A 45,472-nucleotide genomic window follows, 5' to 3' on the forward strand; every position below is an offset into this window, starting at 1 on the left:
GCTCTCCATGACCTATGCGGAGTACTTCCTGGAGGAGGTCGACGGCGACGAGCGATGGTTCGGGCTGCGGGCCTTCGGCACGGACAAGACGTGGAGTTTCCGGCCCATGGGGGGCCCGAAGGGGGAGGACTTCACGCTGGCCGCGGAGGCAGCGGAGGGTTACTCAGGACCGGTTCTGCTCGACAGTTCGGTCGGCGGCTGGGGTTACCGCCGTCCCGACGGGTCGCCGATGCTGACGATTGCCGGCTCCTCGCTCCGTCTGCAGGAGGGGTCCTTGATCGATCTGGAGGGTGAACTGGTCGGTCCAGGCTGCCGGTGGGACGCGCGTCACCCGGAGACTCCACTGATCTTTACCTCGTGGCCGTGCCGGGTCGAGGGAGTCATGAGGGGCAAGCGGGTCGAGGGTGTCGTCATGTTGGACACCATGCACATGGCGCCGGGCGTGTCGCTGCACGCCAGCGCCTACCTGAAGAAGCTGCAGATCGCTTGGTTCGGCTACATCAACGAGCTCGCCGACGGTACCTGGGAGTCCGGTACGGCGATCGTCGGTTACGGCGGGTTCGAGGCCCTCGCCGCCCAGCACGACGGTCGTCCCCTCGTGTCCACCGGAGACGTCGAGTTCTCCGTCGAGATCGAGGACCGCGAGCTGGCGTTCCCGGCCCGCGCGGAGCTGCGCGCCGGTGGCGAGACGTTCACCTGGACGGCGGACCCGAACGGGCGGTGGCCGGTGCTGCCCCATCTCTCGGAGGGCCATCGGTTGCGTCAGGGCACGGTCTCGCGGGCGAGCTGCGCGGTGCCAGTACGCCGGTCCTTCTCGTTCATGGAGGGCTACGTCACCCGCATGAATGGCGAGTCTGGGACGGCGTAGCGGTGCCGGTTAGCGGCAAACTCGTCCAACAGTGGTTCGAGGGCCCGCTGGCCCGGATCCGGCTCACCCGCGGTGCGTCGGCCAACACCATCGACCTCCGGTTCGGGCCGGAGTTGGCCGCGGCCGTGGAGGCATCCGCCGCGGGCGGGGCCCGGGCCGTGTTGCTGGACGCCGAGGGCGCCATCTTCTGCGGCGGCGGGGACATGAAGCATTTCGGGCCCTACGCGGTCGCCGGCGACGGCCTGGGTACCGAACTGCATCGGGTCGCCTCGGCGCTGCATGTAGCGGAGCTTGCGCTCTGGGACCTGGACGTTCCCGTTGTCGCGTGCGTGCAGGGCCCCGTCGCCGGTGCGGGCATCGGCCTGATGTGCTGCGCCGACCTGGTGGTGGCATCCACCTCGGCCCGCTTCGTCCTCGCGTACACAAAGATCGGCCTCAGCCCCGACGGTGGGTCGAGTTACTTCCTGCCCCGGATGATCGGCTTGCGCCGAGCCCTGGAACTGACCCTGACCAACCGGACGCTGTCGGCCGAGGAGGCGCTCGAGTGGGGCTTGGTCAGCTCCGTCGTGCCTGACGACGAGGCACGTCCGACAGCCACCCGGATCGCGGTCGCCCTGGCCGAGGGCGCTACCGGCGCCCTGGGCCGGTCCAAGCGCTTGCTGCGCGAGGCCGAACACCACGACCTGAGCACCCATCTGGGTCTTGAGGCGGATTCGCTGCGCGTGAGCGGAGATTCGTCCGAGGGCCTGTCCGGAGTCGTCGCGTTCGCGACCCGGGGCAAGCAGTCCGCTCGCCCCGGCAGTGGCGGGTGAGGCCCTACTGGACCGTGTCCCTCATCGCCCGGGCGCCCAGAACGCCCGCACTCGCTGCGCCTTCGGTGTAGATCCCGTCGACGGGAGTGGACTCCTCGCCGACGAACCACAGGCCTTCGATCGAGTCGCTGCGGCGGGGCAGCTTCGGGCCGGTGAGGAACGTGGTGACCAGCAGCGGGTGCTGCATCGAGCCGAAGTCGACGATCGAGTCGCGGAAACCGGGATAGATGTTCTCCGTCACGGCCTGCATCTCGGCGTGCAGGACCGGTTCACCACCGAGCGCCTCCACTTGCGATCGCGACCGGATGACTTCTGACCCGATCACTTGCTGACCGGGTCCGCTGCACCAGGGCGCGACCGAGCTGAGGTTCCAGTCGACCTGGGCCTGGGAGCCATCGGCGCGCACCGTGACGATGACCCGTCCCGGGTGGGCGTCGCTGAGGCCTTCGGTCACCGCATAGGTGGTGTACTCGCCGAGGTCCCCGAGCTTTCCCTCGAAGACGGACACGCGTTCCACCTCGGGTGGCACCGGATTGAGAAGGGAACCGATGCGGCGGGTTCCCGTCGCGAGGGCGACCATCGGCGCGCGCGCCTCAGTACCGTCCTGCATGACGACGCCCACGGCGGAACCGCCCTGCACGATGACCTCCGCGACGCGGCCACCGCGCCAGACTGTCCCACCGCGGTTCTCGATCTCCCTGGCCAACGGGATGAGCAATCCTTCGCGGGCATCCGGTTCAATCGTGCAGAGATGGGCCTCGCCACACAGGTAACCGCGCAGCGGACCGAACAATCCGAACACGGACAGGTGCTCCACTGCCTGCGCGATCTCCAGATACGTCAGCGCGGCACCCAGGGACAGCAGGACCCCGGTGGTGAGTTCGTCGGTGCCGATGCCGTGGAGCCATTCCACGAGTCCGACGTGGTGAAGTCCCGCCAACTCCTGTGGCGACATGGCCAGGCCCGCATGCAGCGCCTTCTGCAGGTTGCCCCGCGAATCGCCCAGCGGTACCGGGGAGAGCGTGGCGATCACGTCGGTGAGTGCGGCGGCCGACGGGCACATGGACAGGTCCTTCACCAGGCCGGAACCCTCGACCGTGAACGCCAGACCGGTGAAGTTGGAGTGCGCCTTCACCGGCACATCGAGCTGCCGGCACAGCGTGTACCAGTAGCCCCCGGAGCCGTGCAGATTCCGCGTCGGGTGATGGACCACCGCACGCGTGTCCTCCCCGATCATCAGGGACCGGAACAGATAGCCGACTTCCTTCGACTCGCTCACCAGCAGCGGCTTGGCGCCCAGCCGGACAAGCTCGGCCGCACAGCACACGCCGGCGGCGCCGCCCCCCACGACGATTGCGTCGAAGCTGGTTCCCGCTCCGTGAGTCTGCTGGCTCATCCGATGGCCCCTTCTCGCGTTTGATCAAGCAAACGGCGTCCTGCTGGTTGGTGGCATCGGTAGCCCCTACCAGTGGCCACGTAAGCCACTACGCACGCAGTTTCAGTAGTGCGTACGGCTGCTCCGCCGGTGGGCAAGCGCTGAACTGCTGTGATACGCACGGACGCCCGTGCCGAGTCCAGGAGTGTCGTCGATGGAGCACCAAGCCCGGGCACTGGTCAACGATGTCGGCGCGCAGTGGCAATGGGAGGACGCGTACGGGGTACCCCTTTCGATGCACTACGTCGTCGCCAACCTCACCTCGCAGGTGAGTGGTCGGCAGTGGGTCGCCATGCGCAGCACCACGGCTGACAGGGCGCGGAAGCTGACGGTGCTCGAGGCCGGGTCCGACGGCGATTTCGACCAGAAGGTGGACTGTGAGGCGTACGACGGACCGTTGACGCTGGAGCGCCGAGAGGGTGTGTGGGGTGACTGGCTACCGGACGGGTCGGCCCTGCTGCATTGCACGGAGTCGAGCTTCGGCTGGTCCGAGGAGGGAATCCTCGAGGTGAGCGGCACGCTCGTCGGGACACCGCCCCGCCTCTATGTGCCCAACCCCGAGGTCCCGTTTGCCTGGACCACTCGCTGGTTCGCGGTCACCGGCACCATCGACGGAGAGGCGGTGGCCGGCTCAGCGATCTTCGCGAGCGTGAACCTGCCCACCGGGCAGCCGCTTGTCCCCAGCCCTTACACCTCGGAGTACCAGATCGCCTGGTGCGATTTCTGCACCGAGTTCGAGGACGGAACAGCCGAGACCGGATTGCTGCTGTGGGGGAACAACGGGTTCGCCGCCGCGTGCGTTCAGCACAGCGACGGGTCAGTTCTGGCGACGGCCGAGGTGACAGCGAAGGCCGAGTTCGACCAGGGCGCTCCGGCGTTCCCTGCGGTGGTCACCTTCTCAGCGGCCGGTGAGGCCTTCGTCTGGGAGGCGCAGGAGAAGGGCGGCCGGTGGCCGCTGCGACCCGACGTCGCCGAGGACTATCGGCTGATCCAGGGCTCCGTTCGGCGTGAGGGCGAGCAGCGCGTCGTCCGTCGTGCCTTCGCCTACATCGAGGGTTACGAGGGACGGTTCTAGTGGGCCACGCACCGTACACACAGCGTTTTCAGGACGATGTCGCCTGCCAGCACGATGTCGTGGGAGGCAAGGCCGCCAACCTGGGTCGGCTGACTCAGGCAGGGTTCAATGTGCCGGGCGGCTTCACGGTGACCACCGCCGCCTATCGGGACTTCGTCCACGTGTCGGGCCTCGGCGACGTGGTGGCGGAACACCTGGCTGCGGTGGACCTCACTGACATGGCCAAGCTCGAGCAGGCGGCTGCGGACGTCCGGGCCCGCTTCCTGGAGGCGGCGGTCCCGCCTGCGCTCGTGGAGGCAATCGCCAAGGCCCTGGCCGACCTCGGGACTGACACGTATGTGGCCGTACGCTCCTCGGGGACCGCGGAGGATCTGGCGGAGGCCTCCTTCGCCGGCCAGCACGACACCTACCTGGATGTCCACGGTACCGAGCAGGTCCTCGACGCGGTGCGCCGGTGCTGGTCCTCGCTCTGGACCGCGCGCGCGATCGCCTACCGGAGCAAGAACAAGATCGACGAGACCCGGGTCGCCCTCGCTGTCGTCGTCCAGAACATGGTCCCCTCCCAGGTCTCCGGTGTGATGTTCACCGGCAACCCGCTCACCACGGCCACCGATGAGATCGTGGTCAACGCTTCCTGGGGCCTGGGCGAGGCCGTGGTCTCCGGTATCACTCAACCCGATGAGTTCGTCATCAAGCACCACGCCCTTGCCGTGCGGACTCGCATCCTGGGCGCGAAAGAGGTCCAGGTCGTGCGCCATCCCTCGGGTCAAGGCACTGTCGAGGCGGAGGTCCCGAACGCGGACCGCGCGCGGTTCTGCCTCTCCGACACGCAGTTGGCCGAGTTGGCCGCGCTCGGGCGCAGTGTCACCGAGTACTACGAGCGGATTCCGCAGGACATCGAGTGGGCGCTGGTCGACGGCAAGTTCTATCTGCTGCAGTCCCGCCCGATCACCGGCGTCGCCTTCAGCTGGGACGAGGATGTCGAGCCCTGGCAGCAGTACCCGCAGGACGACGTGATCTGGTCCTACGGCTGGACGGACGCCTACTGGACCGGCGGTGTCACCCCGTTGTTCTACGCCTTCCGGGGGAAGTCGTACCAGGGCGGCCTGCAGGAGGCCCACCGGATCTATGGGCTCAAGGGCGCCGAGCAGGCCCAGTGGTTCAAGTACCACAAGGGGACCTCCTACTACCAGGCCGACCTCGACAGCGTCATCGCCAAGGTACTGCCGCCGGCGTGCCGGGCTTTCGTGGTGCCGTTCGCCACGCCCGCCACCCAGGAGGCGACGGCCGCCGCGCCCTTCAGCTTCAGTGCCCTCGCCACGTTGCAGGCGCGCGGATTCCAGGACCCGCACTACAACGTGTTCCAGTTCCTCGATGTGCAGAGCAAGCTCATCTACGGTGGTTCCGACTTCGTGGACGGTCTGTCGGCGGACGCCCTGCGGACGCACTCGGACAGCGCACTGATCCGGCACACCGACCAGCAGGTCAAGTTCGAGCACGACTACTGCGTCGGCGCGATGCAGCTCCTTCAGCACGCTGCTCTGGTCTTCGGACTGCTGGGTTCTCTGCTCGAGAAGTACTACCGCGGGAAAAACCCGCAGATCTTCGCCGACCTCATGGCCGGGACTCCGAAGCAGACCGCGACGACGGTGGAGAACCTGTGGCTCTGGGACCTGGCCACGCAGCTCCGCAAGTCGCCGGCCCTCGTCGAACAGTTCCGTGCGCACGAGAACGAAGCCTTCTTCGAGGTACTCGAGGAGACTGAGGAGGGGCGGTCCTGGCTGAGCGAGTACCGGAAGTTCCTGACGGCCAACGCGCACCGCGGCCACGCCGACCGCGACATCATCTATGCGCGTCGGATCGAGGACCCCAGCATCGACTACAACGCGCTCAAGGCCTGCCTGTCGGCAGACGAGACCCACGACCCTCGAGTCGTCGAGGAGCAGACCAACCGGCGGCGCGAGGCCGCTACCGAGGACGCCCTGAACAGCTTGCGCAACGGGCCGCTCGGAGCGCTGAAGGTCGAAGCCTTCAAGGTCCTGCACGACTGGGTCCTCAAGTTGCTGATCTACCGTGACGACGAGCGCCACTTCATCGACCGCAACACGATGTCGATCAAGCGGGCGTATCTCGAGATGAACCGCCGGCTGACCGAGCGGGGTCTGGTCGAGACCGATCGGGACTTCTACTTCCTCGGCATCGAGGAGCTCTACGACCTCTTCCTGGGCCGCGCCAACCTGCCGCTGACCAAGGCCAAGATCACGGCCCGGATGAAGGATTTCGATGCGATCGCCTCCCATGCCGTCACGCCGCCGACCTTCATGCAGAACAACCAGCCGATCAGTTTCACCGAGGCCGAGACCGATGACGGTTCCGGCGTTTTCCGTGGCGTGGGTATGAGCGGCGGTCAGGTGACCGGGCGTGCCCGGGTCGTCAAGCAGCTCAAGGACATCGGCCAGGTGCAGCAGGGCGAGATCCTGGTCTGCCACGCGACCGACCCCGGCTGGACCCCGGTGTTCCTGGTCATCAGCTCGGTCGTGGTGCAGACCGGTGGCATGCTCTCGCACGCCGCGTGCCTGGCCCGCGAGTACGGCTTTCCAGCAGTCCAGCTCACTGGAGCGATGACCAAGATTCCGGACGGCGCGACGATCGTCGTCGACGGCGACGCGGGGACCGTCGCTTTTGTCGATATGGAGTGACAGGCAATCAGATTCGTACGCCTCGTCAGGCGGTCGGACAGCACACCGGAGGACTAGTCCCGAGCCACTTAGTGGGCACGTTAAGTAAACGATCGTTAGCCGAGAGTCGAGAAGAGACGCGAGATGAGCAAAGCCGAGTCGCCGGGTACCTGGCACGACTGCTCACCGATCTGGTGCCGCAGAATCGGATCCGCTCCTACGGCGTGAGGTTCGCCGCGATGACCCCGGTGCACACCGAGCCGATCTGCACGGCGACGGTCATCGCGATCGAGGAGGTCGGCGGCGAACGCCGGGCCTCTCTGGCGCTCGTGGCCTCTCTCGCCGACGGCACCACCACCCTGACCGGCGACGCTCTCGTCGCCCTGTAGACGTTGCGGAGTTCACTGATGGGTAAGTTGCACCGGCGCGTCGCCCTGATCACCGGCTCCGGCCGCGGCATCGGCCGGGAAATCGCGCTTAAGCTGGCTTCTGATGGGGCGTCAATCGTAGTGAACGACCTCGACGACGCACCGGCCAAGGAGACCGTGGCCGCGATCGAGGCGGCCGGCGGGCGGGCGGTGGCCTGCGGCGGGTCGGTCACCGCGGACGGGTTGGCCGAGCGGTTCGTGCAGACCGCGGTGGACGAGCTCGGCGGGATCGACATAATCGTCAACAACGCTGGCTACAGGACTCGGTCGTGCAGAAGATGACCGACGAGCAGTGGGACGCGATCCTCGACGCGCACCTCAAGGGCCCGTTCAAGTTCCTGCGTGCCGCCCAGCCGGTGATCGCTGCGGCCGCAAAAGCCGAAATCGCCGCGGGTGGTGCCCGCGGTCGCAAGGTGGTGAACATCTCCTCGCTCGCCGGGCTCGGTGGAACCCGGGACAGGCCAACTACGCCAATGCAAAGGCTGGCGTCACGGGTCTGACCCGGACGATGTCCAGGGAGTGGGGCCGTTACAACGTCGCCATGAACACGGTGGCCTTCGGGTTCATCAAGACCCGGCTAACCGAGGTGACGACCTAGCTCAAGACCATCGAGGTCGAGGGCAAGCAAATCGCCGTCGGGTTGAACCCGCAACTGATGTCCACGATGGAAATGATGATTCCGCTGGCGCGCCCAGGCACGCCGGAGGAAGCTCCCAGTGCGGTGTACCTGTTCTGCATCCCCGAGTCGGACTACGTCACTGGCGAGACGCTGACCTGCGGTGGCGGGATCCGGATCTAGCGATGGGCGATGCAACCAAGCTCGCCGACACAGCGACGATTGCCCGGGAGGAGATCTTCGGGCCGCTCCTCACTGTGATCGCCGCCGACGACGAACGGCACGACGTCGAGATCGCGAATGATTCGATTTCCGGCCTCAATGCCGCGGTGTTCACCGACGACCCGCGGCCCGCCGTGACCGTTCGTGCCGTCGTTCGTGACACGAAATGCTCAACGGGCTGATTACCCAATGGCGGGCGTTCCGATCACGCTCGCGGGGCGGATAGCTCGATCCCATCGGGGTTCTGCGCCGAATGATCCAATCCGCCCAGCAAGTGGTGGAGCTTGGCGGCCAGTTCACGCATCTCAGCGAGTTCGACGTCCCGCGGCTCTGGCGACGCAGCTGATGTGGCGGGCTGGCGCGACCGGAACGCATCCAAGGCTTCCAGCGCGGCTTGGTCAGCGCCGGGCAGCGCGTGGAGGTACTTTCCAGTGGTCACGATGCTGCCGTGTCCGAGCCGCTCTTTCACGACCTGGAGGTTGGCTCCGCCGGCCAGCAGCCACGAGGCGTGCGCATGGCGCAGTCCGTGGGGCGTGACCCGGAACCCGAGATCGGCGGCCGCGAGGGCGGGGTTCCACACGTGGGCGCGGAACCAGTTGTTGGGAATGTGACCATCCGTTAGAACAGCTCGCGGCCGCCGCGGGCTGTCCTTTCCGCCGGCTCGCCGCTCGGCACGATAGACGGCCACTGCGTCCTTGCAAGGGCGACAGCGACAGGGCGCGGCCTGGTACGCCGTCAGGGTGCCGTGCAGGTACCGCTTTCCCTTCTCGTTGGGCTCGGTCAGCCCCAACGTCTGCGGATCGGGAAGGAGCTCGGGTCGCCGGTGCCGGTTGGCTTCTGGAGCAGGGTGGGGGAACAGCAGGTCGTCACGGCCGAGTCCACGGCTGCGGATGTGTTGCTGGATCCGTCCAACGAGGCGTTTGGTCAGGCCGAGTTGTCGCCACTCCTTATCCTTCGGGTAGTCCTTGACGGCGAACCGAGTGCCTTCGGGCCGGTCCTTGGACTTCAGCTCCACCACCGCGCGCGAGATGGTCAGAACGCCGGTGGCCGGGTCGAGGTCCTTCGGCCGCAGCTCGGTCAGTTCGCCCCAACGCAGGCCGGACTCGATCGCCGTCTCCACCATGAGTTGCATCGTCTCGTCGTCCAGCGCCGCGTAGACCAGGTTGTACTGCTCGACGGTGATGATGCGCTTCGGTTTGCGCGCGACCGGCGGGGTCTTCACGCCGCGTCCGGCATGCAGCCACACCACCTGGTCGGTGAGCGCTGTGGTCAGGATGGCGTCGAGCACGACCTTGGCTTCGCGAACCGTCGGTGGACGCGCCGCGTAGTCGCGCTGCAGTTCACCGACCCACTCCCGCACGTGGAACGGCAGCAATTCGACCATCCGCAGGTGACCCAGCCCGGGGATGACGTACCGGTTGAGCAGGTAGCGGTAGTTCTCCCTGGTGGTGGCCTCGACCATATGGTTCGGGAGCCACTCCGTCTCGGCGTACTGGCGCAGCGTCAGCCGGCTTCGTTTAGGGTCGCTGGCCCGCCCCGACGAGAGGTCCCCCTCGGCCCTGTGCCATGCCTTGATCGCTTCCCGCTCGGTCCGGTAGGTGCCAGCCGACCGCTCGGCGCCTCGCAGGTCCCGATAGACAGCCATGTACTGGGGCTTGCCGTCGCGCCTCGCGCGCGTCTTCACCCACCCCAACGGACTGTCGCCCCCCAAGATCGTTTGTCCGCAAATTGTCCGCAAGAGCTGCGTGAACGACCACGAACGCCGATGGACGCCGCCGGACGGAAATTGCCCCTGACCTGCGATTATATGTGATTAGGCGGCAACGCTCCAGCCTGTTCTTGAATGCCAGAGCGGCCTTCGCAACGAGGGGGCCAGGGGTTCAAATCCCCTCAGCTCCACCCAACGCAGCAGGTCAGAGGCCTGATTCGGGAAACCGGATCAGGCCTCAAGATCATTTGGCAGCATTTTGGCAGCGGATCCGGCGGATCCGGCGTACCCCGGCGTACCCCGCTCGGGCGTACCCCGCTGACCGCAGCCGAGGCCGGCTGAATATCTGTTTCTGACTGAGAGTCAGATCACGTGGCGAGAGGATCTCGCCCGTCGGAGCGGGGGTGGAACGACTCCCCGACCACCAAGCGATCCGCTAGCATTGCTGTCATCGATGGTGTGTTCAGGGGGTCGAGTGGCGACGCTCACGATTCGCGGGCTGGCTGAAAACTTGCACGCGCGGCTACGGGTACGTGCCGCCCAGCACGGACGCTCGATGGAGGCCGAGGTCCGCGCGATCCTGGCCGAGCACCTGGGCGAGCCCCCGGTACCGGACTCGGGCCTGGGCAGTCGAATCCACGCCCGCTTCGCCGCCATCGGAGCCGAAGCACCGGCGCCGGCGAGGCCTCAGATGGATCCCCGCGCGGCCGTGTTCGACGCGTGATCATCCTCGACACCAACGTCCTGTCCGAGCTGACCCGGGCCCAACCCGCCGCTACGGTGCTGGCGTGGCTGGACGCGCTGCCCGCTTCCGAGGTGGCCACCACCGCGATCACGGCCGCGGAACTGAGGTACGGGGTAGCTCGCCTCTCCGAGGGGGCTCGCAAGAGTGCCCTGGCCGCCGCAGTGCAGGCGATCCTGGGCGAGGACCTCGCCGGCCGGGTCCATCCCTTCGACGCCCAAGCGGCGGTCCACTACGCCGAACTGGTCACCCACCGGGAACGCTCGGGGCGGCCGATCAACCTGCCCGACGCGCAGATCGCCGCCATCTGCCGCGCCCACCAAAGCGTCCTGGCCACTCGCAACATCAACGACTTCACGGACACCGGCATCGAACTCATCGACCCCTGGACCACCTGAAGCCGGTCGAGGTCACGCGGGAGAGATCGTCCACAGGACCGGCCAAGCCCGGGTCTGTCCATAGCGCGCCACGATCTCGCCCCCACAGGCCAGTCCGTCGGGCTCGTTTCACTCGCGGCGCCCGCAGGTCAGCCCCGCATTCAGATCGGATTACGATACGAAGCCCGATTGCGCAGCGTCCGACGGCGTCCGCGGCGCTGGTTTGTGCCTGACTGTCTGGAGAACGATGCCCGAGCCGACGCCGTCGCGTCCCACGCGGCCTGCGCCGCTGCAACGCCTGTTCCCGGTGCTGGATGCCGGCGGCGGGCTCTGCGCCGTCGTGACCCGGCGATCGCTGACCGACGGGGCTGCCCGGTCAGGTGCTCTCGGAGGTCCTGATCACCACGCCGCTGGTCGTCCACGCCGACGACACCCCTGAGGCTCACCTGACGGGTATGGGTTCCTCCTCCTGAGGAGCTTCTACGTCGCGGGTGCAGAACGCGCACACGGTCGCCATCTCGGGGATCTTCGAGATGCAGTGCGGGCAGTCCCTGGTCGGGGCGGGTGCGTCCGGGGTCGGCTCGAAGTGCTCCAGCATCCTGCCGACCGGAAGCACCACGAAGTAGTAGACGACGCCGGCGATGATCGCGAACGACTCGAGGTTGTTGATGAAGTCGCCGTACATGAACCGGGAGTTGTGGATCGTGAAGTAGAGCTGGCTGAAGTCGCGCTTACCTGCGATCGCCGCGATCAGTGGGTTGATCAGGTCGGTCGTGAGCGCTTTCACCAGCAGGCCGAATGCGCCGCCGACGACGACCGCAACGGCCAGATCGACAAGGTTGCCGCGAAGCAGGAACTTCTTGAACCCATCGAACGATGTCATTTTGCGAGCCCTCTCCACCACGGGGTGCTCGGTCTCCGCTGTATGTGCCATAGGGAGAAATGCTGCCGGCCACGGTTCGGGCGGCGACAGGGCGTCCGGGTTAAAAGGAACGGCCGGCCGCCGCGTGAACGGGACCAACCGTTGGAGTGTTGAAGATCAGACGAGGCGGACGTTCTCGGCCTGCGGGCCCTTGGCACCCTGGGTGATCTCGAACTCGACGCGCTGGTTGTCCTCGAGCGAGCGGTAGCCGGTCGCCTGGATCGCCGAGTAGTGAACAAAGACGTCGGCGCCGCCGTCGTCCTGGGCGATGAAACCGAAGCCCTTTTCGGCGTTGAACCACTTAACGGTGCCCTGGGTCATGCTGTTTGTGCTCCTTCTCGCTGCACTGTGGTCGGACCGCGGTCCAGCGGCCCAGGCCGGGAGTCGGACCCCGTCCGGGTGTAAAAAAACGTCCACGGAGTGAGTTATCCGCGGACGTTCGAGAACGATCGGGGAACTGCTGCTGCGACCTGCGCGGGACGTTAGCACAGGTCACGGCCTCGCTACCATCGTTGCGAGGCCGCGAAATCTTCGGTTCGCCCGCTTGAATGACACCGGTCATTGGGCGTTACCCCGTTCAGCCCAACAGCAACACGTGCAAACCCTGCCTCTCCCGTACCGTTCGACCATGATCGGCGTTCCATTCCACCGCAACTCCGCCCGCCGGGCGCCGGAGTCGGACCGGCGTCGGGCACTGCCCGGCGAAGGGGATCCCACTCGCCTCGACGCCGGCCGGTGGCGGGCCGCGCTCCCGGAGGATGCCTGGCCGGCGGACTTCCCGACCGACGGCGCGGTCTGGCGCCGGGACGTGTTCGCGGTGGCCGCCCGCTGGCGCATGCGCCGGGCTACTTCTCGGCAACTGCTCGCCGCGGTCCTGATGTGGTCCCAGGGCTCGGCCAAGCACGGCCGCCGGCAGGCGCTGCGGATCCTCGCCAACGACCCGACCGGGCATCGCCTGGACACTGCGCTGAGCCGGTTGCGGTCGACCGACCCCACGATCTCCGACATGCGTACGGCGTTCCTGCGGCTGCGCACCGACTGCCGACTGGAGCATCTGGAGTCCGACGCCGCTACCCAGCTGCTGTACTTCGCCGGCTACCGGCGGGGGGGACCGGGCGTCCAACCGCTCATGCTCGACGCCGGGATCGCGGGACGGCTCCCGGTGGATGCCGGCGTCACCAGCCAAGCCAACCGGGGTACCAGCCTGGAGTGGATCCGCTGGATCTGCTGGGCCGCCGCGCAGGCCGGCGAGGAGTGCGAGCCGGAACTGATCGAGATGGACCTGGCCACCGGGGGACTGCGTTACGGGGCGCCGGCCGAGGACGGCCTGGTCGGGCTGCCGCGGCAGGTCAACCGGCGGTGGATCCGCGCCGGCGGGTCCTGAGCAAGGCCGCGACGACCGCGCCGGAGGCCCGTTCGGCGGCGACAGGCGCCGCGGCCGCCCGGACCGGCACCAGGCACACGACCAGCAGCAGCACGCACGCCGCGAGGCTGTCCAGCCAGTAGTGGTTGGCGGTACCGGTCACCGCGATGGCCGTCATCACCGGGTGCAGCAGCCACAGCCAGCGCCACTTGCTGCTGGTCGCAGCGATCAGCCCGGCCGCGACGAGCATCGCCCAGCCCACGTGCAGGCTCGGCATCGCCGCGTACTGGTTGATCAACGTGCCGTGCTCGGGGTCGGCGCCGTAGACGTTCGGCCCGTACCGAGCGGCGGTGTCGACGAAACCGAGCCCGGACAGCATCCGGGGCGGGGCCAGCGGGAACGCCAGGTGGATCATCAGCGCCAGGCCGGTGGTCAGGATCATCGCCCGCCGTACCACGGGGTAGAACCCGGGGCGGCGCAGGTACATCCAGACCAGGAACGCGATCGTCGCCGGGAAGTGGACGACGGCGTAATAGGTGTTCGCCAACTGGATGACGCCGTGGCCGGACAGCAGCGCGCGTTGCTCGGCCAACTCGTTGGGCAGGTGCGCCCAGCGTTCGAAGTCCCAGACCCGGGTCGCGTTCTGGTAGGCGACGGTGACATCGCCCGGCCGCAGCAGGCGGCCGAACTTGTAGACGGCGAACAGGGCGCTCATCGCGAGGATCTCGCGGCCGAATCTCCCCAGTCGGAACGAGCGAGTGGCAGCCAGGGCCGGAGGCGCGGTGTCGGCCAAGGCGGCTACCTCCCCTTGGAAGTGCCGACGAGGATAACCGGTTTTGCCCGGATTTCGACCGTCTGGAAAAGCAAGAAAATCGTCCGCAGACGGTCAACCTCGCGGCGCCGCCCCGACTGGCTCCGCGGTGGCGCGGTAGGTTCCGCCCTCGCCGCGGACCCAACCCGGTGTCTGCGCGGCCGCGGGCTCGTCGCGGCGCAGCGCCTCCCGGTCGCGGCGCCACCACGTGGTCAGCGGGATCGTCTCGACCGTGCGGATCACCGCGGGTCGGTCGCGCAGCTCGATCTCGTGCAGGGTCGCATCGATCTCGCCGGCCATGAGTTGCCGTCCGGGACGCAGCTTGACCGCCGCGACCAGCAACTGCGGGCCGCCGTCCGGACCCGATGGGTACGCCGCGACCGATTCGACGGCGGCCAGGGTGCCCAGCGCCTCCTCGCATCGACTGGGCGCCGCTACCCCGTCCACCGTGTCGATCAGATCGCCGACGTGGTCGATCAGCCAGTGGTCGCCATCGGCGTCTCGGATGAACAGGTGCTCGGTGGAGACCCACCGGTCGCCGGGGGTGAACAACCCGCGGAGCAGGCAGTCGGTCGGCTGGTCGGCGGTGGGCCGGGCGACCAGCAGTCCGACCTCGCCGGGGGCGCACTCGACGGCGAAACCGTCCGGCCCGATTTTGATCTGACGGCCCGTCAGGTCGTAGCGCACCACCCGGACCGGGGCGCTGCCGGGCAACGGTCGGCCCTTCGCGCCGATCTTCTCCCCGCTGGTGTTGACCAGGACGACGCCGGTCGAGGCGGCGGCGAAGAATTCCAGCACCGCCACCGAACCGAAGCGGTCCCGGGCCCGTTGCCACAGCCAACCGGGCATGCCGGAACCCATGAACAGCCGTACCGGATGGTGGCGTTCGGAGATGCTCGGCTCAGCCTCGATCAACTCGGCCAGCAGGGTCCAGGTGTAGGAGACGACGGTGACGCCGTAGCGCCGGACCTCGGTCCAGAACGTGGCCGGGTCGCGGCCGGTTGCCATCGCCAGCCGGGCGCCGCCGGCCAGTGAACCGCCCACCCCGGTCAACAGGCCGGAGACATGGTGCAGCGGGGTGATGCTGTAGACGGTGTCGGTCGGGCGCAACCGTGCGGCTGACGCGGTGCCGAACGCCGACAGCGCCCAGCGGCCGTTGCTGACCCGGGTCATCCGGGTCGTCGGGCCCTGCCCGCCGAAGAACAGGAAGGCGGTCTCGGCCGCGGTTCCCGGGTCCGGGCGGTACCACTCCGGCACCGGATCGGGGGGCAGCCTTTCCAGGTCGACCGCCCCGGTCGGCAGCACCCGGTCGCCGGAGTCGCTGCCGACCACGAGGACCGGCAACCGCAGTCGGGCCGCGGCCGTGGCGTGCTCGGCGTCGGCGACGATCTTGGTGATCCCGGCCAGTGCCGCCTCCCGAGCGGTCGGCCCGTCGGGGCGCAGCATCGCCACCACCGCACCGATGCGGTTCAGTGCGGTCACCGCCGTCAGCGCGCTCGGCCGGGTGCGCATCAGCACGCCGATGTGCTCGCCCTGCCGGACATCGCTCGACAGCAGTGCCGCGACCATGGCATCGACCCGCGCGTCGGCGCCGGCGTAGGTGTGGCCGCGACCGTCGAAGACGAAGAACACGTCCGCCGGATTGCGCCGGGCCCGCAGCGCGAGGACCGAGCCCAGCGAGATCCGGGTCTGCGAGCGCAGCAACTCCAGCCGCGCCAGGTTCGGCAGCGAACGCACCGCGTCAACGCCGAGCCCGGACGCCGAACGGACCCCGTCGAGCACCGCCTCGGCGGCCGACCTTGCCGCGGAGACGGCAGCCGCGCCGGTCTCCAGACCGAGTCCGACCGGGCCGGGCAATGGGGCCGGTTCTTCCGCGACGTCCTCAAGGGGTACGACGCCCTCGGGCAGTCGGTCGCCGGTCCGGTTCACCCAGGCTGCCACGGTGGGCCAGGTTCGGGTCGAGGCCCCGCCGCCGACCACCAGCCCGAAGTGCCCGGTCGGCACGGCGTACTCGTAGATGTCCGCGGCCGGCGCGGCCCGGCCGATAGCCCGCACCGCGGCCGGGGGAGCGATCGTGTCCACCGTCCCGACGATCGCGAGCACCGGGCAGGTGATGTCGGCCAGGCCGGCCAGGACGTCACCCACCGCGATTCCGCCGGACAACATCCGGTTGTGCGCCACGAACTGCTTGACCAGTTCCGCGATCGCCGGCCCCGGATAGGCGACGTAGCCGGTGTTGTCGAGGAACTGTCGCTGTCGCTCCCGGGGCAGCAGGGCGTCGCGGTCGTGCAGTTGCCGCAGGAAGTCCAGGCGGGTACGGACCGCCTTGACCGGGTCGAGCAGCCGGAAGCCCAACCGGCTCGCCCAGGCCGGCAGGCTCACGTGGACCAGGAGTTTGTCGGCCGCCACGGTCATCGCGTCGACGACCATGTCCTCGGAGAACGGACCGAAGGCCCGGGTGGCACGGGAATCCACGGGCGACCCGAACGTGATCAGGCCGGCCAGGCCTTCCGAGCGTCGATAGGCGGCGACCTGGTAGGCGAACATCCCGCCCTGGGAGTACCCGGCCAGGAAGACGTCGGCCCCGGTGCGCTCGCGGACCAGATCGACCGCCTCGTTGACGGCCAGCACGTGGTCGGCGACGTTGCGCCCGAGCCCGCCCTCCTCACGTTCAGGTGCACCGAAGTCGACCACCCACGGGTCGACCCCGAGTTCGGCGAGGATTCCCACCCCGCTGGTGTCGCGGGAGACGTCATACACCTCCGCGGACATCATCAGCGGCGGTACCAGCAGCACCGGCGGGCCCGCTACCTCGCCGGGGAAGTAGCGCCGCAGGCGGAACATCTCGGTACGGGCGACGACGGCGAACGGGCTGGGCTGCTCGCCCGTGGCCAGTCCGCCGAACCGGGCGATCTCCACCGCGTTCGTCACCGTGTGGTGCAGCGCCCGGACGGAGCGGCGCACGGTCCGCGGGGTCAACGGCATGGGCATCAGCGACAACCTGCCCTCCCGTCAGATCCAGGTGCGGAACCACATTCGCGACAACCAGTCCTGCTGCGACAGCGTCCCGGCGGACAGCAGCGGATAGATGTAGAAGAAGTTCACCACGACCAGCACGACCAGCGCACCGGCGGCCGTCGCCCCGATCGCCCGGCGCCGCACCACGCGGGCGCTCGCGTCCTCGCCCGGCGCCGGCCCGATCAGCGAGCCCAACGCGAGTGTGAGGCCGAGGAACAGGAAGGGCGCGAACGCGATCGCGTAGAAGTAGAAGATCGGCCGGTCGCTGTAGCGGAACCAGGGCAACCAGCCCGCGGCGACCCCGGCCAGGACCGCGCCGGCCCGCCAGTCGCGGGCCCCGGCCCAGCGCCAGAGCACGAAAACGAGCGAGGCCGTGGCTGCCCACCACAGCACCGGGGTGCCGATCCCGAGGACCTCGCGGACGCAGGACGTCGCGTGGCAGTCCTCGTTGCCCTGCGAGAGGTCGGAGGAGTAGTAGGCCACCGGGCGGGCCAGGATGCTCCAGCCCCACGGGCTGGACTGGTACGGGTGGTGCTCCCGCAACGTGGTGTGGAAGTGCAGGATCTCCCAGTGGTAGTGCCACAAGGAGCGGAAGACCGCCGGGATGATCGGGTAGTCGGTGGACCGGCCGTCGGCCCAGTGCCGGGACCAGCCGTGGCTGGTCACGATCCAGCCGGTCCAACTGAACAGGTAGATCACCAGCGGCAGTAGCCCCAGGGACAGCGTGGCCCCGGGGACGTCGGCCCGCAGCGTGGTCCGGAACGGACGGCGCTCCCCGACGGCGCTGCGCGCCGACTTGTCCCACAGCAGCGCCATCAACCCGAACGCGAGCAGGAACGGCACCGCGCTCCACTTGGTGCCCAGCGCGATCCCGAAGCACACCCCGGCACCGATCCGCCACGGCCGTAGGCCCAACCGGGCCCCGGGTCGCGCCGGCCCGGACCCGAGCTTCTCCCGGACCCGGTCCCGGTCGACCAGCAGACACCCGAACGCCGCCAGCACCCAGAACGCGAGCAGCCCGTCCAGCAGGGCCGTGCGGCTCATGGCGACGGCCAGGCCGTCGAGTGCCATGAACAGCCCGGCCAGGCAGCCGAGCAGAACCGACCGGGTGAACCGGATGCCGATGCGGGCCACCAGGAAAACCGTGAGCGTGCCGATCACGGCGACGGCCAACCGCCAGCCGAACGGGTTCAGCCCGCCGATCTTCTCCCCGATCGCGATCAGCCACTTGCCGTCCGGCGGGTGGACCACGAACGTCGGCGCGTTGGTGATGATGTGTGTGTCGCCGGCCAACATCTTGGTGTCGGCATCGGCCACGTAGGCCTGCTCGGCGCCGTGGTGCAGCAGCGACCACGAGTCCTTGACGTAGTAGGTCTCGTCGAAGACCACCGCGTGCGGGCGGCCGAGTCGGTAGAACCGCACGATGGCGCCGACCAGCGTGACCAGCAGCGGACCGATCCAGGTCATCCGCCCGGTGGGCATCGGGGGGAGGCTCAGCCCCAAGGGGCGGGTGCGCGCGATCCGGGTGGGGACACCGGTGGTTTCGCGCGTGAGCTGGATGACCATCGGGCGCCACTCTACGGAGCCCCGGCGCCCGGGCGGTGGACCCGCCTCCCGCCCCGTGTCGCCCACCCTTTCCCCCGACTTCTGCTGCCTGTCCCACGTATCAGGGGCTCCGGATACGTGGGACAGGCAGCAGAAGTGCGGATTTGGGGGCTGGGCGAGGATGGGGGCCGTGACTGACTCGGCGGCGCTCGGGGTGCTGGTGCTCGCGGGCACCCCGATCGGCGACCCGGCCGACGCGACCCCGCGGCTGCGGGCCGAGTTGGCCCAGGCCGACGTCGTGGCGGCCGAGGACACCCGGCGGCTGCGGCGGCTGTGCGCCGCGCTGGACGTGCGGCCGACCGCGCGGGTGGTGTCGTACTTCGAGGGCAACGAGGTCGGGCGCACCGCGACGTTGTTGGACCACCTGCTCGGCGGGGCCCGGGTGCTGCTGGTCACCGACGCCGGGATGCCGGCCGTGGCCGACCCGGGGTTCCGGCTGGTCGCCGCCGCGGTCACGGCGGGGATCCGGGTGACCGTGGTGCCGGGGCCGTCGGCGGCGCTGGCCGCGCTGGCGGTGTCCGGGCTGCCGACCGACCGGTTCTGCTTCGAGGGCTTCCTGCCCCGGCAGGCCGGGCCGCGCCGGGCCCGGCTGAGCGAGTTGGCCGCCGAGCCGCGGACGCTGTTGTTCTTCGAGGCCCCACACCGGTTGGCGGCCAGCCTGGCCGCGATGGCCGCGGTGTTCGGGGCGCACCGGCCGGCGGCCGTCTGCCGCGAGCTGACCAAGACCTACGAGGAGATCCGCCGCGGGGCGCTGCGCGACCTGGCCGAGTGGGCGGCCGACGGCGTGCGCGGCGAGGTCACCGTCGTGGTCGGCGGCGCCCCGGAGACCGTCGAGGTGCTCGAGCCGGGGGAGTACGCGGCGCGGGTGGCTGCCCGGGAGGCGGCCGGCGAGCCACGGAAGACGGCGATCGCCGCGGTCGCCGAGGCCGCTGGGGTGCCCAAGCGAATCGTGTTCGACGCGGTGGTCGCCGCCAAGCAGGCCTGAGCCGGCGCCGGACGGGTAGTCCCGATCCGCGCACTGACCCGGACCTAAGGCGGAGGTCGTGGAAACGGCGACCCTCGCCACCCCAGTGGACGCCCCCGCGCCCGCCCGTACGGCGGCGGCTGCGCCCGCGCCGGCCGGCGGCTCGCGCCTGGGCTGGCTCGACGTGCTGCGCGGGCTGGCGGCGCTGGCCGTGGTCTACCACCACGCGGGCTTCTACGTGCTGACCGGCGCCCACCGGAACAGCGACCGCTGGCTGGCCGCCGGCGTGTTCGGAACCACTTTGTTCTTCCTGATCAGCGGCTACATCATCCCCGCCTCGTTGGAGCGCAAGGGCAGCCTGCGCGGGTTCTGGATCAGCCGCGTGTTCCGGCTGTACCCGCTGTGGATCGTCGCCATCGGCGCCGTCGCACTGCTGGACCGCACCGACCACTACGCGGTCACGGCCGACGACGCCTACCTGCACCAGCACCCCGGCTCGGTCCTGCTGTCGCACGCCACGATGCTGCAGGACCTGCTGAACGTGCCCGCCCCGATCGGGGCCATGTGGTCGCTGTCCTACGAGATGGTCTTCTACTGCCTGATCAGCGGCCTGTTCGTGCTGCGGACGCACCGGGCCAGCCCGCGGATCGCGCTGCTGATCGTCGCGGCCGGCGCCGTGCTGGTGCCGACGCTGCCCTACGCGACGCTGTCCCGACACCTCGGGACGCTGCCCGTCGCCGGGGTCGCGGCGGCGGTGTTCGGGGCGGGGTTGCTGGCCGCGACCAGTGGGGTGCGGCCGGTCGCCACGGTCGGGGCGCTGAGCCTGGCCGGGTTGGCCGTCGTGCTGCTCTACGGGAATCGCGGATATCCGTGGGACGGCCTGCTGATCCCGGCGTACATGTTCGTCGGGACGACGATCTACCGAGCCCAGACCGGTCAACTGCGCGCCCGGACCGCCGCCGCGGTGGCTCTGGTGGTCCTGGGGGTGGTCGCCGTCTCCGACGCGCTCCACGCCGGTCGGTTGCACACCGACGCCGACGGAAGACTGGTGGAACAGCGCCACTGGATCGGCGCGGTGCTGGCCGCCGCGGCGTGCTTCGGCGTCGGGTTGCTGCTGCGGCACCGCCCGATGCCGGGGCTGCTGCGGCGGCTGGGCGAGATCAGCTATTCGGTCTACCTGCTGCACCTGGTGCTGCTGTCGCTGCTGACCCGCCAGTTGACGCGCTTCGGGGTCGACGCCGGTCGGGACGGCACGCCGATGTGGCAGCAGGTAGCGGCACTGGTGGGGGTGGTGATCGTCGTCTGCCTGTGCGCCGAGGCCACCTTCCGGCTGGTGGAGCGGCCCGCGCAGCGGGTCGGACATCGGCTCGCCGGATGGGCGCAGCGCCGCTTCGGGTCGGACGCCGGGCTGTTCGATCCGCCCGAACGCGGCTCGCGCGGACGGCGGCGGCGTGCGGTGCACTCCTAGGATCAAGGACATGTCGTCCACGCCCCGCCACATCCTGACCGCCGTCGCCTGGCCCTATGCCAGCGGTCCGCGGCACATCGGTCACGTCGCCGGATTCGGCGTCCCCTCCGACGTCTTCAGCCGGTACCACCGCATGGCGGGCAACAAGGTGCTGATGGTCTCCGGCACCGACGAGCACGGCACCCCGATCCAGGTCGCCGCCGACAAGGACGGCGTGACACCCAAGCAGTTGGCCGACCGGTACTCGAAGATCATCGCCGAGGACCTGCGCGGCCTGGGCCTGTCCTACGACCTGTTCACCCGCACCTCGACGGTCAACCACTACGCGGTCGCGCAGGAGATCTTCCTCGGCCTGCACCGCAACGGCTACATCGTCGCCCGCACCACGATGGGCGCGATCTCGCCGTCGACCGGGCGCACCCTGCCGGACCGCTACATCGAGGGCACCTGCCCGATCTGCGGCTACGACGGTGCCCGCGGCGACCAGTGCGACAACTGCGGCAACCAGTTGGACCCGATCGACCTGATCAACCCGGTCAGCCGCATCAACGGCGAGACCCCGAAGTTCATCGAGACCGAGCACTTCTTCCTCGACCTGCCCGAGGTCGCGGACGCGCTCGGCTCCTGGCTGCAGACCAAGGGCGGGGACTGGCGTCCGAACGTCCTGAAGTTCTCGATGAACCTGGTCTCCGACCTCAAGCCCCGCCCGATCACCCGCGACCTCGACTGGGGCGTGCCGATCCCGCTGGACGGTTGGCGCGACCGGTCGGACAAGCGGATGTACGTGTGGTTCGACGCGGTCATCGGCTACCTGTCGGCCTCGGTCGAATGGGCTCGGCGCTCCGGCGACCCCGAGGCCTGGCGGGCCTGGTGGCAGAACCCGGATGCCCAGTCGTACTACTTCATGGGCAAGGACAATGTCCCGTTCCACACCGTGATCTGGCCGGGCATGCTGCTCGGCTACGCCGGGCGCGGCGCGAAGGGCGGCACCCCCGGTGAGTACGGCGTGCTGAACCTGCCCGACGAGGTCGTCTCCAGTGAGTTCCTGACCATGGAGGGCAAGAAGTTCTCGGCCTCGAGGTCGGTGGTGATTCTGGTCAAGGACTTCCTGGAGCGCTACCACGCGGACGCCCTGCGGTACTACCTGGCCGTGGCCGGGCCGGAGAACGCCGACACCGACTTCACCTGGTCGGAGTTCCTGCGTCGCAACAACGACGAGCTCGTCGCCGGCTGGGGGAACCTGGTCAACCGGACGATCGCGATGGCGGCGAAGAACTTCGGGGAGATCCCGCCGGCCGTCGAACTGCTCGACGTCGACCGGGCGTTGTTGGCCACCTCGTCCGCGGCCTTCGGCACGATCGGGGCCTCGCTGCGTCGGTCGCGGCAGAAGGCCGCGATAAACGAGGCGATGAGCGTGGTCGGGGCGGCGAACAAGTACCTGTCGGACACCGCGCCGTGGAAGCTCAAGGAGGACCCGGTCCGGCAGGGCACGATCCTGCACGTCGCGCTGCAGTTGGTCGACGACTGCAAGGCCCTGCTCACGCCGTTCCTGCCGCACTCCGCGCAGCGGGTCCACGAACTGCTCGGCAACACCGTCGAGTGGTCCGGGATGCCGCGGGCCGTCGAGGTGACCCAGGACGGCGGCGAGCCGTACACGGTGCTGCAGGGCGACTACACGACCGCAGCGATCTGGCGGTCGACCCCGATCGTGCCGGGCACCAAGCTGGTGGCGCCCACCCCGGTGTTCACCAAACTCGAAGACTCGATCGTGGCCGAGGAGTTGGCCCGCCTGGGTGTCGCCGAATGAGGCGGGACGTGGAGGACCGGGGGCCTATGCCGCCCGCGCCGGAGCCGTTGCCGGTCCCGGTCCCGGACGCGCACACGCACCTGGACCTGCAGGACACCGAGGTCGCCGACGCGGTGGCCGCGGCGGCCGCCGTCGGCGTCGACACGCTGATCCAGATCGGGATCGACGTGCCGTCCTCGCGCTGGTCGGCCCAAGTCGCCGCAGAGCACGACCGGGTCTGGGCGACCGTGGCGCTGCACCCCAACACCGCACCCCGCCTGGCCGATCTGGACGCCGCGGTGGCGCAGATCGACGAGTTGGCCGCATCCCCGCAGGTACGTGGAATTGGCGAGACCGGACTGGATCATTTCCGGTCCGACGAAACCCTCTGGGAAGTGCAGGCGGAGTCGTTCCGGCGGCACATAGAGATCGCGAAACGACACGCCAAGACGTTGGTGATCCATGATCGCGATGCCCACGCGGACGTGCTGCGAATTCTCCTGGAGGAGGGCGCGCCGGACCGCGTCGTCTTCCATTGTTTCTCCGGTGACGAGCAGATGGCCAAGATCTGTACGGAGCGCGGATACGTGATGTCATTCGCCGGAAACGTGACCTTCCGTAACAATCAGCACCTGCGCGATGCACTCTCCGTGGCACCTCCGGAGCTGGTTCTGGTCGAGACCGACGCGCCGTTCCTGGCCCCGTTGCCGTACCGCGGACGGCCCTGCGCGCCGTACCTGATCCCGATCACGCTGCGCGCGATGGCGCAAGTGAAAGGAGTGGACGTCGCTGAACTGGCCGGCAGCGTGGCCGCGACCGCAGAACGCATGTTCGGGCCGTTCGACCTCCCGGCCTGATCGTGGCCCAAGGGCCACTTTTGTGACATCTCTCTCATTCGTTTGTCGGATCGTTGCCCATCAGCAACAAATGCCTCGCGACACGACCCAATTTGACCTGGGCAAGAGGTGAGCAAAGGTCTGATTCAGGTTCGGGCGCCACCCCTGGGCGGGGTCGAAAGGCTCGAATACCTTCACCGGATGGGCCGGACCGGATTGATCCGACACGTCGGAGATGTCACGTCAGAGCGTTTGGCGCGGTGCGTGGCTTTTGGTTATTGTCCACCGGACAGCCGGGGTCGGACTTTGGTCTCCCAAGCACGTAATTTCCACATTGGCACCATCGGTTTCGATGCTCACCGATGGCACCAGGCGGGGTTTGCATGCTCTGGTTCGCCGTGCCCGGAGACTTCGAAGTCTGGAGAGCCGTGCTGACCCGGTTCCTTCCGCAGACCACCAAGCGTTGGCTGGTCCATGCGGTCGTGATCGCGGCCATGGTGGCCGGTGTCACGGCATTCGTCAGTTTCGACAAGACCGTCCAGCTCAGCGTGGACGGCCACACCACCCGCGTCCACACGTTCGCCTCGAGCGTGCAGGGCGTCCTGGCCCGGCAGGGCCTCAACGTCGGCGAGCACGACACGGTCGTGCCGGACCTCGACCACTCGGTGCGCGGGGGCAGCCGGATCGCCGTCCGCTTCGGTCGTCCGATCGACCTGAACCTCGACGGTCACGCCAGCCGCGTCTGGGTCACCGCCACCAGCGTCGACGAAGCTCTCGACCAACTCGGCCTGCGCGACGAGAACCTGTTCATCTCCGCCTCGCGCTCCCTGCGGATCGGCCGCTCCGGCCTGGCCCTGCGGGTGCTCAGCCCGCGCCTGGTGACGGTGATCGCCGACGGTCGGACCCGCACGCTGAACACCACCGCGGCCACGGTCCGGCAGCTGCTGATCGAGTCCGGCATCCGGCTGGACGCCGACGACCAGGTCAACTCGCAGCTGGACTCCGCCCCGGTCGAGGGCGCGACGATCCGCGTGGTCCGTATCCAGTCCAAGATCGTGACGGTGAAGGTGGACATCCCCTTCCCGGTCCAGCAGATCAAGGACCCCTCGATGTCCCCGTGGGAGACGAAGGTCCTCACCCCGGGCGTGACCGGCGTGAAGCTGCTCACGTTCAAGCTGCTCAGCCGCGACGGCAAGCAGACCGGCAAGGACACCCTGGCCAGCCAGGTGCTGCGCCAGCCGGTCACCCAGGTCGAGAAGGTGGGCACCAAGCCGACCAAGTACGCGGCCACCGGCGAGGAGCACATGAACTGGTCCTCGCTCGCCAAGTGCGAATCCGGCGGCGACCCGCACTCGACCAACGGTGGTGCCGGGAACTACTACGGGCTCTACCAGTTCAGCCCTGACACGTGGCACTCGGTCGGCGGCAAGGGTCGTCCGAACCAGGCCCCGCCGGAGGAGCAGACCTACCGGGCCCAGCAGCTCTACAAGCGCGAGGGCGCCCATCCCTGGCCGGTCTGCGGCCGCCATCTGCACGACAGGTGAGCGAGCCTGCGAGTGAACCAATTTCACAGTGGCCACCAACATCCTGCCCGCACCGATAGGCGAAGGTGCGCCGGTGACGCAGCAGGCTTCCGGCAATGACCTGCTCGGCCCCGCCGCGATCCGCGAGATCGCGGACCGGCTCGGGCTGCGGCCCACCAAGAGCCTGGGCCAGAACTTCGTGGTCGACGCGAACACCGTGCGCCGCATCGTGCGGGCCGCCGGGGTCGGGCCGGGTGACGTCGCGCTGGAGGTCGGCCCCGGGCTCGGGTCGCTGACGTTGGCGCTGTTGGCGGTGGTGGCCTCGGTGACGGCGGTGGAGATCGACCCGGTGCTCGCCGGGGAGTTGCCGCAGACCGTCGCGCGGCTGGCTCCCGAGGCCGCGCCGCGACTACGGGTGGTCCAGGCTGACGCGATGCGGATGTCGGTCGACCTGCCCGGGCCGGCGCCGACCGCACTGGTGGCCAACCTGCCCTACAACGTGGCCGTCCCGGTGCTGCTGCACGTGCTGGAGACGTTCCCGACCGTGCGGACCGCGCTGGTGATGGTGCAGGCCGAGGTCGCCGAGCGGTTGGCCGCCGACCCGGGCAGCCGGGTCTACGGGGTGCCGTCGGTCAAGGCGCGCTGGTACGCCGAGGTGTCCCGGGCCGGATCGGTGGGCCGGTCGGTGTTCTGGCCGGCGCCGCGGGTCGACTCCGGGTTGGTCCTGCTGCGCCGCCGGCCGGAGCCGGACGCGGACCGACGGGCCACCTTCGCCGTGATCGACGCCGCGTTCGCCCAGCGCCGCAAGACGTTGCGGGCCGCACTGGCGGGCTGGGCCGGCAGCGCCGCGGCGGCCGAGATTGCCTTGCGCGCGGCCGGCGTGGATCCCGGCGCGCGGGGCGAGGATCTCGACGTCGGCGACTTCGCGCGGGTGGCGGCCTGTCGTCCCGGATAGCCTGCCGGGGACTCGGGTTTCGACAAGCACTACGGGTTTCGGTCAGCACAGCGGGAGGGGGCGCCATGTCGGTCATCACTGTGCGCGCACCCGCGAAGGTGAATCTCCAGCTGTCGGTCGGCCCCCCGCGCCCGGACGGCTACCACGACCTGCTCAACGTCTTCCAGGCCGTCTCGCTGCACGACGAGGTCAGCGCCGAGGATGCCGAGGACTTCACGGTCTCGGTCGTCGCCGCGTCCGGGGGGCCGGACCTGAGCGGGGTGCCCGAGGACGGGAACAACCTGGCGCTGCGTGCGGCCCGACTCCTGGCCGAGCGCACCGGGATCTGTGACGGTGTCCGGCTGCGGATCCGTAAGGCGATTCCGGTGGCGGCCGGGATGGCCGGTGGCAGCGCGGACGCCGCGGCCGCGTTGGTGGCCTGCGACGCGCTGTGGCAGACCCACCTGCGGCGGGAGGAGCTCACCGGGTTGGCCGCGCAGTTGGGCGCCGACGTGCCGTTCGCCTTGCTGGGCAACACCGCCGTCGGGGTCGGGCGCGGCGACGTGCTCTCCCCGGTGCTCGGCCGCGGCCAGTTCCACTGGGTGTTCGCGCTGGCCGACCACGGGCTGTCGACCCCGGCCGTCTACGCGGAGTGCGATCGCCTGCGCGAGGTCGACCCGGACTGGACGAAGGACTTGCGGGAGGAGGTCGACCCCGGACTGCTGGCGGCGCTGCGGTCCGGCGACGCGCCCGCGCTCGGTGCGGCGTTGTACAACGACTTGACCGCGGCGGCGTTGTCGCTGAGCCCGCGCCTGGCCGACACGTTGGCGCTGGGCCCGGAGCAGGGCGCGTTGGGCTCGATCGTGTGCGGCAGCGGGCCGACGTGCGCGTTCCTGGTCTCCTCGGCCGCGGCCGCCCTGGACCTGGCGGTGGCATTGACCGCGATGGGGCTGTGCCGGGACGTGAAACGCGCGGTGGGACCGGTCGGCGGCGCCCGATTGCTCGGCGGCATCGCTGCATGAGCGAGCTTGCGAGCGAACAAATGTCACAGTGTCAGCCGACCCCGAACGCGCGCGAACGAACGCAGGCACGCCGGTGAGCAACCTGGTCAACCTGGTCAACTTGGAGTCGGTCGGGAAGTCCTACGGGCCGACGATGCTGCTCGACGCGGTCTCGGCCGGGATCGCCGTCGGCGACCGCATCGGGGTCGTCGGGCGCAATGGCGCGGGCAAGTCGACGCTGCTGCGGCTGATTGCCCGCGTCGAGGCGCCGGACTCGGGCCGGGTTACCCACGTCAGCGGGCTGCGGGCCGCGGTGCTCACCCAGCGCGACGAGCTGGACCCGACGCTGACCATCCGGCAGGCCGTCGTCGGCGACCGGGCGGAGCACGACTGGGCCGGTGAAGCCGCGGTGCGCGACGTGTTCACCGGATTGCTCGGGGGCGTCGACGTCCCGGGCTTCACCGACGGCCTGGACACGGTCGTGGGCACGTGCTCGGGCGGCGAGCGCCGCCGGGTCGCGTTGGCCCGCGAGCTCATCCGGCCGCTGGACCTGCTGTTGCTCGACGAGCCGACCAACCACCTCGACGTCGAGGGCATCTCCTGGCTCGCCGCACATCTGACGAAGCGTCAGGGCGCACTGCTGGTCGTCACCCACGACCGCTGGTTCCTCGACGAGGTGTGCACCCGCACCTGGGAGGTCGTCGACGAAGAGGTGCAGGCCTACGACGGCGGTTACGCCGCCTACGTGCTGGCCAAGTCCGAACGCGCCCGGGTGGCCGCGGCCACCGAGGCCCGACGGGCCAACCTGATGCGCAAGGAGCTGGCCTGGCTGCGGCGCGGCCCGCCGGCGCGGACCAGCAAACCGCGCTTCCGGATCGACGCGGCCAACGCGCTGATCGCCGACGAACCGCCGGCTCGCGACACGTTGGAGCTGGCGAAGTTCGCCGTCGCCCGGCTGGGCCGGACCGTCTACGAGCTGGAGAACGTCACGCTGTCGGCCGGCCCCAAGCGGCTGCTCGACAACGTCACCTGGGCGGTCGGCCCGGGGGAGCGGATCGGCGTGGTCGGGATCAACGGCAGCGGCAAGACCTCGCTGCTTCGGCTGCTGATCGACGAGCTGGCGGCGGAGTCCGGCAAGGTCGTGCGCGGCGCGACGGTGCGGGTGGCCTACCTCTCGCAGGAGGTGGTCGAGCTCGACCCGACCGACCGGGTGCTGGCCTCGGTCGAACGGATCGCCCGCTCGATCACCGTCGGCAAGGACGAGCGCAGCGCCTCGGACCTGCTGGAGCGCTTCGGGTTCACCGGCGACCGGCAGTGGGCGCCGATCGGCGACCTGTCCGGCGGCGAACGCCGGCGGCTGCAGGTGCTGCGGCTGCTGATGACCGGACCGAACGTGCTGCTGCTCGACGAGCCGACCAACGACCTCGACATCGAGACGTTGACCGTGCTCGAGGACGTCCTGGACGGCTGGGCCGGCTCGTTGTTGGTGGTCAGCCACGACCGGTACTTCCTGGAGCGGACCACCGACACGATCGTGGCGCTGCTCGGCGACGGGCGGCTGCGGATGCTGCCCAACGGGGTCGACGAGTACCTCCAGCGCCGGGCCGCGCTTGAGCAGACCGAAGTCAAGCGGGCGGCCCCGCCGCCGAAGGAGAAGACCCCGGCGGCCGATTCCCGGACCGCCCGCAAGGACTTGCTGCGCATCGAACGTCAGCTGGAGAAACTCGCGCGCCAGGAGGACAAGCTCCACCTCGCGATGACCGAGCACGCCTCCGACCACGTCAAGGTCACCGCCCTCGACGCCGACCTGCGCGCCCTGCTGGCCGAGCGGGCGCAACTCGAGGAGGAGTGGCTCACCGCCGCCGAGGCCGCCGAGGGCTGACCCGCCCCGCCCCGCAGAACACCCCACTTCTGCTGCCTGTCCCACCTATGCCAGGCCCGGAATAGGTGGGACAGGCAGCAGAAGTCGCGGATGTTGGGGGCCGGGGCGCTCAGGTCGGGTTGTCGAAGGGCGCGACGAGGTCGCGCAGGGTGCCGGCCAGGGCCTCACGCTGGCGGGCCGGCAGCCCGGCCAGCAGGTCCTGCTCGTGGCGCAGCAGGTCGGTCAGGGCCTCGTCGACGGTCTTGCGCCCCTCGACGGTGAGCACGACCAGCACACCGCGTCGGTCGTGCGGGTCGGCCTCACGCCGGACCAGGCCGCGCTCGGCCAGGCGGTCGATGCGGTTGGTCATCGTCCCGGAGGTGACCAGGGTCTGGTTGATCAGCGCCCCCGGCGACATCCGGTAGGGCGGGCCGGTACGGCGCAGCGCGGAGAGCACGTCGAACTCCCACTGCGCCAGGCCGTGGGCGGCGAACGCGGTTCGGCGGGCGCGGTCGAGGTGGCGGGCGAGCCGGCTGACCCGGCTGAGCACCTCCAGCGGGCCGACATCCAGGTCCGGTCGCTCGCGGCGCCAGGCGGCGACCAGCCGATCGACCTCGTCCTCCATCGATCAACCATATCTTGACGTCGAGACAACGCCCTGGTCGCGACGGCAATCCGTGGGGCCGTCCGGGCGCGAATCCTGCGGCGCCCGGCACCGCTGGTCGGTGGTCCGGAACGCGATCCGGAACTTTCAGCCCGAGGGATACCGTGGTCACCGATCTGCGTACGGCGGTAGCCACCCGGCGTTCACCGAACGCGGTCGTGGCGGTCACGGTCGGGCTGGTCTACTTGTCGGCGGGCGTGGTCGCGCTCGCCGTGCGGGTCGGGCGGGCGATGGCGACGGCCGGCCCGGCCTCCGACGTGGGACTGCTCACGTTGTCGGTGCAGCTCGCGTTCAGCTGGGTACTTTTCCTGGCACCGGCGGCCGGGTGGGCGAAACTCAGCAATACCGTTGTTGGCGCGTCATACCTGCTCGTGGGCTTAGCCTTGGAGTCGCTGCCGGACGTGGGTCCTGGACTGCTCACCTTGAATCACCCGGAGAATGTGGTCCACCTGGCCACTGCCGCTCTCCTCTTCGGGTTCGGTCGTACCCAGGACTGACCCGTACTGCGCACCACCCGCCGCTCGCCGCTCCAGGGCAGGAGACCTACACCACTGATGACGACGACTGTCGCTCCCGCCGAGTCCGCGCCGGTGATGAGCGCCACCATGGGTGGCGAAAGCAAGGGCTGGCTCGAGCAGGCCACGTTGGCCCTGTTCATCCTGGTCCCGTTGCTTGCAGTGGCGGCCGCAGTACCCGTCATGTGGGGGTGGGGCCTGTCCTGGCGCGACGTGGTGATCGCCGGGGTCTGGTACCTGGTCACCGGGTTCGGCATCACGGTCGGCTACCACCGGTACTTCACCCACGCATCGTTCCGGGCCAAGCGCCCGCTGCGGATCGCGCTGGGGATCATGGGCAGTCTGGCCGTCGAGGGCCCGTTGGTGCGCTGGGTGTCCGACCACCGCAAGCACCACCAGCACTCGGACAAGGCCGAAGACCCGCACTCGCCGTGGGCCTACGGGGGCGGCCTGGTCGGCTTGACCCGCGGCCTCTACCACGCGCACGTCGGGTGGTTGTTCGACGAGGAGCAGACCCCGCAGCAGAAATACGCCCCGGACCTGCTGGCCGACCCCGACATCGTCAAGGTCTCCCGGCACTTCCCGACCTGGGTCGCGGTGTCGACGCTGGTACCGCCGCTGATCGGCGGCCTGTGGTCGTGGTCCTGGCAAGGGGCCCTGTCGGCGTTCTTCTGGGCCTCGTTGATCCGCATCGCGGTGCTGCACCACGTGACCTGGTCGATCAACTCGATCTGCCACGTGGTCGGCCGACGCCCGTTCCGCAGTCGCGACAAGTCCGGGAACGTGTGGTGGCTCTCGCTGCTCTCCTTCGGTGAGTCCTGGCACAACCTGCACCACGCCGAGCCCACCTCGGCCCGGCACGGGGTCCTGCGCGGCCAGATCGACACCAGCGCCAGACTCATCTGGATCTTCGAGAAGTTCGGCTGGGCCAGTCACGTCCGGTGGCCGGACCCGGCACGTCTCGCGGCGCGCCGGATCGGCGCTTCGGACGGCTGATGTCCGAGGCCCCGAGCACCGGCGGCCGGGTACGGATGACCGGCAAGGAACGGCGCGAACAACTTCTCGACGTCGGCCGGCGCCTGTTCGCCGAGCGCGGCTTCGAGGGCACGTCGGTGGAGGAGATCGCCGCGAAGGCCGGCGTGTCCAAGCCGGTGGTCTACGAGCACTTCGGCGGCAAGGAAGGCCTCTACGCGGTCGTCGTCGACAGGGAGATGCGGTTCCTGCAGGACCGCCTGACCAGCGCGTTGGCCCACGGCCAGGGCCGGGAACTGCTCGAGCAGGCGGCGCTGGCGTTGCTGGAGTACATCGAGACCTCGCCCGACGGCTTCCGGATCCTGGTCCGCGACTCCCCGGTGGCGCAGTCCACAGGCACGTTCGCCAGCCTGATCTCGGACGTGGCCAGCCAGGTCGAGCACATCCTGATCGCCCAGTTCGCCGAGCGCGGCTTCAACGCAAAGCTTGCGCCGATGTACGCGCAGATGCTCGTCGGAATGGTCGCGCTGACCGGGCAGTGGTGGCTCGACGTCCGTAAGCCCAAACGCGCCGAGGTGGCCGCGCACCTGGTGAATCTGGCCTGGAACGGGCTGGCCGGGCTGGAGGACAAGCCCACGTTGAGCGGCGACCCGCGGACCGCCTCAGCCAAGTGAACGGGGAGCCGCGGGCCTTGTGGTTGGCTCCGCGTATGCCCTCCCGTCCGCGTTCGGCCGCTGTCACGGTCACCGTCGCCCTGTGCCTCGGCCTGTCCGCCTGCGGCAGCTCCGGCGGCAAGTCCGTCGTCGCCCCGCCGCCGAGCCCGACGGCCCAACCCGCCTCGGCGACCCCGGCGACGAGTGAGTCCGCGTCACCGGGCTCGGATTCCGCGAGGAAGCTCACCGCCGCCGGGGTGCTCCTCGCCGCCGACGTGCCCGGCTTCACCGGGGAGTCCCAGCCCCCACAGAGCAGCGCCGAGAACGCCACCGAGGACGCCCTGTACAAGTGCCTCGGCCTGTCGAGCCCGAAGTTCCTCGATCGCAATCCGGGCACCGAGTTCTCCACGGACAACCCGGACACCGACATCGACACCAACGCTGACCTGGTGGACTCCGCAGCCGCGGCCCACGACCTCGCACGCGCCGCGACGGGGCAGTCCGGGCCCGGTTGCTACCAGACCTACTTCCAGAGCCGGTACACCGCCGAGGGCGACAAGATCGCCGGACTGACGGTGACCCCGGTGACCGTCTCGGTCCCGGGCAGCGACTCCGTGTTCGCCCTCCACGTGGTCGGCGCCACCACCGGCGACGACGACTCCGGCCCGTTCGACACCTATGTGATCACCGCCGCCCACGGGCAGGCGGAGGTCACGATCAACTACACGGTCAACGGCTCCGCGAAGGCGTCCTCGGACGACGCGGCTCGTCTCGCCGAGGTCGTCGTCAACCGGGTCAAGGCGGCCGCCGCCGCATGAACGAGCGCAGCGAGCGAATCAATGTCACAGTGTCCGCCACCCCTGGACCACCACCGGCGAACGAAGGTGCGCCGGCAAGCGAGCGCAGCGAGCGAATCAATGTCACAGTGTCCGCCACCCCTGGACCACCACCGGCGAACGAAGGTGCGCCGGCAAGCGAGCGCAGCGAGCGAATCAATGTCACAGTGTCCGCCGTCTCCGACTCGCGGTCGGAATCGATGGTGCGCCGCTGAGCAGTCCGTCCGATGGATGGATCGGCGGTCAACGCGCGCGGCGGACCAAGTAACGTCAGCCGTGCGACGTTCCCGGGTCGTCTAAGGGCAGGACAATGGGTTTTGGTCCCATCTATAGGGGTTCGAATCCTCTCCCGGGAGCTACGAGGGTCGGAAGGGCGATTCCGGGGTGACCGAGCGCAGCGAGCAGGTTTCGGTGGTCGTGCTGGCCGCCGGCGAGGGCACCCGGATGCGGTCGGCAACTCCCAAGGTGCTGCACCGGATCGGCGGCCGCTCGCTGTTGGGTCACGCGCTGGCGGCGGTCGACGGGTTGGGCCCGGGCCGGGTGGTCGTGGTCATCGGTCACGGCCGCGACGCGGTCCGGGAGCACCTGGCCGCGATCGCCCCGGCGGCGTTCGCGGTCGTCCAGGAGCAGCGCAACGGCACCGGCCACGCGGTCCGGGTGGCCTGCGAAGAGGTACCGCCGGACCCGGCCGCGATCGTTCTGGTCGTCTGCGGCGACACGCCGTTGTTGCGTACCCAGACGTTGGCGACGTTGCTCGCCGAGCATGAGCGGGAACGCGCGGCGGTGAGCGTGCTCACCGCCGCTGTGGCCGACCCGACCGGCTACGGGCGCATCGTCCGCGACTCCTCCGGCAGGGTGACGCAGATCGTCGAGCACCGCGAGGCCACCGCGCAGCAGTTGGCGATCGATGAGGTGAACTCCGGCGTCTACGCGTTCCACGCCGGGTTCCTGACGCAGGCGCTGGGCCGGCTGTCCACCGCCAACAGCCAGGGCGAGCAGTACCTGACCGATGTGGTGGGCCTGGCCCGGGCGGCGGGGGAGACGGTGCTCGGCGTCCGGGCGCACGACGCCCGCGAGATCCTCGGCGTCAACGACCGGGTGCAACTGGCCGCGTTGGGCGCCGAGCTGAACCGCCGCGTCGTCGAGGACTGGATGCGCGCCGGGGTGACGGTGATCGACCCGGCCAGCACCTGGATCGACGTCGGCGTGCACCTGGAGCCGGACGCGGTCGTGTGCCCGAACACCCAGCTGCACGGGGCCACCCGGGTGGCGGCCGGCGCGGTGATCGGCCCCGGCACGACGCTCACCGACTGCCTCGTCGGCCCGGGCGCCGAGGTTCTGTCCAGCTACGCCACGCAGGCCGAGATCGGTGCCGGTGCGCACGTCGGGCCGTTCAGCTTCCTGCGGCCCGGGACCCGGCTCGGGCCGGACGCGAAGGCCGGGGCGTTCGTGGAGATCAAGAACTCCATCGTGGGCGCAGGTTCGAAGGTGCCCCACCTGTCCTACGTCGGCGACGCCGAGATCGGCGTCGGCGTCAACATCGGCGCGGCCACTGTCTTCGTCAACTACGACGGCGTCGCCAAGCACCGGACCACCGTCGGCGACCACGTCCGAGTGGGAAGTGACACCATGTTGGTGGCGCCGCTGACTCTGGGCGCCGGTTCGTACACGGCCGCGGGATCGGTGATCACGCAGGACGTGCCCCCCGGAGCGCTGGCCGTGGGCCGGGGCACCCAGCGCAACATCGAGGGCTGGGTGGAACGAAAGCGGCCCGGGAGCGCGGCGGCGACCGCTGCAGCGGCCGCCGAGAAATCTACGACGGATGATCTGGAGCGCGCTGAATGACGGGCATCACCACCACCGGTGAGCGCAAGCTGCTCGTGATTGGCGGGCGCGCCTACCCGGAACTGGCTGCCGAGATCGCCGAGAACCTCGGGATCGAACTGACCCCGACCACGGCGCACGACTTCGCCAACGGCGAGATCTACGTGCGCTTCCAGGAGTCGGTCCGCGGCGCGGACACTTTCGTGATCCAGTCGCACGCCCAGCCGATCAACCAGTGGATCATGGAGCAGTTGCTCATGGTCGACGCGTTGAAGCGGGCGTCGGCCAAACGAATCACCGTGGTGATCCCGTTCTACGGCTACTCGCGGCAGGACAAGAAGCACAAGGGCCGCGAGCCGATCTCCGCGCGGCTGCTCGCCGACCTGTTCAAGACCGCCGGTGCCGACCGACTGATCTCGGTCGACCTGCACACCGCGCAGATCCAGGGCTTCTTCTCCGGCCCGGTCGACCACCTGTTCGCGCTGCCGCTGCTGGCCCGCTACGTCGGCAACCGGGTCGACCGCGAGCGCCTGACGGTGGTCTCCCCGGACGCCGGCCGGGTCCGGGTGGCCGACATGTGGACCGACCGGCTGGGCTGCCCGCTGGCGATCGTGCACAAGCGACGCGATCCGAACGTCGCGAACCAGGTCACGGTCCACGAGGTGGTCGGCGAGGTCGAGGGCCGCACCTGCGTGCTCGTCGACGACATGATCGACACCGCCGGGACCATCACCGCGGCCGCCGACGTCCTTTTCGCGCAGGGCGCGGCCGATGTGATCGTGGCCGCCACGCACCCGATCCTGTCCGGCCCCGCGGTCGATCGGCTCAAGAACTCCCGCATCTCCGAGGTCGTCGTGACGAACACGCTGCCGATCGAGGACGAGCGCCGGTTCGACAAGCTGACGGTGCTCTCGATCGCGCCGCTGATCGCGCGCGCGATCCGTGAGGTGTTCGACGACGGCTCAGTTACCAGCCTGTTCGAAGGGCACGGCTGAGACTCAGGTAGGCTTCCGGGGTTGCCCGGCGAGGTTGGCTCTGCGCCTGCGTTATCGACGGTGCGCGTCGGCCCGCCGTTGCGCCCGCTGCCGAGCAGCGCTCGTACTTAGTCGACCCGCAATCGTAAGCAGCTAAAGGAGTTCCGCCGTGTCCGAGGTACCCATCAGTGCCGAGACCCGCTCCGAGTTCGGCAAGGGTGCCGCCCGCAGGATCCGCCGCGACCATCGCGTTCCCGCGGTGCTGTACGGGCACGGCAACGCCCCGCGGCACATCTCGCTGCCCGGCCACGAGCTCATGCAGGCGCTCAAGACGGCCAACGTGCTGCTGAGCATCACGTTGGAGGGCAAGGCCGAACTGGCCATCCCGAAGGACATCCAGCGCGACCCGATCAAGGGCTTCCTCGAGCACGTCGACCTGCTGGTCGTGCGTCTCGGCGAGAAGGTCAAGGTCGAGGTCGCCCTGCACGTCGTCGGCACCGCGGCCCCGGACAGCCTGGTCGTCACCGAGCTCAACACCCTCGAGGTGCTGACCGAGGCCACGCACATCCCGACCGGCTTCGACGTCGACATCAGCGGGCGCCCGATCGGGTCGCAGATCCTGGCCAAGGAGGTCGTCCTGCCGGCCGGCGTCGAGCTGATCACGGACCCGGAGCACCTGGTCGTGAACATCACCGCGCAGCGCAGCGAGGAGCAGGTCGACGCCGAGTTGACCGCCGCCGAGGCCGAGGTCGGCATCGAGCGCGACGAGCCCGAGGCGGAGGCCGCCGAGACCGCCGAGGCCGCTGCCACGGACGAACCCGCGGCGGAGTAGGGACCCCGACCGAAACGCGGCGCCATGTCGACCGAGGACCGCTGGTTGGTCGTCGGCCTGGGGAATCCAGGCCCGCAGTACCTGGCCAACCGGCACAACATCGGCTTCCTGGTGATCGACGTTCTCGCCGACCGTGCACGGGCGTCCCTGAAGGGACACAAGGCGCACGCCGAGGCGGCTGAGGCTCGACTGGGCGGGCCGGGCGGCACCCGAGTGGTGCTCGCCCGGCCGCGCTCGTACATGAACGAGTCCGGCGGTCCGGTCTCCGGGTTGGCCAAGTACTACGAGATCCCGGCCGAGCGGATTGTCGTCATCCACGACGAGCTGGATCTGCCGTTCGCGGCGCTGCGGCTGAAGTTCGGCGGCGGCGACAACGGCCACAACGGGCTGAAATCGATCCGCCGCTCGCTGGGTACCGGCGACTTCCACCGGGTCCGCTTCGGTATCGACCGCCCGCCCGGCCGGATGGACGCGGCCGCCTACGTGCTGCGCGACTTCTCCTCCACCGAACGCAAGGACCTCGACCTGGAGATCGACCGGGCCGCGGACGCCGTCGAGATGCTGATCGGCGAGGGCCTCGAGAAGGCCCAGAACACCTTCAACGGCTGACGCCCACCGCCACGAAGTCGATGAGCTCCTCGACGCGGCCGATCAGTTCCGGCTCCAGGTCGGTCCAGGAGCGCACGCCGCCGAGGATCCGTTTCCACGCCAGGTGCGGCTCGACATGCCAGCCGAGCGCCTCCAGCACGCCTTCCTTCCACGGCCGCCCGGGCGGGACGGTCGGCCAGGCCCGGATACCCACCGCGACCGGTTTGACGGCCTGCCAGATGTCCACGAACGAGTGCCCGACGACCAGCACGTGCGGTGAGCGGATCGAGGCGGCGATCCGGGACTCCTTGCTGCCGGGCACCAGGTGGTCGACCAGCACCCCGAGCCGCCGGGTCGGTTCCGGGGCGAACTCGGCGACGATCTCCGGCAGGTGGTCGACGCCTTCCAGGTATTCGACGACCACACCCTCGATGCGTAGGTCGTCGCCCCAGACCTTCTCGACCAGTTCGGCGTCGTGCTTGCCCTCGACGTAGATTCGGCTCTCCCGAGCGACCCGGGCGCGGACCCCGGCCACTGCCACCGAGCCGGACGCGGTCCGGGTGGGCCGGCTCGGCCCCGCGGACTGCGGTGCGACCAACGTCACCGGCGCGCCGTCGATCAGGTAGCCCGGGCCTAGTGGAAACACCCGTCGGCGCCCCAGCCCGTCCTCGAGCGTGACCAGGTGGCCGCCGGGGCCCTTCTCCCGGCCGACCACCGCACCGCAGAACCCGCTCTCGGCCTCCTCGACCACCAGGTCGTCGGCAGCGGCCACCTCGGGCACGACCTTGGGGCGGCGCCAGTTACCGGCCAGTGGGTCCTCGGAGTAGCGGTCCATCGCCGCACGGTAATGCCGAGCGCCGCCCAGTAGACTTAGCACTCGCCGGTGGACAGTGCTGATCGGCGGGGAACACGGCGGACGAGGAGGTGCGGAATGCTCGACGACCGCAAACTCGCCGTGCTGCGGGCCATCGTGCAGGACTACGTCTCCACCGAGGAGCCGGTCGGCTCCAAGAGCCTGGTGGACCGCCACAACCTCGGGGTCTCCCCGGCCACCATCCGTAACGACATGGCCGCGCTGGAGGAGGAGGGCTACATCGCTCAGCCGCACACCAGCGCCGGGCGCATCCCGACCGACAAGGGCTACCGGCTCTACGTCGACCGGTTGGCCGGCGTGCGGCCGCTGACGCAGGCCGAGCGGCGCGCGATCGGGCAGTTCCTGGCGGAGGCGGTCAACCTCGACGACGTCGTCGACCGCACTGTGCGACTGCTGGCGCAGTTGACCCGGCAGGTCGCGGTCGTGCAGTACCCCTCGCTGTCCGGCGCCGCGGTGCGCCACCTGGAGCTGCTCTCGATCGCGCCCGGGCGCGTGATGATCGTGCTGATCACCGACACCGGTCGGGTCGAGCAGCGGGTCGTCGACGTGCCGGTGCTCAGCTCCGACGACGTCGTCGCGGACCTACGGGCCCGGCTGAACGCGGCGATGGACGGCAAGCGGCTGCCCGACGCGGACGCGGCGGTCGTCGCCTTGCACACCCAACTGGGCCCCCCCGAGCGACAGACCGACGGGCAGGCGGTGGCCGGCCTGGTCCGCGCGCTGCGGGAGATGATCGACGACAGCCGGGAGCAGCGTGTGGTGCTGGCCGGCGCGGCCAACCTGACTCGCTCCGGCCACGACTTCACGGACTCGCTGCCGCAGGTCCTGGAGGCGTTGGAGGAACAGGTCGTGCTGATGCGGCTGCTCGGTGAGACGGCGACCGCCGAGGTCACCGTCCGCATCGGGGCCGAGACGGCGGTGGCAGGGTTGACCGGGACGTCGATCGTCGCGTCCGGGTACGGGCGCGGTGAGACCACCGCCCGCCTCGGGGTGATCGGCCCGACGCGGATGGACTATCCGGGGACGATGGGAGCGGTTCGCGCAGTGGCACGGTACGTCGGAGACATTGTTTCGCCCGAGGCGCCACATGCCTGACTACTACGCGGTCCTGGGCGTCTCCCGCACCGCCGACGGCGAAACGATCAAGAAGGCGTACCGCAAGCTGGCGATGGCGCTGCATCCGGACCGCAACCCGGACCCGAAGGCGCAGGAGCAGTTCAAGAACGTCACCGCGGCCTACGAGGTCCTCTCCGACCCCCAGAAGCGTCAGATGTACGACCTGGGCGCCGATCCGCTGTCGGCCGGCGGCGGTGCCCCGGGTGGCTTCGGCGGCGCGGCGGGCTTCGCGTTCAGCGACATCATGGACGCGTTCTTCGGCGGCCAGGGCAATGCGCGCGGCCCGCGCAGCCGGGTGCAGCGCGGCCAGGACGCGATGATCCGGCTGGAGATCGAGCTGGCCGAGTCCGCGTTCGGCGCGACCCGCGAGATCCAGATCGACACTGCCGCGGTCTGTGGCCGGTGCCGCGGCGAGGGGTGTGCGCCGGGCACGCACCCGACCCGGTGCGACATGTGCGGCGGGCGCGGCGAGATCCAGTCGGTGCAGCGGTCGTTCCTGGGCCAGGTCATGACATCCCGGCCGTGCAGCCAGTGCCGCGGGTTCGGTGAGGTGATCAGCTCACCGTGCACCGAGTGCGACGGCGAGGGCCGGGTGCGCAGCCGGCGCACGATGAAGGTGAAGATCCCGGCCGGCGTCGACACCGGCACCCGGATCCAGCTGGCCGGCGAGGGCGAGGTCGGGCCCGGTGGCGGCCCACCCGGCGACCTGTACGTCGAGATCATCGAGAACCCGCACCCGCACTTCACCCGCCAGGGCGACGATCTGCACTGCACGGTCACGCTGCCGATGACGGCCGCGGCGCTGGGCACCACGATCGGGATCGAGACCCTCGACGGCCCGTACACAATGGTCATCCGCCCGGGCACCCAGTCCGGGAAGCTGGAACGGCTGACCGCGCGCGGCATCCCGCACCTGCGGTCCACCGGCCGCGGCGACCTGATCGTGCACCTCGAGGTGCTGACCCCGACCAAGCTCGACGAGATGCAGGAGCAAATGCTGCGCGAGTTGGCCCGCGTGCGCGGCGAGGAGCAGCCCACGGGCAATCTGAAGACCGGTCAGCCGGGCCTGTTCTCCAAGATCCGCGACGTCTTCGGCAGCCGCTGAGCAGCCAGCCCGCCCTGCCGCGCCCACCGAATTTGGCCATCCTCTGCTGCCTGTCCCACCTATCAGCGCCGCTGGATAGGTGGGACAGGCAGCAGAAGTCGGGGGTTGGGAGGTGTCGGTGAGGCCGCCAATGTTCCTGGTGGGTGAGGTGCCGGCGACCGGGGCTTTCCGGCTGACCGGTCCGGAGGGACGGCACGCCGCGAAGGTGCGGCGGATGCGGGTCGGGGAGCGGCTCGAACTCGGCGACGGTGCCGGGACGATCGGCGAGGCTGTCGTCACCGAGGTGCTGCCGGAGGGGCTGTCGGTCGCGGTCCAGGCCGTGCGCTTCGTCGCGGAGCCGACGCCGCGACTGGTCGTCGCCCAGGCGTTGGCGAAGGGCGACCGCGCCGAGGCCGCGGTCGAGATGATGACCGAGGTCGGGGTCGACGCGATCGTGCCGTGGGCTGCGGCCCGTTCGGTCGTCCAGTGGTCGGGGGAGCGTGGCGAACGGGCGCGGGCGCGCTGGGCAGCGCACGCTCGGGAGGCTGCCAAGCAGGCGAGTCGGGCCTGGGTGCCGGGCGTCGAGGCCCTGGTCGACACCGAGGCGCTGACGGCACGGATCGAGAACGCCGCCCTGGCCGTCGTGCTGCACGAGAGCGCCACCGATCCGCTGACCGCGGTGCCGCTGCCGGAGGTCGGTGAGGTGCTGCTGGTCGTCGGCCCGGAGGGGGGCGTGGCGGACGAGGAACTGACCGCATTTCAGAAATCCGGGGCGCGGGTGTGCCGGCTGGGACCGGAGGTGCTCCGGACCTCGACGGCCGGCGTGGTGGCGTTGGCCGTAATCTCGGCCCGGACCCGTCGTTGGCACCACACCTGAAAGACACTGCTGGACCGACCGTCAGGGGGTATCCGAATGACCGACTGCCTGTTCTGCAAGATCGTCGCGGGTGAGATCCCGGCCAAGATCGTCGCGGAGACCGCCGACACCGTCGCGTTCCGTGACATCAACCCGCAGGCGCCGGTGCACGTCCTGGTGGTCCCGCGGGAACACCACGTCGACATCGCCGCGATGGCCGCCGCCGACCCCGCCCTGGCCGGACGGGTGGCCGCCGACGCGGCCGCGGTGGCGCAGGCTGAGGGTGTCGGCGAGGCCTTCCGGCTGGTGTTCAACACCGGCGCGGCCGTCGGGCAGAGCGTGTTCCACGTGCACGGGCACGTGCTCGGCGGACGTTCGTTCACCTGGCCGCCCGGGTGACGATCTGCCGGCTTTCGCCCCTGGACCACTAGAATCGGACCGATGGCAGAGACCGCAACGTCGTCACATCGCATCGTGGTGCCCCCGGCAGTGTCGATGGTCGGTCTGCTGGGCACCGCGGACGAGTACCTGCGGACGATCGAAGGCGCGTTCCCAACCCTGGATTTCCTGGCCCGCGGCAACGAGATCACCGTGACCGGTCCGCCGTCCGACGTGGCGCTGGTCGAGCGGCTGTTCGACGAACTCGTAGTGGTCCTGCGCACCGGGGCGCCGCTGTCCACCGACTCGGTGACGCGCTCGATCCAGATGCTGCGGGCCGACACCGTCGAGCGCCCGGCCGACGTGCTGACCGCCGACATCCTGTCCCACCGTGGCCGCTCGATCCGCCCGAAGACGCTTAATCAGAAGCGCTACGTCGACGCGATCGACAAGTTCACGATCACGTTCGGCATCGGCCCGGCCGGCACCGGAAAGACCTACCTGGCGGTCGCGAAGGCGGTCCAGGCGCTGCAGTCCAAGCAGGTCAGCCGGATCATCCTGACCCGCCCGGCGGTCGAGGCCGGCGAACGGCTCGGGTTCCTGCCCGGCACGCTCTACGAGAAGATCGACCCCTACCTGCGCCCGCTCTACGACGCGCTGCGCGACATGCTCGACCCCGAGACCGTGCCGCGGCTGATCACCGACGGGGTCATCGAGGTGGCGCCGCTGGCGTACATGCGGGGCCGGACGTTGAACGACGCGTTCATCATCCTCGACGAGGCGCAGAACACCTCGCCGGAGCAGATGAAGATGTTCCTGACCCGCTTGGGTTTCGGCTCGAAGATCGTGGTCACCGGCGACGTCACGCAGATCGACCTGCCGGCGGGGACCTCCAGCGGGTTGAAGGTGGTCCAGCAGATCCTGGACGGCGTGCGCGACGTCCATTTCGCCTGGCTGACCAGCACCGACGTCGTCCGGCACCGGTTGGTCTCCGACATCGTCGACGCCTACGGCCGCTGGGACGCGTCCCGGGTGGGCGAGTCCTCCACCCGTACGGCTCGGGGGCGACGGTGAACGTCGACATCTGCAACGAATCAGGTCATGACTTCGACGTCGAGGACTTGCTGGACCTGGTGCGGCACGTGCTGGACGAGATGGGCATCCACCCGCAGGCGGAACTGTCGCTGCTGCTTGTCGATGCGGCGGCGATGGAACGGCTGCATGTGCAGTGGATGGACGAGCCCGGTCCGACCGACGTGCTTGCGTTCCCGATGGACGAGCTGCGCCCCGGCCGGCGCGACGAGCCCACAGAGGACCCGGGCCTGCTCGGCGACGTCGTGCTGTGCCCGGAGGTCGCCGAACGTCAGGCCAAGGAGGCCGGGCACTCGACCGCCGACGAACTGCATCTGCTCTGCACCCACGGGATCCTGCACCTGCTCGGCTACGACCACGTCGACGCCGAGACCGAGGAGGAGATGTTCGCCGAGCAGCGCAGGCTGCTGGCCGGGTGGCGGGCGGCGCGGGCGGCCGGGTAGACCGCCATGGGTTCCGATCTCGGACTGATGCTGCTCGCCGTCGCGCTGATCGCGATCGCCGGGCTCTTCGCCGCCATGGAGGCGGCCATCTCGCGGTTGTCCCGCTCGCGCGTGGAGGAGCTGACCCGGGAGAACCGGCGCGGTGTGGACAAGCTGCGCCGGATCATGGAGGACACCCCGCGGTACCTGAACCTGGTGCTGCTGGTGCGCGTGGCCTGCGAGGTCACCGCCTGTGCCGTGGTGGCGGTGATCGCGGCGACCCGGCTGGACCGATGGGCCGCGGTCGGCGTCGCGGCGGCGGTCATGGTGGTGGTGTCGTACGTGGTCGTTGGGGTGTCGCCCAGGACCGTCGGGCGGCAGCACGCCGGTGGCGTCGGGCTGATCGCGGCGGCGCTGCTGCCGCCGCTGGCCGTGTTCTTCGGCCCGGTGCCGAAGCTGCTGATCCTCCTCGGAAACGCCGTCACACCCGGAAAAGGCTTCCGCGAAGGCCCGTTCGCCTCCGAGGCGGAGCTGCGCGACCTGGTCGACCTGGCGGCCGAGGAGTCACGGGTCATCGAGGACGACGAGCGGCGCATGGTCCACTCGGTGTTCGAACTGGCCGACACGATCGTGCGCGAGGTCATGGTCCCGCGCACCGACATGGTGTTCATCGAGCGTGACAAGACCCTGCGCCAGGCGCTCTCGCTCGCCCTGCGCAGCGGGTTCTCCCGGATCCCGGTGGTCGGTGAGGACAAGGACGACATCGTCGGGGTGATCTACCTCAAGGACCTGGTACGACGCACCCACGACCACCGCGCCGCCGAGAACAATGAACTGGTCGAGTCCGTGATGCGCCCGGCGACGTTCGTGCCGGACTCCAAACCGGTCGACGAGCTGCTCAAGGAGATGCAGCTGACGCAGAGTCACATCGCGATCCTGGTTGACGAGTACGGCGGTACCGCGGGCCTGGTCACAATGGAGGACCTCGTCGAGGAGATCGTCGGGGAGATCGCCGACGAGTACGACCGGGAGCGGCCGGTGATCGAGCCGCTGGCCGACGGTTCCTCGCGGGTCAGCGCACGGCTGGGCGTCGAGGAACTCGGTGAGCTTTTCGGCAAGGAGATCACCGACGAGGACGTTGACACCGTCGGCGGCCTGCTCGCCAAGTACCTCGGCCGGGTCCCGATCCCGGGCTCCGAGGTCGTGGTCGAGGGCCTGCGGCTGTACGCGGAGAGCACCGGCGGCCGGCGCAACCGGATCAGCACGGTCCTGGTCACCGTTGAGCCCGAGCCGGCCGACGAGACCGAGCCGGCCGAGCACGAGCACGCCTGATCGGGCCGGCTAGGCTCGTCTCGTGAGCGAGCTCGGGGATGAGGACAGCAAGCTGGTGACGTTGGCCCGCGCGGTGCGCGCGCGCAACGGAGCGGTCGAGGGCGCCGCGGTGCGTGACGACACCGGACGGACCTACGCGGCCACCCCGGTCGTGCTGCCGTCGTTGTCGGTCAGCGCCGTTCAGGCCGCCGTGGTCATGGCGATCGCCAGCGGGGCACGGGGACTGGAAGCGGCCGCACTGGTCACCCCGGCCGACAAGATCCCGGAGGACGACCGGGCCGTGGTCCGCGAGTTCGGCGGCCCGGCGGCGCCGCTGCACCTGCTCGCCACCGACGGGACGCTGCGGGTGAGCGTCACCGGTTGAGCGCCGACCGTGACCGCGACGCGACTGGTCGAGCCCGGAATGCTCGGCCACGGGACGCGAGCGGTCGGCCGCTCGAGCGGCGGGCTCGCGGGATCGAGCGGGCCCCGGACGACGTAGTTCTCCAGCCGGCTCAAGCGCTCGCGGAGGCGGAGCGGCTTCTTGCCGCGGGGGAGCCCTTCGCGGCGCATGACGTTCTCGAGGGGACCTGGAAATCGCGGCGTGCGGTCGGAGCGGATGACACCGCTCGCTGGCAGGGGCTGGCGCAGATTGCAGTCGGGCTGACGCACCTGCAGCGAGGGAATGCGGTTGGCGCGGCACGACTGCTGGAACGCGGGGCGGAGAATGCGGGGCCAGGCGAATTCAGCGCATGGGCCCTTCGCCTCGCGGCGGCGATTTCTGGTGATGACGAGAAGGCTGCATCGGGATTGCTGGATTCTCGGCCGAATTTGACTGATGGTTCGTGAACGGGCGTCACCAAAACGGGCACCTCATCGGACCGCGCCGAAATAATGGCGGTGCGGAGGTACCTGTGCCAGCAACGGCGCAGGACGCGCGGTCGGCTGGAGATCGTCTCGGGACGCTCGCTGGCGGCGCGGTCGGCGACGGCGTGGGGGTGGACGGATCGGCTCCGGTTGGGGCGCGGCGGATGTGCCTCAGGGGGCAAGATTTTAGCCACCTGTCTCGGCGCGGGGCCCTTACCGCACAGCCACATCGGGCGCCTTCGGTCGGGCGGGAGAACACCGCCCGACGCCGATCAGCTTACGTGGCTGTGCGGTCCCGCACCGAGACAGGACACCGGCCAGAATCTTGGATCCGCGCCCCGCTTTCGTGCGGATTCGTTTTCCGGTTCGCCGGTTTTTGTCGGTGGCCTCGAATAATATTGGGTCATGGATAACGCGGTGCTCGAGTCGGTCTCGGAATTCGAGACAGCTCTGACCGTTGCGCGGAAATACCTCGAGAATGATTTGTGGTCCTGCAGTGGTGGGCAGGTCGTCGAACTGTTGCGGGACTGGCATCAGGTTCGGGCCCAGATCGAGTCGGTC

44 protein-coding genes, 1 tRNA gene and 1 pseudogene are annotated in these 45,472 nt (G+C 69.7%); 37 read left to right on the forward strand and 9 right to left on the reverse strand.

What is annotated here, in order from left to right; genetic code table 11:
- Together VHU88_04490 and VHU88_04495 are read left to right on the forward strand one after the other, a co-directional pair.
- Positions 1-868: hypothetical protein (locus VHU88_04490; GenBank protein HEX3610924.1), on the forward strand; the 868-nt coding region annotated here is incomplete at its 5' end.
- Between the two features lie 2 nt (positions 869-870).
- Positions 871-1,680 carry an enoyl-CoA hydratase-related protein gene (locus VHU88_04495; protein ID HEX3610925.1) on the forward strand — a complete coding sequence of 270 codons (810 nt, stop codon included), beginning with the start codon at positions 871-873 and terminating at the stop codon, positions 1,678-1,680.
- A gap of 4 nt (positions 1,681-1,684) precedes the next feature.
- Here VHU88_04495 and VHU88_04500 read toward each other — a convergent pair whose 3' ends face one another.
- Positions 1,685-3,076 (reverse strand): NAD(P)-binding protein, encoded by a 1,392-nt coding sequence (locus VHU88_04500; protein ID HEX3610926.1) that lies wholly within the window; start codon positions 3,074-3,076, stop codon positions 1,685-1,687.
- Positions 3,077-3,269: 193 nt separating this feature from the next.
- On the opposite strand from VHU88_04500, the gene VHU88_04505 reads away from it, so the two are divergent.
- The 7 genes and pseudogenes from VHU88_04505 to VHU88_04535 all read left to right on the forward strand — a co-directional run bounded on the left by VHU88_04505 (position 3,270) and on the right by VHU88_04535 (position 8,316).
- On the forward strand, positions 3,270-4,190 hold the full coding sequence (locus tag VHU88_04505) for a hypothetical protein (protein HEX3610927.1): 921 nt from the start codon (positions 3,270-3,272) through the stop codon (positions 4,188-4,190).
- A gap of 59 nt (positions 4,191-4,249) precedes the next feature.
- A complete protein-coding gene (locus VHU88_04510; protein ID HEX3610928.1) occupies positions 4,250-6,889 on the forward strand; it encodes a PEP/pyruvate-binding domain-containing protein in 2,640 nt (879 codons plus the stop codon).
- A gap of 218 nt (positions 6,890-7,107) precedes the next feature.
- On the forward strand, positions 7,108-7,257 hold the full coding sequence (locus VHU88_04515; GenBank protein ID HEX3610929.1) for a hypothetical protein: 150 nt from the start codon (positions 7,108-7,110) through the stop codon (positions 7,255-7,257).
- 18 nt (positions 7,258-7,275) lie between these two features.
- Complete coding sequence (locus VHU88_04520) at positions 7,276-7,578, forward strand: SDR family NAD(P)-dependent oxidoreductase (protein ID HEX3610930.1); 303 nt, start codon at positions 7,276-7,278, stop codon at positions 7,576-7,578.
- Entirely contained in the window at positions 7,575-7,796 is a 222-nt protein-coding gene (locus VHU88_04525) for a hypothetical protein (protein ID HEX3610931.1), read from the forward strand. Before VHU88_04520 ends, VHU88_04525 begins: the two co-directional genes overlap by 4 nt.
- A pseudogene (locus VHU88_04530) lies at positions 7,793-8,095 on the forward strand (SDR family oxidoreductase). The gene VHU88_04525 and the pseudogene VHU88_04530 overlap by 4 nt, the downstream one beginning before the upstream one ends.
- 2 nt (positions 8,096-8,097) lie before the next feature.
- Positions 8,098-8,316 (forward strand): aldehyde dehydrogenase family protein, encoded by a 219-nt coding sequence (locus VHU88_04535; protein HEX3610932.1) that lies wholly within the window; start codon positions 8,098-8,100, stop codon positions 8,314-8,316.
- Between the two features lie 23 nt (positions 8,317-8,339).
- Here the strand turns inward: VHU88_04535 and VHU88_04540 are convergent, their stop codons facing one another.
- On the reverse strand, positions 8,340-9,779 hold the full coding sequence (locus VHU88_04540) for a tyrosine-type recombinase/integrase (protein ID HEX3610933.1): 1,440 nt from the start codon (positions 9,777-9,779) through the stop codon (positions 8,340-8,342).
- 619 nt (positions 9,780-10,398) lie between these two features.
- On the opposite strand from VHU88_04540, the gene VHU88_04545 reads away from it, so the two are divergent.
- Positions 10,399-10,566, forward strand: coding sequence for a hypothetical protein (locus tag VHU88_04545; GenBank protein ID HEX3610934.1), 168 nt, complete (start codon positions 10,399-10,401; stop codon positions 10,564-10,566).
- Positions 10,563-10,982 carry a type II toxin-antitoxin system VapC family toxin gene (locus tag VHU88_04550; GenBank protein ID HEX3610935.1) on the forward strand — a complete coding sequence of 140 codons (420 nt, stop codon included), beginning with the start codon at positions 10,563-10,565 and terminating at the stop codon, positions 10,980-10,982. The genes VHU88_04545 and VHU88_04550 overlap by 4 nt, the downstream gene beginning before the upstream one ends.
- 421 nt (positions 10,983-11,403) lie before the next feature.
- Here the strand turns inward: VHU88_04550 and mscL are convergent, their stop codons facing one another.
- Together mscL and VHU88_04560 are read right to left on the reverse strand one after the other, a co-directional pair.
- Positions 11,404-11,844, reverse strand: a complete 441-nt coding sequence (gene mscL, locus VHU88_04555) for a large conductance mechanosensitive channel protein MscL (protein ID HEX3610936.1) — start codon at positions 11,842-11,844, stop codon at positions 11,404-11,406.
- 156 nt (positions 11,845-12,000) lie between these two features.
- A complete protein-coding gene (locus tag VHU88_04560) occupies positions 12,001-12,204 on the reverse strand; it encodes a cold-shock protein (GenBank protein HEX3610937.1) in 204 nt (67 codons plus the stop codon).
- 307 nt (positions 12,205-12,511) lie between these two features.
- Between VHU88_04560 and VHU88_04565 the strand changes: the two genes are divergently transcribed.
- Entirely contained in the window at positions 12,512-13,267 is a 756-nt protein-coding gene (locus VHU88_04565) for a hypothetical protein (protein ID HEX3610938.1), read from the forward strand.
- On the opposite strand, the gene VHU88_04570 is transcribed toward VHU88_04565, so the two are convergent.
- The 3 genes from VHU88_04570 to VHU88_04580 all read right to left on the reverse strand — a co-directional run bounded on the left by VHU88_04570 (position 13,233) and on the right by VHU88_04580 (position 18,557).
- Entirely contained in the window at positions 13,233-14,039 is an 807-nt protein-coding gene (locus VHU88_04570; GenBank protein HEX3610939.1) for a phosphatase PAP2 family protein, read from the reverse strand. The two genes, VHU88_04565 and VHU88_04570, sit on opposite strands and share 35 nt — an antisense overlap.
- Before the next feature lie 93 nt (positions 14,040-14,132).
- Positions 14,133-17,048 carry an AMP-binding protein gene (locus tag VHU88_04575; GenBank protein ID HEX3610940.1) on the reverse strand — a complete coding sequence of 972 codons (2,916 nt, stop codon included), beginning with the start codon at positions 17,046-17,048 and terminating at the stop codon, positions 14,133-14,135.
- A gap of 21 nt (positions 17,049-17,069) precedes the next feature.
- Positions 17,070-18,557 carry a phospholipid carrier-dependent glycosyltransferase gene (locus tag VHU88_04580; protein HEX3610941.1) on the reverse strand — a complete coding sequence of 496 codons (1,488 nt, stop codon included), beginning with the start codon at positions 18,555-18,557 and terminating at the stop codon, positions 17,070-17,072.
- Positions 18,558-18,810: 253 nt separating this feature from the next.
- Here VHU88_04580 and rsmI point away from each other — a divergent pair, with 253 nt between their 5' ends.
- From rsmI to VHU88_04620, 8 genes are all read left to right on the forward strand, one after another.
- Positions 18,811-19,665: a 16S rRNA (cytidine(1402)-2'-O)-methyltransferase gene (rsmI, locus tag VHU88_04585; protein ID HEX3610942.1), complete on the forward strand. Its 855-nt coding sequence runs from the start codon at positions 18,811-18,813 to the stop codon at positions 19,663-19,665.
- A gap of 58 nt (positions 19,666-19,723) precedes the next feature.
- The gene (locus tag VHU88_04590; GenBank protein ID HEX3610943.1) at positions 19,724-21,112 is read left to right on the forward strand and encodes an acyltransferase; all 1,389 of its coding nucleotides are present in this window, start codon (positions 19,724-19,726) and stop codon (positions 21,110-21,112) included.
- A gap of 10 nt (positions 21,113-21,122) precedes the next feature.
- The gene (metG, locus tag VHU88_04595) at positions 21,123-22,919 is read left to right on the forward strand and encodes a methionine--tRNA ligase (protein HEX3610944.1); all 1,797 of its coding nucleotides are present in this window, start codon (positions 21,123-21,125) and stop codon (positions 22,917-22,919) included.
- Positions 22,920-22,927: 8 nt separating this feature from the next.
- The gene (locus VHU88_04600) at positions 22,928-23,755 is read left to right on the forward strand and encodes a TatD family hydrolase (protein ID HEX3610945.1); all 828 of its coding nucleotides are present in this window, start codon (positions 22,928-22,930) and stop codon (positions 23,753-23,755) included.
- Between the two features lie 362 nt (positions 23,756-24,117).
- Positions 24,118-25,278: a ubiquitin-like domain-containing protein gene (locus tag VHU88_04605; GenBank protein HEX3610946.1), complete on the forward strand. Its 1,161-nt coding sequence runs from the start codon at positions 24,118-24,120 to the stop codon at positions 25,276-25,278.
- Positions 25,279-25,351: 73 nt separating this feature from the next.
- Positions 25,352-26,212 (forward strand): 16S rRNA (adenine(1518)-N(6)/adenine(1519)-N(6))-dimethyltransferase RsmA, encoded by an 861-nt coding sequence (gene rsmA / locus VHU88_04610; GenBank protein ID HEX3610947.1) that lies wholly within the window; start codon positions 25,352-25,354, stop codon positions 26,210-26,212.
- Between the two features lie 65 nt (positions 26,213-26,277).
- Complete coding sequence (locus VHU88_04615; protein ID HEX3610948.1) at positions 26,278-27,213, forward strand: 4-(cytidine 5'-diphospho)-2-C-methyl-D-erythritol kinase; 936 nt, start codon at positions 26,278-26,280, stop codon at positions 27,211-27,213.
- A gap of 73 nt (positions 27,214-27,286) precedes the next feature.
- The gene (locus VHU88_04620; GenBank protein ID HEX3610949.1) at positions 27,287-29,074 is read left to right on the forward strand and encodes an ABC-F family ATP-binding cassette domain-containing protein; all 1,788 of its coding nucleotides are present in this window, start codon (positions 27,287-27,289) and stop codon (positions 29,072-29,074) included.
- Positions 29,075-29,183: 109 nt separating this feature from the next.
- Here the strand turns inward: VHU88_04620 and VHU88_04625 are convergent, their stop codons facing one another.
- A complete protein-coding gene (locus VHU88_04625; GenBank protein ID HEX3610950.1) occupies positions 29,184-29,678 on the reverse strand; it encodes a MarR family transcriptional regulator in 495 nt (164 codons plus the stop codon).
- A 143-nt stretch (positions 29,679-29,821) separates the two neighbouring features.
- On the opposite strand from VHU88_04625, the gene VHU88_04630 reads away from it, so the two are divergent.
- The 9 genes from VHU88_04630 (at position 29,822) to pth (ending at position 36,932) form a co-directional block, all read left to right on the forward strand.
- Complete coding sequence (locus tag VHU88_04630; GenBank protein HEX3610951.1) at positions 29,822-30,214, forward strand: hypothetical protein; 393 nt, start codon at positions 29,822-29,824, stop codon at positions 30,212-30,214.
- Positions 30,215-30,271: 57 nt separating this feature from the next.
- Positions 30,272-31,228 carry an acyl-CoA desaturase gene (locus VHU88_04635; GenBank protein ID HEX3610952.1) on the forward strand — a complete coding sequence of 319 codons (957 nt, stop codon included), beginning with the start codon at positions 30,272-30,274 and terminating at the stop codon, positions 31,226-31,228.
- Positions 31,228-31,878: a TetR/AcrR family transcriptional regulator gene (locus VHU88_04640; GenBank protein HEX3610953.1), complete on the forward strand. Its 651-nt coding sequence runs from the start codon at positions 31,228-31,230 to the stop codon at positions 31,876-31,878. Before VHU88_04635 ends, VHU88_04640 begins: the two co-directional genes overlap by 1 nt.
- Positions 31,879-31,913: 35 nt before the next feature.
- Positions 31,914-32,675: a hypothetical protein gene (locus VHU88_04645; GenBank protein ID HEX3610954.1), complete on the forward strand. Its 762-nt coding sequence runs from the start codon at positions 31,914-31,916 to the stop codon at positions 32,673-32,675.
- 303 nt (positions 32,676-32,978) lie between these two features.
- Positions 32,979-33,049, forward strand: a tRNA-Gln gene (locus tag VHU88_04650).
- Between the two features lie 28 nt (positions 33,050-33,077).
- Positions 33,078-34,538, forward strand: coding sequence for a bifunctional UDP-N-acetylglucosamine diphosphorylase/glucosamine-1-phosphate N-acetyltransferase GlmU (glmU, locus tag VHU88_04655; GenBank protein ID HEX3610955.1), 1,461 nt, complete (start codon positions 33,078-33,080; stop codon positions 34,536-34,538).
- Positions 34,535-35,512: a ribose-phosphate diphosphokinase gene (locus tag VHU88_04660; GenBank protein ID HEX3610956.1), complete on the forward strand. Its 978-nt coding sequence runs from the start codon at positions 34,535-34,537 to the stop codon at positions 35,510-35,512. Before glmU ends, VHU88_04660 begins: the two co-directional genes overlap by 4 nt.
- 148 nt (positions 35,513-35,660) lie before the next feature.
- Positions 35,661-36,323 (forward strand): 50S ribosomal protein L25/general stress protein Ctc, encoded by a 663-nt coding sequence (locus tag VHU88_04665; GenBank protein HEX3610957.1) that lies wholly within the window; start codon positions 35,661-35,663, stop codon positions 36,321-36,323.
- 24 nt (positions 36,324-36,347) lie between these two features.
- Entirely contained in the window at positions 36,348-36,932 is a 585-nt protein-coding gene (pth, locus tag VHU88_04670) for an aminoacyl-tRNA hydrolase (protein ID HEX3610958.1), read from the forward strand.
- On the opposite strand, the gene VHU88_04675 is transcribed toward pth, so the two are convergent.
- Complete coding sequence (locus VHU88_04675; GenBank protein ID HEX3610959.1) at positions 36,922-37,746, reverse strand: DUF3097 domain-containing protein; 825 nt, start codon at positions 37,744-37,746, stop codon at positions 36,922-36,924. The genes pth and VHU88_04675 overlap by 11 nt on opposite strands.
- A 96-nt stretch (positions 37,747-37,842) precedes the next feature.
- Here VHU88_04675 and hrcA point away from each other — a divergent pair, with 96 nt between their 5' ends.
- The 8 genes from hrcA to VHU88_04715 all read left to right on the forward strand — a co-directional run bounded on the left by hrcA (position 37,843) and on the right by VHU88_04715 (position 44,429).
- Positions 37,843-38,880 carry a heat-inducible transcriptional repressor HrcA gene (hrcA, locus tag VHU88_04680; protein HEX3610960.1) on the forward strand — a complete coding sequence of 346 codons (1,038 nt, stop codon included), beginning with the start codon at positions 37,843-37,845 and terminating at the stop codon, positions 38,878-38,880.
- Positions 38,873-40,006: a molecular chaperone DnaJ gene (gene dnaJ, locus VHU88_04685; GenBank protein ID HEX3610961.1), complete on the forward strand. Its 1,134-nt coding sequence runs from the start codon at positions 38,873-38,875 to the stop codon at positions 40,004-40,006. Before hrcA ends, dnaJ begins: the two co-directional genes overlap by 8 nt.
- 118 nt (positions 40,007-40,124) lie before the next feature.
- A complete protein-coding gene (locus VHU88_04690; GenBank protein HEX3610962.1) occupies positions 40,125-40,862 on the forward strand; it encodes a 16S rRNA (uracil(1498)-N(3))-methyltransferase in 738 nt (245 codons plus the stop codon).
- 36 nt (positions 40,863-40,898) lie between these two features.
- On the forward strand, positions 40,899-41,240 hold the full coding sequence (locus VHU88_04695) for an HIT domain-containing protein (GenBank protein HEX3610963.1): 342 nt from the start codon (positions 40,899-40,901) through the stop codon (positions 41,238-41,240).
- A 42-nt stretch (positions 41,241-41,282) separates the two neighbouring features.
- Entirely contained in the window at positions 41,283-42,293 is a 1,011-nt protein-coding gene (locus VHU88_04700) for a PhoH family protein (protein HEX3610964.1), read from the forward strand.
- Entirely contained in the window at positions 42,290-42,754 is a 465-nt protein-coding gene (gene ybeY / locus VHU88_04705; GenBank protein ID HEX3610965.1) for an rRNA maturation RNase YbeY, read from the forward strand. Before VHU88_04700 ends, ybeY begins: the two co-directional genes overlap by 4 nt.
- A gap of 6 nt (positions 42,755-42,760) precedes the next feature.
- Entirely contained in the window at positions 42,761-44,065 is a 1,305-nt protein-coding gene (locus VHU88_04710) for a hemolysin family protein (GenBank protein ID HEX3610966.1), read from the forward strand.
- Positions 44,066-44,087: 22 nt separating this feature from the next.
- Positions 44,088-44,429 carry a cytidine deaminase gene (locus VHU88_04715; GenBank protein ID HEX3610967.1) on the forward strand — a complete coding sequence of 114 codons (342 nt, stop codon included), beginning with the start codon at positions 44,088-44,090 and terminating at the stop codon, positions 44,427-44,429.
- Positions 44,430-45,472: the final 1,043 nt, after the last annotated feature.

Source organism: Sporichthyaceae bacterium, from assembly GCA_036269075.1.
Classification (GTDB): domain Bacteria; phylum Actinomycetota; class Actinomycetes; order Sporichthyales; family Sporichthyaceae; genus DASQPJ01.

Excerpts from the sequence above, each read along its gene's own strand:
- VHU88_04700 (HEX3610964.1), top strand. The coding sequence starts at position 41,283 with ATGGCAGAGACCGCAACGTCGTCACATCGCATCGTGGTGCCCCCGGCA.
- VHU88_04615 (HEX3610948.1), top strand. The coding sequence starts at position 26,278 with ATGTCGGTCATCACTGTGCGCGCACCCGCGAAGGTGAATCTCCAGCTG.
- VHU88_04520 (HEX3610930.1), top strand. The coding sequence starts at position 7,276 with ATGGGTAAGTTGCACCGGCGCGTCGCCCTGATCACCGGCTCCGGCCGC.
- VHU88_04635 (HEX3610952.1), top strand. The coding sequence starts at position 30,272 with ATGACGACGACTGTCGCTCCCGCCGAGTCCGCGCCGGTGATGAGCGCC.
- pth (HEX3610958.1), top strand. The coding sequence starts at position 36,348 with ATGTCGACCGAGGACCGCTGGTTGGTCGTCGGCCTGGGGAATCCAGGC.
- VHU88_04535 (HEX3610932.1), top strand. The coding sequence starts at position 8,098 with ATGGGCGATGCAACCAAGCTCGCCGACACAGCGACGATTGCCCGGGAG.
- VHU88_04540 (HEX3610933.1), bottom strand. The coding sequence starts at position 9,779 with ATGGCTGTCTATCGGGACCTGCGAGGCGCCGAGCGGTCGGCTGGCACC.
- VHU88_04675 (HEX3610959.1), bottom strand. The coding sequence starts at position 37,746 with ATGGACCGCTACTCCGAGGACCCACTGGCCGGTAACTGGCGCCGCCCC.
- VHU88_04545 (HEX3610934.1), top strand. The coding sequence starts at position 10,399 with ATGGAGGCCGAGGTCCGCGCGATCCTGGCCGAGCACCTGGGCGAGCCC.
- VHU88_04565 (HEX3610938.1), top strand. The coding sequence starts at position 12,512 with ATGATCGGCGTTCCATTCCACCGCAACTCCGCCCGCCGGGCGCCGGAG.
- VHU88_04660 (HEX3610956.1), top strand. The coding sequence starts at position 34,535 with ATGACGGGCATCACCACCACCGGTGAGCGCAAGCTGCTCGTGATTGGC.
- metG (HEX3610944.1), top strand. The coding sequence starts at position 21,123 with ATGTCGTCCACGCCCCGCCACATCCTGACCGCCGTCGCCTGGCCCTAT.
- dnaJ (HEX3610961.1), top strand. The coding sequence starts at position 38,873 with ATGCCTGACTACTACGCGGTCCTGGGCGTCTCCCGCACCGCCGACGGC.
- VHU88_04515 (HEX3610929.1), top strand. The coding sequence starts at position 7,108 with ATGACCCCGGTGCACACCGAGCCGATCTGCACGGCGACGGTCATCGCG.
- VHU88_04640 (HEX3610953.1), top strand. The coding sequence starts at position 31,228 with ATGTCCGAGGCCCCGAGCACCGGCGGCCGGGTACGGATGACCGGCAAG.
- mscL (HEX3610936.1), bottom strand. The coding sequence starts at position 11,844 with ATGACATCGTTCGATGGGTTCAAGAAGTTCCTGCTTCGCGGCAACCTT.
- VHU88_04560 (HEX3610937.1), bottom strand. The coding sequence starts at position 12,204 with ATGACCCAGGGCACCGTTAAGTGGTTCAACGCCGAAAAGGGCTTCGGT.
- VHU88_04625 (HEX3610950.1), bottom strand. The coding sequence starts at position 29,678 with ATGGAGGACGAGGTCGATCGGCTGGTCGCCGCCTGGCGCCGCGAGCGA.
- VHU88_04525 (HEX3610931.1), top strand. The coding sequence starts at position 7,575 with ATGACCGACGAGCAGTGGGACGCGATCCTCGACGCGCACCTCAAGGGC.
- VHU88_04505 (HEX3610927.1), top strand. The coding sequence starts at position 3,270 with ATGGAGCACCAAGCCCGGGCACTGGTCAACGATGTCGGCGCGCAGTGG.
- VHU88_04710 (HEX3610966.1), top strand. The coding sequence starts at position 42,761 with ATGGGTTCCGATCTCGGACTGATGCTGCTCGCCGTCGCGCTGATCGCG.
- VHU88_04500 (HEX3610926.1), bottom strand. The coding sequence starts at position 3,076 with ATGAGCCAGCAGACTCACGGAGCGGGAACCAGCTTCGACGCAATCGTC.
- VHU88_04575 (HEX3610940.1), bottom strand. The coding sequence starts at position 17,048 with ATGCCCATGCCGTTGACCCCGCGGACCGTGCGCCGCTCCGTCCGGGCG.
- VHU88_04695 (HEX3610963.1), top strand. The coding sequence starts at position 40,899 with ATGACCGACTGCCTGTTCTGCAAGATCGTCGCGGGTGAGATCCCGGCC.
- VHU88_04605 (HEX3610946.1), top strand. The coding sequence starts at position 24,118 with ATGCTCTGGTTCGCCGTGCCCGGAGACTTCGAAGTCTGGAGAGCCGTG.
- hrcA (HEX3610960.1), top strand. The coding sequence starts at position 37,843 with ATGCTCGACGACCGCAAACTCGCCGTGCTGCGGGCCATCGTGCAGGAC.
- VHU88_04645 (HEX3610954.1), top strand. The coding sequence starts at position 31,914 with ATGCCCTCCCGTCCGCGTTCGGCCGCTGTCACGGTCACCGTCGCCCTG.
- VHU88_04580 (HEX3610941.1), bottom strand. The coding sequence starts at position 18,557 with ATGCCCACCGGGCGGATGACCTGGATCGGTCCGCTGCTGGTCACGCTG.